At 38.4% G+C, this 57,671-nt stretch carries 60 protein-coding genes and 1 pseudogene (2 of these 61 cut by a window edge); 55 read left to right on the forward strand and 6 right to left on the reverse strand.

All coding sequences use genetic code 11. The annotated features are described in order from the left end of the window. The 40 genes from EKQ44_RS17695 to EKQ44_RS17890 all read left to right on the forward strand — a co-directional run. Positions 1 to 136 carry the end of a hypothetical protein gene (locus EKQ44_RS17695; RefSeq protein ID WP_237664880.1) on the forward strand. Its footprint begins 194 nt before the window's first position, so 136 of the gene's 330 nt are visible here — the last part of the coding sequence; its start codon lies beyond the left edge, outside the window; the stop codon is at positions 134 to 136. Between the two features lie 112 nt (positions 137 to 248). Further along, positions 249 to 440 (forward strand): DUF4083 domain-containing protein, encoded by a 192-nt coding sequence (locus EKQ44_RS17700; protein WP_269151715.1) that lies wholly within the window; start codon positions 249 to 251, stop codon positions 438 to 440. Between the two features lie 111 nt (positions 441 to 551). Continuing rightward, positions 552 to 905: a hypothetical protein gene (locus EKQ44_RS17705; protein WP_237664881.1), complete on the forward strand. Its 354-nt coding sequence runs from the start codon at positions 552 to 554 to the stop codon at positions 903 to 905. A 564-nt stretch (positions 906 to 1,469) separates the two neighbouring features. Further along, a complete protein-coding gene (locus EKQ44_RS17710; protein WP_237664882.1) occupies positions 1,470 to 1,853 on the forward strand; it encodes a hypothetical protein in 384 nt (127 codons plus the stop codon). Positions 1,854 to 1,906: 53 nt separating this feature from the next. Then, positions 1,907 to 2,944: a serine hydrolase domain-containing protein gene (locus tag EKQ44_RS17715; RefSeq protein ID WP_237664883.1), complete on the forward strand. Its 1,038-nt coding sequence runs from the start codon at positions 1,907 to 1,909 to the stop codon at positions 2,942 to 2,944. Between the two features lie 75 nt (positions 2,945 to 3,019). Continuing rightward, a complete protein-coding gene (locus EKQ44_RS17720; RefSeq protein WP_237664884.1) occupies positions 3,020 to 3,676 on the forward strand; it encodes a Type 1 glutamine amidotransferase-like domain-containing protein in 657 nt (218 codons plus the stop codon). A 207-nt stretch (positions 3,677 to 3,883) separates the two neighbouring features. Continuing rightward, a complete protein-coding gene (locus EKQ44_RS17725) occupies positions 3,884 to 4,114 on the forward strand; it encodes a hypothetical protein (RefSeq protein WP_237664885.1) in 231 nt (76 codons plus the stop codon). Next, a complete protein-coding gene (locus tag EKQ44_RS17730; protein WP_237664886.1) occupies positions 4,101 to 4,469 on the forward strand; it encodes a 5-methylcytosine restriction system specificity protein McrC in 369 nt (122 codons plus the stop codon). The genes EKQ44_RS17725 and EKQ44_RS17730 overlap by 14 nt, the downstream gene beginning before the upstream one ends. Before the next feature lie 109 nt (positions 4,470 to 4,578). Further along, positions 4,579 to 4,860, forward strand: a complete 282-nt coding sequence (locus EKQ44_RS17735) for a DUF3219 family protein (protein WP_237664887.1) — start codon at positions 4,579 to 4,581, stop codon at positions 4,858 to 4,860. Between the two features lie 22 nt (positions 4,861 to 4,882). After that, positions 4,883 to 5,899, forward strand: a complete 1,017-nt coding sequence (locus EKQ44_RS17740) for an MsnO8 family LLM class oxidoreductase (protein ID WP_237664888.1) — start codon at positions 4,883 to 4,885, stop codon at positions 5,897 to 5,899. Between the two features lie 782 nt (positions 5,900 to 6,681). Continuing rightward, positions 6,682 to 7,248 carry a hypothetical protein gene (locus EKQ44_RS17745; protein ID WP_237664889.1) on the forward strand — a complete coding sequence of 189 codons (567 nt, stop codon included), beginning with the start codon at positions 6,682 to 6,684 and terminating at the stop codon, positions 7,246 to 7,248. Positions 7,249 to 7,338: 90 nt separating this feature from the next. Then, complete coding sequence (locus EKQ44_RS17750) at positions 7,339 to 7,602, forward strand: HNH endonuclease (protein WP_331254672.1); 264 nt, start codon at positions 7,339 to 7,341, stop codon at positions 7,600 to 7,602. Between the two features lie 20 nt (positions 7,603 to 7,622). Continuing rightward, a complete protein-coding gene (locus EKQ44_RS17755) occupies positions 7,623 to 7,922 on the forward strand; it encodes a hypothetical protein (protein ID WP_237664890.1) in 300 nt (99 codons plus the stop codon). A gap of 726 nt (positions 7,923 to 8,648) precedes the next feature. Continuing rightward, positions 8,649 to 10,586, forward strand: a complete 1,938-nt coding sequence (locus tag EKQ44_RS17760) for a 3'-5' exonuclease (RefSeq protein WP_237664891.1) — start codon at positions 8,649 to 8,651, stop codon at positions 10,584 to 10,586. 198 nt (positions 10,587 to 10,784) lie between these two features. Further along, positions 10,785 to 14,057: a sigma factor-like helix-turn-helix DNA-binding protein gene (locus EKQ44_RS17765; protein WP_237664892.1), complete on the forward strand. Its 3,273-nt coding sequence runs from the start codon at positions 10,785 to 10,787 to the stop codon at positions 14,055 to 14,057. A gap of 9 nt (positions 14,058 to 14,066) precedes the next feature. Then, a complete protein-coding gene (locus EKQ44_RS17770; protein WP_237664893.1) occupies positions 14,067 to 16,097 on the forward strand; it encodes a DEAD/DEAH box helicase family protein in 2,031 nt (676 codons plus the stop codon). Further along, positions 16,094 to 16,264 carry a hypothetical protein gene (locus EKQ44_RS17775; protein WP_237664894.1) on the forward strand — a complete coding sequence of 57 codons (171 nt, stop codon included), beginning with the start codon at positions 16,094 to 16,096 and terminating at the stop codon, positions 16,262 to 16,264. Before EKQ44_RS17770 ends, EKQ44_RS17775 begins: the two co-directional genes overlap by 4 nt. Beyond that, entirely contained in the window at positions 16,264 to 18,291 is a 2,028-nt protein-coding gene (locus EKQ44_RS17780) for an AAA family ATPase (RefSeq protein WP_237664895.1), read from the forward strand. The genes EKQ44_RS17775 and EKQ44_RS17780 overlap by 1 nt, the downstream gene beginning before the upstream one ends. A gap of 3 nt (positions 18,292 to 18,294) precedes the next feature. Then, positions 18,295 to 18,747, forward strand: coding sequence for a hypothetical protein (locus EKQ44_RS17785; protein WP_237664896.1), 453 nt, complete (start codon positions 18,295 to 18,297; stop codon positions 18,745 to 18,747). A 143-nt stretch (positions 18,748 to 18,890) separates the two neighbouring features. Then, complete coding sequence (locus EKQ44_RS17790) at positions 18,891 to 21,458, forward strand: MrcB family domain-containing protein (RefSeq protein WP_237664897.1); 2,568 nt, start codon at positions 18,891 to 18,893, stop codon at positions 21,456 to 21,458. Further along, positions 21,430 to 23,877: a restriction endonuclease-like protein gene (locus tag EKQ44_RS17795; RefSeq protein WP_237664898.1), complete on the forward strand. Its 2,448-nt coding sequence runs from the start codon at positions 21,430 to 21,432 to the stop codon at positions 23,875 to 23,877. The genes EKQ44_RS17790 and EKQ44_RS17795 overlap by 29 nt, the downstream gene beginning before the upstream one ends. Positions 23,878 to 23,900: 23 nt before the next feature. After that, on the forward strand, positions 23,901 to 24,224 hold the full coding sequence (locus EKQ44_RS17800) for a nucleoside triphosphate pyrophosphohydrolase (RefSeq protein WP_237664899.1): 324 nt from the start codon (positions 23,901 to 23,903) through the stop codon (positions 24,222 to 24,224). A gap of 113 nt (positions 24,225 to 24,337) precedes the next feature. Continuing rightward, a complete protein-coding gene (locus EKQ44_RS17805) occupies positions 24,338 to 25,288 on the forward strand; it encodes an HNH endonuclease signature motif containing protein (RefSeq protein ID WP_237664900.1) in 951 nt (316 codons plus the stop codon). A gap of 54 nt (positions 25,289 to 25,342) precedes the next feature. Beyond that, positions 25,343 to 25,771 (forward strand): GIY-YIG nuclease family protein, encoded by a 429-nt coding sequence (locus tag EKQ44_RS17810; RefSeq protein ID WP_237664901.1) that lies wholly within the window; start codon positions 25,343 to 25,345, stop codon positions 25,769 to 25,771. Between the two features lie 109 nt (positions 25,772 to 25,880). Further along, the gene (locus tag EKQ44_RS17815) at positions 25,881 to 26,777 is read left to right on the forward strand and encodes an AbaSI family restriction endonuclease (protein ID WP_237664902.1); all 897 of its coding nucleotides are present in this window, start codon (positions 25,881 to 25,883) and stop codon (positions 26,775 to 26,777) included. A 62-nt stretch (positions 26,778 to 26,839) separates the two neighbouring features. Beyond that, complete coding sequence (locus EKQ44_RS17820; protein ID WP_237664903.1) at positions 26,840 to 27,586, forward strand: DUF6946 family protein; 747 nt, start codon at positions 26,840 to 26,842, stop codon at positions 27,584 to 27,586. A 13-nt stretch (positions 27,587 to 27,599) separates the two neighbouring features. Then, entirely contained in the window at positions 27,600 to 28,046 is a 447-nt protein-coding gene (locus tag EKQ44_RS17825; RefSeq protein WP_237664904.1) for a hypothetical protein, read from the forward strand. Positions 28,047 to 28,237: 191 nt separating this feature from the next. After that, positions 28,238 to 29,056: a bacteriochlorophyll 4-vinyl reductase gene (locus EKQ44_RS17830; RefSeq protein ID WP_237664905.1), complete on the forward strand. Its 819-nt coding sequence runs from the start codon at positions 28,238 to 28,240 to the stop codon at positions 29,054 to 29,056. A 341-nt stretch (positions 29,057 to 29,397) separates the two neighbouring features. Continuing rightward, positions 29,398 to 30,453, forward strand: coding sequence for a DUF3895 domain-containing protein (locus EKQ44_RS17835; protein ID WP_237664906.1), 1,056 nt, complete (start codon positions 29,398 to 29,400; stop codon positions 30,451 to 30,453). Between the two features lie 14 nt (positions 30,454 to 30,467). Then, positions 30,468 to 30,716: a hypothetical protein gene (locus tag EKQ44_RS17840; RefSeq protein WP_237664907.1), complete on the forward strand. Its 249-nt coding sequence runs from the start codon at positions 30,468 to 30,470 to the stop codon at positions 30,714 to 30,716. A gap of 274 nt (positions 30,717 to 30,990) precedes the next feature. Continuing rightward, complete coding sequence (locus EKQ44_RS17845; RefSeq protein ID WP_237664908.1) at positions 30,991 to 32,859, forward strand: ribonuclease YeeF family protein; 1,869 nt, start codon at positions 30,991 to 30,993, stop codon at positions 32,857 to 32,859. Continuing rightward, positions 32,820 to 33,107: a hypothetical protein gene (locus EKQ44_RS17850; RefSeq protein WP_237664909.1), complete on the forward strand. Its 288-nt coding sequence runs from the start codon at positions 32,820 to 32,822 to the stop codon at positions 33,105 to 33,107. Before EKQ44_RS17845 ends, EKQ44_RS17850 begins: the two co-directional genes overlap by 40 nt. A gap of 797 nt (positions 33,108 to 33,904) precedes the next feature. Beyond that, positions 33,905 to 34,042 carry a hypothetical protein gene (locus EKQ44_RS17855; RefSeq protein WP_237664910.1) on the forward strand — a complete coding sequence of 46 codons (138 nt, stop codon included), beginning with the start codon at positions 33,905 to 33,907 and terminating at the stop codon, positions 34,040 to 34,042. Between the two features lie 14 nt (positions 34,043 to 34,056). After that, positions 34,057 to 35,580: a sodium/proline symporter gene (locus EKQ44_RS17860; RefSeq protein WP_237664911.1), complete on the forward strand. Its 1,524-nt coding sequence runs from the start codon at positions 34,057 to 34,059 to the stop codon at positions 35,578 to 35,580. A gap of 131 nt (positions 35,581 to 35,711) precedes the next feature. Beyond that, complete coding sequence (locus tag EKQ44_RS17865; protein ID WP_237664912.1) at positions 35,712 to 36,473, forward strand: YwqG family protein; 762 nt, start codon at positions 35,712 to 35,714, stop codon at positions 36,471 to 36,473. A 171-nt stretch (positions 36,474 to 36,644) separates the two neighbouring features. Continuing rightward, complete coding sequence (locus EKQ44_RS17870; protein ID WP_237664913.1) at positions 36,645 to 36,974, forward strand: DUF2628 domain-containing protein; 330 nt, start codon at positions 36,645 to 36,647, stop codon at positions 36,972 to 36,974. A gap of 86 nt (positions 36,975 to 37,060) precedes the next feature. Beyond that, on the forward strand, positions 37,061 to 38,425 hold the full coding sequence (locus EKQ44_RS17875) for a DUF4041 domain-containing protein (protein ID WP_237664914.1): 1,365 nt from the start codon (positions 37,061 to 37,063) through the stop codon (positions 38,423 to 38,425). Positions 38,426 to 38,563: 138 nt separating this feature from the next. Then, on the forward strand, positions 38,564 to 39,166 hold the full coding sequence (locus EKQ44_RS17880) for a GNAT family N-acetyltransferase (protein ID WP_237664915.1): 603 nt from the start codon (positions 38,564 to 38,566) through the stop codon (positions 39,164 to 39,166). Positions 39,167 to 39,171: 5 nt separating this feature from the next. Next, positions 39,172 to 39,615, forward strand: coding sequence for an HIT family protein (locus EKQ44_RS17885; protein WP_237664916.1), 444 nt, complete (start codon positions 39,172 to 39,174; stop codon positions 39,613 to 39,615). A gap of 144 nt (positions 39,616 to 39,759) precedes the next feature. Further along, positions 39,760 to 40,062 (forward strand): hypothetical protein, encoded by a 303-nt coding sequence (locus tag EKQ44_RS17890; protein ID WP_237664917.1) that lies wholly within the window; start codon positions 39,760 to 39,762, stop codon positions 40,060 to 40,062. A 42-nt stretch (positions 40,063 to 40,104) separates the two neighbouring features. On the opposite strand, the gene EKQ44_RS17895 is transcribed toward EKQ44_RS17890, so the two are convergent. Together EKQ44_RS17895 and EKQ44_RS17900 are read right to left on the reverse strand one after the other, a co-directional pair. Further along, positions 40,105 to 40,548 (reverse strand): VOC family protein, encoded by a 444-nt coding sequence (locus tag EKQ44_RS17895; RefSeq protein ID WP_237664918.1) that lies wholly within the window; start codon positions 40,546 to 40,548, stop codon positions 40,105 to 40,107. Positions 40,549 to 40,578: 30 nt separating this feature from the next. Next, positions 40,579 to 41,478, reverse strand: a complete 900-nt coding sequence (locus EKQ44_RS17900; protein ID WP_237664919.1) for an alpha/beta fold hydrolase — start codon at positions 41,476 to 41,478, stop codon at positions 40,579 to 40,581. A gap of 221 nt (positions 41,479 to 41,699) precedes the next feature. On the opposite strand from EKQ44_RS17900, the gene EKQ44_RS17905 reads away from it, so the two are divergent. The 5 genes and pseudogenes from EKQ44_RS17905 (at position 41,700) to EKQ44_RS17925 (ending at position 44,853) form a co-directional block, all read left to right on the forward strand. Beyond that, positions 41,700 to 43,124: a ribonuclease YeeF family protein gene (locus EKQ44_RS17905; RefSeq protein ID WP_237664920.1), complete on the forward strand. Its 1,425-nt coding sequence runs from the start codon at positions 41,700 to 41,702 to the stop codon at positions 43,122 to 43,124. Beyond that, a complete protein-coding gene (locus tag EKQ44_RS17910) occupies positions 43,078 to 43,548 on the forward strand; it encodes a DNA/RNA non-specific endonuclease (protein WP_237664921.1) in 471 nt (156 codons plus the stop codon). The genes EKQ44_RS17905 and EKQ44_RS17910 overlap by 47 nt, the downstream gene beginning before the upstream one ends. After that, positions 43,541 to 44,008 carry an antitoxin YezG family protein gene (locus EKQ44_RS17915; RefSeq protein WP_237664922.1) on the forward strand — a complete coding sequence of 156 codons (468 nt, stop codon included), beginning with the start codon at positions 43,541 to 43,543 and terminating at the stop codon, positions 44,006 to 44,008. Before EKQ44_RS17910 ends, EKQ44_RS17915 begins: the two co-directional genes overlap by 8 nt. A 353-nt stretch (positions 44,009 to 44,361) precedes the next feature. Beyond that, positions 44,362 to 44,535, forward strand: a pseudogene (locus tag EKQ44_RS17920) (SRPBCC family protein); the annotation flags it as partial. Further along, positions 44,536 to 44,853 carry an ArsR/SmtB family transcription factor gene (locus EKQ44_RS17925; protein ID WP_237664923.1) on the forward strand — a complete coding sequence of 106 codons (318 nt, stop codon included), beginning with the start codon at positions 44,536 to 44,538 and terminating at the stop codon, positions 44,851 to 44,853. A 483-nt stretch (positions 44,854 to 45,336) separates the two neighbouring features. On the opposite strand, the gene EKQ44_RS17930 is transcribed toward EKQ44_RS17925, so the two are convergent. After that, entirely contained in the window at positions 45,337 to 46,413 is a 1,077-nt protein-coding gene (locus tag EKQ44_RS17930) for an endonuclease (protein ID WP_237664974.1), read from the reverse strand. A 365-nt stretch (positions 46,414 to 46,778) separates the two neighbouring features. Between EKQ44_RS17930 and EKQ44_RS17935 the strand changes: the two genes are divergently transcribed. Continuing rightward, complete coding sequence (locus EKQ44_RS17935) at positions 46,779 to 48,074, forward strand: hypothetical protein (RefSeq protein ID WP_237664924.1); 1,296 nt, start codon at positions 46,779 to 46,781, stop codon at positions 48,072 to 48,074. Positions 48,075 to 48,257: 183 nt separating this feature from the next. Continuing rightward, a complete protein-coding gene (locus EKQ44_RS17940; RefSeq protein ID WP_237664925.1) occupies positions 48,258 to 49,007 on the forward strand; it encodes a YqcI/YcgG family protein in 750 nt (249 codons plus the stop codon). Between the two features lie 62 nt (positions 49,008 to 49,069). Here EKQ44_RS17940 and EKQ44_RS17945 read toward each other — a convergent pair whose 3' ends face one another. Further along, a complete protein-coding gene (locus EKQ44_RS17945; RefSeq protein WP_237664926.1) occupies positions 49,070 to 49,516 on the reverse strand; it encodes a GNAT family N-acetyltransferase in 447 nt (148 codons plus the stop codon). Positions 49,517 to 49,673: 157 nt separating this feature from the next. Between EKQ44_RS17945 and EKQ44_RS17950 the strand changes: the two genes are divergently transcribed. The 3 genes from EKQ44_RS17950 to EKQ44_RS17960 all read left to right on the forward strand — a co-directional run bounded on the left by EKQ44_RS17950 (position 49,674) and on the right by EKQ44_RS17960 (position 52,195). Then, positions 49,674 to 50,111 carry an Lrp/AsnC family transcriptional regulator gene (locus EKQ44_RS17950; RefSeq protein WP_237664927.1) on the forward strand — a complete coding sequence of 146 codons (438 nt, stop codon included), beginning with the start codon at positions 49,674 to 49,676 and terminating at the stop codon, positions 50,109 to 50,111. Between the two features lie 243 nt (positions 50,112 to 50,354). Next, a complete protein-coding gene (locus tag EKQ44_RS17955; protein WP_237664928.1) occupies positions 50,355 to 51,644 on the forward strand; it encodes a hypothetical protein in 1,290 nt (429 codons plus the stop codon). Beyond that, complete coding sequence (locus EKQ44_RS17960; protein ID WP_237664929.1) at positions 51,641 to 52,195, forward strand: hypothetical protein; 555 nt, start codon at positions 51,641 to 51,643, stop codon at positions 52,193 to 52,195. The genes EKQ44_RS17955 and EKQ44_RS17960 overlap by 4 nt, the downstream gene beginning before the upstream one ends. 79 nt (positions 52,196 to 52,274) lie before the next feature. Here the strand turns inward: EKQ44_RS17960 and EKQ44_RS17965 are convergent, their stop codons facing one another. Both EKQ44_RS17965 and EKQ44_RS17970 read right to left on the reverse strand, forming a co-directional pair. Beyond that, a complete protein-coding gene (locus tag EKQ44_RS17965) occupies positions 52,275 to 53,144 on the reverse strand; it encodes a cation diffusion facilitator family transporter (protein WP_237664930.1) in 870 nt (289 codons plus the stop codon). A gap of 164 nt (positions 53,145 to 53,308) precedes the next feature. Continuing rightward, positions 53,309 to 53,575 (reverse strand): hypothetical protein, encoded by a 267-nt coding sequence (locus EKQ44_RS17970; RefSeq protein ID WP_237664931.1) that lies wholly within the window; start codon positions 53,573 to 53,575, stop codon positions 53,309 to 53,311. A 187-nt stretch (positions 53,576 to 53,762) separates the two neighbouring features. Here EKQ44_RS17970 and EKQ44_RS17975 point away from each other — a divergent pair, with 187 nt between their 5' ends. The 5 genes from EKQ44_RS17975 to EKQ44_RS17995 form a co-directional block, all read left to right on the forward strand. Then, a complete protein-coding gene (locus EKQ44_RS17975) occupies positions 53,763 to 54,398 on the forward strand; it encodes a hypothetical protein (protein WP_237664932.1) in 636 nt (211 codons plus the stop codon). A gap of 135 nt (positions 54,399 to 54,533) precedes the next feature. After that, a complete protein-coding gene (locus EKQ44_RS17980) occupies positions 54,534 to 54,776 on the forward strand; it encodes a hypothetical protein (RefSeq protein ID WP_237664933.1) in 243 nt (80 codons plus the stop codon). Positions 54,777 to 54,879: 103 nt separating this feature from the next. Beyond that, positions 54,880 to 55,062, forward strand: coding sequence for a hypothetical protein (locus EKQ44_RS17985; RefSeq protein WP_237664934.1), 183 nt, complete (start codon positions 54,880 to 54,882; stop codon positions 55,060 to 55,062). Between the two features lie 420 nt (positions 55,063 to 55,482). Beyond that, positions 55,483 to 55,896: a VOC family protein gene (locus EKQ44_RS17990; RefSeq protein WP_237664975.1), complete on the forward strand. Its 414-nt coding sequence runs from the start codon at positions 55,483 to 55,485 to the stop codon at positions 55,894 to 55,896. A gap of 846 nt (positions 55,897 to 56,742) precedes the next feature. Then, positions 56,743 to 57,671, forward strand: partial view of an MFS transporter gene (locus tag EKQ44_RS17995; RefSeq protein WP_237664935.1) — the 5' portion only. Its footprint extends 295 nt past the window's final position; the window shows 929 of its 1,224 coding nt (coding positions 1-929); its start codon is at positions 56,743 to 56,745; its stop codon lies beyond the right edge, outside the window.

Genomic DNA, 57,671 nt, shown 5'->3' on the forward strand with positions numbered 1-57,671 from the left:
TTATCTTTTAGTGAATATCTATCACATAGGAAATAAAGGTAGAAAGGTTGTTCTAACAACTCTTTTTCTATTAGGTGTTTTTATCATATTTATGGCTTATTATTCTATGAATAATCCAGTATCACACTGCTATTAATGTGATTATTTCTTTTGGATTACTGAACAATCTAGGAGTTCTTGCATCAACTCCTTACTTAAGAAAAGTACAACATTTTAAAAGTTGGTATTTTGAAAGCAGGTGTTGTGGTATGGAAGTTTTTGATTTTAGTTCGATAGTTTATTTGATACTTATGGGCCTAATAGTATTGAGCGTTGCTTCCTTCATATTTATAATCCGAAGTTTATATATTAATTCTTCTGCTAAAAGTAAAAGAAATGATGAGATTGATAAGAAACTTGATAAAATCATATCTTTACTTGAAAAGGATAGAAATTCTTAATGGGGCTGGATTTAACGTGCTCACATTTGATTTTTCATTTTAGATCGATAGCAGCATAAGATAATAGTATAAGCTGATGTATAAAGAATGGTGAAAGCTATTGGGGGAATCATGATGAAACGGTTAATTCTAATATGTTCATTTTTGCTGTTAGCTTTCATTATAGGTTGTTCTTCTAATGAGAATGTTGATACGAAATACTTTTTGCTTATAGTTGAAGGCGACGAAAATATAAGTGACAAGTTTAGTAAATTCATTAGTAATGAGTATTCTGTTGTCAAATCAGAGTATTTAACTAACTTAAATATAGCTAAAGAAAAGTATCCTAAATATGAAATAGAAAAAGCACCAGCGGTATTTATCTTCGAAACTGGTGGTGGAGAGCTGAAACAATTAAAATTAAAAACTTATGATGTAGAAGAAGCTGTAAAATTCCTTGAGAAAACAAAGAAAGACAGTCAGTAAGTAGGTTATTCAAATCACTTATGGGAATGGGAGCGATTGTAGCAATGTAGTTCGCTACCTACATAAGATAATAGAGTTGATAAAAACAAAGATGTTATATCTACAAAGGAGTTAATAAGGAAAATGGAATGGTGGTATAGGATTTCTTTTATAATCATTGGAGTAGTGGCTTTTTTTACTGGTGAGGTAGTTACATTTTTTATGTTATGGTTTATTTTTTTCATTTTATATAATATCAACTCAACACTAAATAAGATGTATATCCAAAATAAAGAAAAGGACAATCAAGATTAAGCTTGTTCCATACATAGTGAAGCGATGAATAGAAAAATTAGTCTTTTTTTATTGGTTTTCTTTTGTTATTTAATATGGCTATACCTTGCAATATATGAATCTTCCATAGATGACTGGTGGACAGTCAATGAGATAAAACAGAGAACCGAAGATACTGTAGGAATAGGTGTATCAAATGTAAAGTTTATTGTTGGAACGGTTATCTTCATTATAGGTGGAACGGTTCTCCACCTATTGATTAGAAAAAGGAATTAGGAGGAGGTAACATAATTGGATTTTGTCTACATAGCTTCCATAACTGTCGCGGTTTTTTGTATGTCGGTAGCTGTTTTTCAGGTGTTACTTTCACTTGGCTACCCTTTGGGTGAATTTGCAATGGGGGGATACTATAAAGTATTGCCAAAAAAATTACGAATTATGAGTGCGGTAAATGCTTTGATTCTCCTATTTATTGGCTTGGTTTTTCTGCAGCATACTAATGTGTTAAATAGTTTAGATTTCTTATCTACAAATATATTAGTCTGGGTCATTACGATTTTCCTTGGATTAAATACGATAGCAAACCTAATATCTCAAAGTAAAAAAGAAAGACTTTTTATGACCCCGTTATCGGGTTTTATTTTCATACTATGTTTATTTATTTCTTTAGCATAAGGGACTAAATATACTTTTCCATAATGAAACTGTCTACAACTAGGGGGAGAATAGTGAAACTAAAAAACATCGAAATGGAAGAACGAATGAGATATTTTAAGGTGAGCGGTTTAAGTATTACATTGTTTGAAAAAGGTCATGTTAGCGGAATCGAAAACTATGGTTTACTTGAAGTGAATAGTGATAGAAAAGTAGATGATAATTCCGTCTTTAGTGCGTGTTCCATTAGTAAATTCTTAACTGGAATGTTAGTGATCAAGTTGGTAGAAGAAAAGTATCTTGATTTGGATGAAGATGTAAATGAGAGGCTTGTTACATGGAAAGTTCCTGAAAATGAATATACAAAAAACAAAAAAGTTACGCTAAGAAGCCTGCTAAGCCATCAATCTGGCATTAAGGACCCTAAAGATAGTTTTTTTGAACTGAATGCAGAAATCGGCTTTCCTTCCATGAGGGATTTATTAGAGGGAAGATCCCCTTATTGCAAAGGGTCTATTCAAGTTCAATATGAGCCAGAGAGCGAATTCCATTATTCCGATGCAGGCTATTGTATTATTCAGAAATTGATAGAAGATGTAATGAAACAACAGTTTCATCAGGTAGTAGATAGGTTCATATTTGAACCACTGGGAATGAAAAACAGCCTGTTTAGTCCAAAAATGTCGGGGATCAATAAAGATAAATTTTCTTGTGGTCACCATAAAAACGGGGAAATAGTAAAGAAGAAATATCCAATCTATCCTTATCCAGCAGCTTCTGGACTATGGACAACTTCTTTGGATTTAGCTGAATTAGTTATGGAGTTAATGAATGCATTAAAGGGAAAAAGTAAGCTTGGTATTTCAAAAAGAGTAGCAAAAGAAATGATAACCCCACAATTGGGTAAAAGCTGGACGGGATTAGGTGTGTTTCTTGAAAGTGGCGAAAAGGAACTGGAAATTAGCTCACTCGGTTGGGGAGTAGGTTTCCAAAGTATGATGGTCTTACATCTCCCCGCGGAAAAAGGTGCCGTTATTATGACGAATGCAGAGTTAGGCGTTCATCAAATGGAAGGGATTATTGGAGAAATATACACATCCCTTTTTTCATAATGTGTGATAGCTTTTCGAAAGTAATAAGAAGTTAGGAAAAGCTCTAGATAAAGAAAATAGAATACGGGGGTACTTATGAAAACACACTATTATTTAGGTTGGTTCAGTAATTTCATTCCTGAGACTTTGGCTAGGATGTTACAGGAGGATATTACGGATAGGAAGTCGATTGCCATGATTAGCTCAAATCCAGATATTTATGAGGAGGTTGGCGCTACGGAACGTTCGTGGCTTGACGCGGCCGGCATTACATTTGATGAGTATCACTTAATTAATTTTCAGGTACAGAAGGATGATGCCCAAACATTGATTCAGAAGGCTTCCGTCATTTTCTTATTGGGCGGAAATCCGGTAAAACAAAATGATTTTCTGATGGAATATGAATTGTCGGAGTCAATTAAACAAAGAAAAGCAGTTGTGATCGGAGCTAGCGCTGGTGCAATCAATATGTCCGCTAAATGGCTATGCTCGAAAGAACTTGGATTTGAAGCGGAAACAAGCTCTATTTACTCTGGAGTCGGCCTTGACGATTTTTCCGTCCTATCTCATTATGACTTAGAAAATAACACTGATCAGGTACTAAGCGAATTGTCTCCGTTATCCTATGATATGGACATATATGCGTCAAATGAAGATTGCGCTGTACGTGCAAAGGGAGATAAAATCGACATTTTTGGTAATGTGTATGTAATTTCTAATTCAGTCATGAAGAAATTGGATGCGACACTCTAAATTTATAGACGAAAGACACCATATCATATAACAGGCGCTATTCTTGTTTCAAGGATGGGCGCTTATTTTGTATAAAAGGTTTTGCAGAACGATTTAAGGGGGCTTCGTAAAGATAGAGATGGAAGCAGCGTGACGGTTCTCTGCTTCCTTGTCTTAAATATTTGACTCGAAGAAAAACCCAGTATTCTAGTTGAGCGGTTATTTTAGATGGACATAACTTACCTATGTACTTCCTATTATGCTATTAACCTGACAGGCTTTCAAATTGGGCATAGCTACTTTGTAGGTGATGCTTATAAAGTAGATACTGCAAATCGTATAGAGGAAGTAATCGAATATGAGATTATTCCACAGCTATCCGAGTATTGGTTTGATGATGAACAGAATGCAAACGATTGGGCTGAACGACTAAAAGGTTGTTACGATGGAGAGAAATAATAATATTCCAATCCGTAATATATACTATATGCTTTCCTATGCTTATCAAACGCTAAATCTTTCTGAGTATAAACAAATCGGGACAGAAAAGTTTGAGAACGTCAAAGAGCTTTACGCAAAAATTTTATCGATTGGTATACCTGTTTTGATTCGCGGAGGATTATGTAAAGATTATATTAGTGTTGAAGAGACTTCCAATGTTATTAAGGGGAAAATTGATATCAATGTTACGATAAAGAAAAATACATTGGTTAATAAGAAAGTTGCAGTGGTTTATGAAGAGTTCTCTGAGAATGTAGTGTTAAATCAAATTATTAAAGCGACACTCATTTGCCTATCGCGATCAAAAAAGTGAAAGAATTCATGAGGAAAACATAAAAAAATCTCATAGAACACCTAAGTGAATCACCATTAATCCGGAAGCAACGGGGCGGTTTTATCTATTAGAAAGGGACGATGAAGAAATGGTTACAGAAATCCAACTAAATGATACTAAAATTAATATCACACGATATGATGAAAAAAAGATAGAAGGTAAAACTCAGATATCGTTTACTTTTTATGTTACAAGTGAAGACTACCATGATATAGCAACGTTATTATACAAAGGAACATTTGATGTAATCGTACTCGAGAGACATCTTAAGTTCCGCGGAACGATTCAAGAATATTCAACATCAATTACGAATCTATACGAAAAAGGGCAAATTGGTGAATATAAACTGACTTTGAAAGAAGTGGAATAATAGAAAAGGGGATTTTCATCTTATGAAATTAAGCATTTTAGATCAGTCTCCCATTTCAACTAATCAAACGGCATATGAAGCACTACAGGAATCAATGAATCTCGCACGCATAGGGGAGACATTAGGATATTCCCGTTATTGGATTGCTGAACATCATGCAATGCCAGGGCTTGCATGCTCTGCGCCCGAGGTAATGTTAGGGTATATTGGGGCAAATACAAAAAATATACGAATTGGCTCTGGAGCAGTTTTATTGCCATACTATAAGCCGTATAAAGTAGCAGAAACCTATCACATGTTATCCACTCTATTTCCTAATCGAATTGATGTTGGAATTGGAAGGGCACCGGGGGGTCCTGCTGAAGCAACAAATGCATTATCGGATAACTATTTGCAACATGTCTATAAAATGCCTGATTTAGTATATGAATTAATTAAATACATAGATAATGAAGGGACCGTAGTAAAGGCTTCTCCGATACCGCAGATTAGTCCTGATCTATGGATGTTAGGTACAAGTAGAAAAAGTGGGGATTTTGCGGCGGAAAACGGTTTAGCCTATAGTTTCGGACAATTTATGAGTGATGAAAACGGAGCAGAAATCGTCCAACAATATCGTCAGTCATTTCAACCAAGGAAAAAAGGCCAAAAACCATACGTCATTATGGCTTTATCAGTAATTTGTGCAGAAACTACTCAAAAAGCAGAAGAAATTGCTTTAAGTTCAATTGTTTGGGAACTACAAAATGAGAGTATGGAAGGAAATAAAGGAGTTCCTTCTGTTGATGAGGCAAAAAAAATTCTATTAAATCTACGTAATCAAAAGTCTATTGAAAGATGTCTGTTGGGAATTCTAAAAATTACACAAGATAATCCACCATCTAAATGGGCATATATACCTCTTCAAGATTTTACACATAATTCTGATATCGACTGGTCAAAAGATATTCCTCAAATTGATCAGCAATTGTATAAGAAGTACGGATTAACCCAAAGTGAAATTGATTTTATTGAAGATAAAGTGAAAGTCATGGACTAACAAATAAAATTTAGGAAAGCTATTATTGCCTCTGTTAATGATTTTCTTAATAGCATATGCTTAAATGAATAATGGTAATTGTTTTATTATGCAAGGAGAGCAGCCTGAATCAAGTATTGAGTGCTGCTCTTTTTATTGGTTGTTAAGATTTATAGCAAGATGTAAAAAATATTCGTGGAATATAAAGGGAATAAATAAATGCTTGGAGAATTTAAGCCCTATAATGGCACACGATTCCTTAGTTTTAGGGCTGTTTCTCATTTGCTTTCTGATATAGGAGAACATGATTTTTTTAAAATGACTCATTTTTTTAAATGAATATATCAAAAATGTATCATAGTTTAGCTTTACAAGAGACGATAAAAATTTAAATTATTATGATTTACCGTCACCATTACCAATTATTTATATTGATTCATTTATTGAAGAAATGGATATTGATCAACTAATAGGAATTATTCCATGGGTAAAAGAGCAACTAAGTACATCAGTCTAACATATGAATTTAGCACAGGTATATAATGCTATTTTGAAGGAGAGATGATGGTGAACGAAACTATACTAAAGAGGATTAGTCAAATAATCATCGAATATGCGAAGATAGGTCAGGTAATAGAGTACAATCAAATAAGCAATAAACTAGGGGGTATAATTTCCCCAATTCGTTTAAATGAACCATTAGGAGAGATAACCAACCGCTGTATACAGTATGGTTTTCCTCCCTTTCAGCTATAGTAGTAAATCAAAAAACTAAGCTTCCTGGGGACGGTTTTTTCACCTGGGTGGCAGCACAAATGGGCTATCCCAACATACCTTATTCAGAATGGGAAGGATTTTATAAGGAACAAGAAGAGAAAGTTTTCGATTGCCACGATTGGGACACTTTTTTACGAAAAGGTTTTGCAATGAAATCAAACAGTGGGAGTTCCAATTCTAATACGATTAATCTTGACGAAATCCTTAAAGCTAAGGATTATTTGAAAGGGAATCAAACGAAGTATTACATACTAACTGTAAAGGATTTTTTGGAAACCCAACAACAAGGTCCCTTTCGATACCATGTATTAATACTGGAAAATGACAAGCTTATTAAACAAAGAACTGTTGAACATAGATCAAAAAAGCAATTGCTAACACCTGCTAAAATAAAAGGTATTCAATTACTGTTAGAACAATTTACACTAATCAACCCAACTGATGTTACCATGGTACATTTTAAACCAGACAGACAAGGACAAGAGTTATGGGAGAAGGAAACTGTAAATAGTTTAGATTCGATGATTAAGGAAGAACGTTTCCGTATTCTTGACTTGATAGTAAAACACGATATAGATGCTGAAAAGTCATAAGACGATTCTTATTATAGGGATGGAAAGATAATTCAGTATTTCGGCACTCGATATGAACGCAATCCTGTAAATAGAGCAAGAGCGATTGAAATCCATGGTACTTCATGCAAGGCTTGTGGATTTAACTTTAAAGAGGTTTATGGTGAGAGAGGAAAAGACTTCATTGAAATACATCATCTAAAACCACTGTTCACCTTAGGAAGAGAATCAGATGTTGATCCAGCGAATGACTTGATTCCTGTTTGTTCAAATTGTCATCGAATGATACATAGAAAAAAAGATGATGTATTAGATATTGGCGAATTAAAAGAAATTATATCTAGGAGCTTAAAAAAATTAAATAATTGCAGATAATGATTGAAGGATTAATGGAAATGAAAATTGCAGTATTATTGAGAAAAACAGAGAATAATAGTCTATTTAGAAAAGTACTATTAAAATTAAGTGCTATTCAAGGAGAGGAATTATATCTGTGTTCTGGAACACTTACTCAAATAACAAATGATCCAATGTTTTTGAAATATGTTAGCCACGGTTTTAAAGGCTTAAAAGGGTCAAAGATAACAACTTTGGGAATGCGCTCGATGGGTGACTGTAAGAATGGTGTAACTTTTGGTAGTTGTAAAAACCAAAAAGTGGGTATTGTAATGCTTGTAAGTATCAACATTTTGTAAATGACTTGAGGACCTATGGTAGCACTACAGGTTTATATAATGTAGATGCTTATAGGGAAGTACAAGATAAATGGCATGCTAAAGTTGCAATAAAAGTTAAAGAAGGAGAACCAATTGCCGCAATAATTGGTAGTAGTAATCTTACTATTCCTGCTTATGGAGAAAAGTGCTTATGTACAGGTGTTAAGACTCATTGTTCAATACATTTTTGGTCGAAGGCTAATAAGTATTTTCCATTTGAGTGTGATGTTCTATTTTGGGATGAGACAAAAATAAAAGGCATGGCACTTCTTCTACCGAGGTTGATGGAGATAGTGTATCTTTTAATGATGATGGGATAATAGTAGCGACCCCTGAAAGGGACGTTAAAAAAGACCTTATTGACCAGCTTAATTCTATTAAGGAATTAATAGGAGATACTACGAAAGTTCATTCATTTTAAGGTTTGTAATTGAAGGAGAGGATGATATACTCCCGTCTCCTTTTATTTTCAAAGCAGTTACTAATAATTAATTTACCCTATCCAACGTTACGGTGAACCATATTACCACTTAAACTAGTTCTAAATCTATACTTTAATTTGCGAAAAACTATGAAGACAATAATATATTTAAAAAGGTGCTCAGTAATACATAAGAGCACCTTCTTTGTATTTATGTAACTTTATGTAAAATCACTAGTTCTTTTGTTATAATAAAAGTAATATTTTGTCGGTAGGTGAAAAGGATGGCCGTTACAGTTCCGGAAACGATTAGGAGCAGTGCTACTTCTGGTGAGAGGATTTTGTTCCGCACTTTGAAGGAGTATTTGCCGGATGATTATATAGTGTATTTTGAACCGGAGATCCAGGGGACTAGGCCGGACTTTGTGATTATTGGTCCTGATCTCGGACTGATTGTGCTCGAGGTAAAGGATTATACTAGAAATACATTGTATCAGTTGAATAAGGATGAGTGGACAATCAGAGATACTGGGGGAAATCTTCATAGTGTGAAGAGTCCGCTTAAACAGGCAAGAGATTACGTGTTTAAGATAAATGATGTGTTGAAGAAGGATAAGAATCTGATCCAAACGGAAGGGAAACATCAGTTTAAATTAAAATTCCCTTATGGCTATGGCGTAGTTTTTACACGTCTCAACCAAAAGCAGGTTTTAGAGGACGGGATCTATTCTATCATTGATCCGGACAGCATGCTTACACGGGAAGAGATAGATCCGGATTATGGGGAGTTCTCGGAGGAAGTGCTTGCCGAGAAATTAATTAACATGTTCCAAGTACCTTTCAGGTTGAGAGAGCCGCTTACATATGAAGAAATTAATACGATTAGGTACTATCTGTTTCCAGAGGTCCGGATTGGTGCTGAATTTAAAGAGCCTGTTCCTTACCAGGATCAGCTGCTTCTATCTTTAAGGGATATCAAAACAATGGATTTCCACCAAGAGAACATGGCTAAACAAATCGGAGATAAAAACAGGCTTATTCGAGGAGTAGCAGGCAGCGGGAAAACCATTATTCTGGCGAGTAGAGCAAAGATGCTCGCAAAACAGAACCCTAACTGGAAAATCTTGATTTTGTGCTATAACATATCACTCTCCCAAAATATCGCGCAAATAGTAAGAGCTATGGCGTTGGAGCCTGATAATCTATTTGACTTTCATTTTGGTGATGGGGAAATACAGATCCAGCCAACTCCTAGGAATATTGAAGTGAGAAACTTTCATCAGTGGTTGAAAAATGACCTAAAGATGAGTGAGGGAATCATCGATACATATATCGAGAAGTTAGAGAAAGGAGAAGCAATTGCTCCTAGATATGACGCTATACTTATTGACGAAGGACAGGACTTTGAAGCAAGCTGGCTGCATCTCGTCAGTTTATGTCTAAACCCTGACACCAAAGCTCTACTTCTTGTAGAAGACCGTGCTCAAACAATTTACCCAAGAAAAAGAAGCTATCTCAAGGACACAGGTCTGGATTTCCGTGGTAGATCGAAAATACTGAATATCAATTACAGAAACACCTCTCAAATTGTGGATTGTGCTTGGGAGTTCTTTCAAAAGAATTCCTCGCTACAAAACAAGGTGGTAGTGGGTGAAACAGAAGGCGTAGAGATTATCTCACCGAAAAGCACGAAACGTAAAGGCCCAGAACCAGCCATCTTGAAAGCAGAAAGCTTTGCAAAAGAAATGCAGATTATCGCAAGGCAAATACAACAGCTTCACCAAGTGCGGAAAGTTCCGTATTCTGAAATGCTCATTCTATATCGAGTTAAAAGAACACATAAAGCAGACATAATCGGTACCATTCAAAGAGCTCTCCAAAAAGAAGGCATCCCCGCAAGATGGATAACAGAAAACGAAGCCAGCAAAAGAGCTTTTAATAGAGAAGAAGAGACAGTGAAAATTAGCACAATAGACAGTAGCAAAGGACTGGATTTCCAAGCAGTGTTTATTGTGAAAGCGGATACCATGCCATTCCCGCTTGAGAAGGATAAGGAGCGGGAAGTGTCGTTGATGTATATTGGGATGACAAGGGCGAAGGAGTATTTGTGTATTTCTTATTCTGGGGAGTCGGAGTTTACTTCTTATTTTGAAAGGTGGAAGAAAGAGAATATGTTAGTAGGTGTTGGGAATAGAGACAAAAGGATTGAGAGTAGTAAGTGATTCTTTTGCTTACCATAGCTAATTGAAATTGTATGTATCTTTTTAAATATAGAATAGTAAAAAGAGCGATCCATAAATTGGACTGCTCTTTTTACTATTTTTGTATATTTTGATCTAAACGAATTAAGATAACTTTGATACAATAATAGTTATATTACAATTTTATAACATTTTTTTTACGTTAGGTGTGGGGATAGGATGCAAGATTATATTAAGCTGCCAACTATTGTTGATAAAATAGAGGAGATTCAAAGTGAACGTATTAGAAAGTTCATTAAGCAGTGTAAAATAGAAGGGAACAAGCTTTCTATCGATTACTTTAGAGCCTTGTTCCAGAGCAATCGAGCAGAATTTATGGTACTTATGGATGAATTAGCTATTCGTGGCTTTACATTCCATACAGTAAAGAGCAATAATTTACTGCCAAACTATTCAGATAAACTATCTAGTTTTTTAGAGGTTACGAGCGATGGAGTAGCTTATAAAAACCTCGATCTTAAACTCTTGGGGATTGTGGGAATGTTTAATAGGTTCAATGTGGAGAGTGATCTGTTTTTTCATAAGATTCCATTGCAGAGGTTCACTCATTTAAATGCCAGTATTAATTTGGATATAGTGAAGAAGGAGTTTGAAAAGGTCGGGTTCAGTATAGTCGGAGACACGAATGAAGATACAGATCAGGGTGCAAGTTCTCCTATTGTATATAAGGATGATGAATTGAGTGAAACGACAGTGGTAAAAGATGAAAAAGGAAACTATGGCTTCACAGTGGATCACATTTTTGAACTCAATAAATATCTTTCCTTTAAGCGATATTGTCGTAAACAACAAATAAAGTTTATACATGAAATAACAGAAGAGGATATTGAGAATTATGCACAGTCTAATGGTGTAGGTATGAAGAAAGTTACAGATGTTCGTGAAATGCTAGAAGAAATAAATTATTGTTTGTCAACTAGAACCTTTAAGGGCAGAAGTGATTTGCCAAACCAAGAAGAACCCGCTTTGGTAAGTAAGTATTCTGGATCTGTTCCTGTTGTGGAGGTATTCGCAGAAAATAAATTTAATATATTTCGTAATTATTGTTCTATAAACAATCTTGAAACAGTAGGTGATATACAGTCTGTTCACATAGATAATTTCAGGAAGACACCTGGAGTCGGGAACAAGAGGTTCAAAGAAGTATTGGAAGTTATGGAAGAGTATGAGACTGGTAAATGGCAGGATCAAAAAGTAGATTTTACAATCTGTGAACTTTATGAAGATCTTAAGCAATTAAAGGTGATACATATCCTTGAGGCTTTTAAATTTGAAGTGAAAACAGAGAGTCCGATCACACTAGGAGAACTAAATGGGAAAAAACGTGTAGAAATTATTGACTTTGATAGTGAAATAATAATGAATCTTCAAAGGAAGCTAACCAATGTAATAAAACCTGAAAACGTTGGTGAAAAACTTTCAAAAGAACTTAAGGATAACGAGTATAAAATTATAAAGTTTCGATTTGAAGAAAAATTAACACTTGAAGAAACTGGACTGCATTTTTCAGTGACAAGGGAAAGGATTCGCCAAATTGAAGGGAAAACTTTAAAAAAAATAAAACGGATTTTAGATAATATTTCATTTTATACCGTTGTTTCCTTAGTTTCCCAAACCAAGACATATATTTCAAAGGATGAATTACTTCACGTTATTGGAAGAGAAAACTCATTTTTAATAGAAATTTTACAACAGGAGCATACAAAAATTATCTATTTTGAAAAGCTTGATGCTTTTTTCTTCAATTCAGAAAAGAAAATGAAGTTTGAAGCATTAGATGAATTCTTTGAAGATCTACCAACAATCTTCTCATTAGAAGATTATAAGTCTTTGCTAGAAGAAACGTTGGAGGAAATAGGGGTAGAAGAACCATCAACTTCTTTGATTGAAAAATTAATAGAAAATTATGGGTTCAATCGTTATGGTGAATTATACTCCCGTACAAAATTCAGTCTTCCTAATGTCTTAGAAATTCTGTTTAAAGATTATATTAAAAAGCCACTTCGTATAGAAGAAGAGGAAGTAGAACTTTTACGGAAATTGGCATTTAAACACTTGAATTATAAAATTGAATCTTCTGTAAGAGGAATTGATGCACGGTTAAGAGACTGTCCAAATATTATGTTAGTTGATCGTTCTACCTTTAAATGGTTTGATCCAGAAAAATTTGATCAATCCATTATTACCAAAGTAGATGAATATTTATCCGAACGGCTTGATGAGGTTAATGTTGTAAATATAGAAGAAGTTTTTGAAAAATTTAAAGTAGAATTAAGCTTTATAGAGGTTCGTACTAAACTTCACTTATATTCTCTTGTACGATATTTCTTGGACGAAAAGTATGTTATTGGTAAAGGAAATACATTAAATATTTTTAAAGACAACACAGATAAATTGTCAGTGGAAGAAAGTTTGTTAAAAGCAATAAATTCATTAGGTGGTTATTGCGATAAAAACCAGCTGCAGGAAAAGCTCCTATGGCAAATGTATAAAATTGATTTGGGGATATCAGCATCAAGGAGTATTTTACCATGGGGTAGAAATCAAGTTATTTCGTTTGAAAGAATTGGTTTAACGGATGTAGAAATAGAGGGACTGATTTCCATAACAAAAGCAATGCTAAAGGATGGATTTACAACAACTGGTATTTTATATAGGGAAATAATGTTTAGTCCTTCCCTTTCTCAGATTATCAGTCAAAAGGGTGTAGATGATCCGTGGAAACTTTCCTCTATTCTCAAAATTATTATGCCTGAGCTTAGAGGACATACAAACTTTATTTATATGGAAGGCAGTACTTTTACAAGTATTGAAGAGGTGGTGGTCCACCATTTTCAAGAAGAAACCGCAAGGAAAGAGTTGCATACCTTTGTGGTTGAATTTGGCTACAAGGATGTTATGGCCTCTAATATTCTTAAGAGACTTTTGGATCGCGAACTTTTTGTAGAAATCGATATAGATAAGCTCTATCCAGGGAATAAGTTTCAGATTTCGGAAGATGCAGTACATGAATTGTTAAAGTTAGTGGAAGAATTTCAAGGCCAATCAGCATATGTTCCATTAAGTAAAATAAGAGGCTATAAAAGAAGGCTGCCGCAAATAGACTATCGCTGGAATCCATATTTGATGAAAACCATCCTTTTGAAAAATGGTTATCGTCAAATTACAAAGATAATGAGTGATTATCGCTACGATAAAATAGTGTTGGTAAAAGAGGAAAGTCCTTTAAAATCATTTGAAGAATTAGTTCACTATGTGTTGAAAAATAAATATGAAGGTAACATGCATCAATCTCAAGTATATGATTTCTTAGTGGAAGTAGGTATCCTCCGTGAGCAGGAAAGTGTATACAACAAAGTACTTCCTCACGAATTGAAGGATGTCGATAACCTTGTCAATGTAGATAGTTTAGGAATAGTTACATTAAGGTAGGCTGATAAAATGTCGTTACAAGAAGTAGATTTGAAATATAAATATAGGTCGGATAATGACAAGATTCATACAGACTTTTATGATAAATGCCTGCATAAGGCTTCTCAATACGACCGGGCTGTTGGATACTTTACAAGTAACAGTCTAAGCTTAATAGCAAAAGGGTTGGAAACTTTCTTTGAAAAGGAAGGCACCATTAGAATGATTGTGAATCCTCATCTAACATACGAGGACGTAGATGCAATAGAACTGGGTTATAAAGCGAAGTACGATGTGATTTCACGGGCTTTGCTACGCCAAATTGAAATGAGTGAGGAATCCATTCGAGAAGATGCTCTCAATACTTTGGCCTGGCTTATTTATCAAAATAAATTGGAGATAAAGGTTGCTTTTACAAATAATAATAGCCTTTATCATGAGAAGTTTGGTATTTTTCATGACGAACAAGGGAACCGTGTTGCATTTTCAGGCTCAGCTAATGAAACAGTTGGCGGTATGCAAAATAATTTTGAAAAGATAGATGTATTTTGGCGTGAAAATGATATGGAGAGAATTGAAGATATGGTTGTGGATTTCGAGAATCTGTGGAGTGATAAAACCAACGGATTAACCATTGTCGAAATTCCGGATATTCTGAAAGAAACGATCATTGCATATAAAAAGGGGGGGACACCCATAAAGCCGCCTAAACAATTAATTAAGCCGCGTCCATATCAACAGGAAGCGATTGATGCTGTGGTAAACAATAACTGGAGTGGGATTTTGGAAATGGCAACTGGAACAGGAAAAACTATTACTAGTTTACTAATTTCCAATGAGTTCTTTCAACAAAGAGGGAGAATATTTCTTATAATCATCGTCCCTTTCACACACCTAGTTGGTCAGTGGGAGAAAAATTGTCAAGATATGACTTATAAAAATATTACGAATTGCTTTGGTGCAAAAAAATCGTGGGTGCACAAACTTCAAACAGATGTAAGAGATTTTAACTTAGGCCTTATTGAAAAGCATGTAGCCATTACCACTTACAAAACAGCTTCCTCTCCAGAATTCAACCAACTCATCGCGAAGTTAAGAGGGAAAAGTTTTTTAATTGCTGACGAATGTCACTATTTTGGCGTTAAGAGTTTACGGGATAACATGTTTGGAGACATAGAGGCGAAACTGGGACTTTCGGCTACTCCTGATCGTTGGTGGGATGAGGAAGGGACCAGTTACATCGAAGAATTTTTCGGATCGACTGTATATGAATATGATATGAAAATGGCAATTGATAATGGTGCCTTAACAGAATATATATACACACCATATGTTGTGGATATGACAGATGAAGAGATAGGTGACTTTGAGAAACTGACAAAGCGTCTGATCCATTTATATAGTGATGAAAAAGCGAACAAAGAGGAAATTAGTGAAGTTAATCGTAAAAGAAGCTTACTTATAAGTAAAGCGGAACGTAAAAAAGAGCTGCTGTTTTCTATCTTTGCTGGAAAGGAGAAGGAAGAGGTTTCTCATACGCTTGTTTACTGCGCACCAGGTGAAATAAACACTATAACGGGCGAACTTTCCAGCATGGGTTATCGAGTGCACCGCTTTGATTCTAAGGTACCTCTTGATGAAAGAGAGAAGATACTCGAAGCCTTCGATCTTGGTTCTATTCAAATTTTGGTCGCAATTAAATGTCTAGATGAAGGGGTGGACGTACCAAGTACAAAGGTTGCGTATTTCCTTGCAAGTACATCTAATCCTAGGGAATTTGTTCAAAGAAGAGGGCGAATCTTAAGGAAGTATCCCAATAAAAACTTAGCACAAATTTATGATTTCATTGTACTTCCTAGTAATGCAAGTGACCAAATGTATAAATCTATTGCATCCAAGGAATTGCCTAGATTCGCAGAGTTCTCACGATATGCTATTAATAACTTTAATGCGCGTGATGTGGTAGGAAAAGAGTTAAAAAAATATTCGTTAGAGTATTTGATGGACAAGCTCCCTTGGGAAGTATATCGAGAGTTTAAAAAAATGGAGGTTTTTGAATGAGAATTAATAAAGATTTAAACGAAAAGATTGAAGGGTTCTCAGGCGACCTTTCTTATTTAGCAAAATTATTGCTAAAGGAAGTTGAAGCTGGAAAAAAATCTAATACTCAAATTGAAGCCATGCTACGTGAAGAGATTCGTGAGATTGTTATGGAGGATGAAGCCTGATGAAGTTATTAGAGATTTCGTTGAAAAACTTTAGACAGTTTTATGGAGAACAGACTATTGAGTTTTCCCATGGTGATAAAAATATTACCATTATTTTTGGAGAGAATGGAAAAGGGAAAACCGGTATCTTCCGTGCACTTATGTTTGGTTTATACGGCAGCACACATATACAGCAGGACAATCCTCGAGAAAGAATTCACTTGGTAAACTTCCTTGCTCTGGAAGAAAACTTAAATATGCCTGTTGAAGCAAAAGTAAAAGTTACTTTTGAATATCATAGTCAGAAATATATTTTAGATAGAACAGTAGTCGGCTTTAAAACTGGAGAAAAAATTGAAGAACGCATCCAGCAAACAGAATTAAACATTGTTGATTCTCTAGGAAACTACTCTGCAGATCCAATAACAGATAAAGATGAAATTGCTAGAACTATGAATGAAATCCTTCATGAAAGCATTAAGGACTTCTTCCTGTTCGATGCGGAAAAAATCGAAACACTAGCAAAGAGTGATACAAAGGTAAAAGAGGAAGTTAAAAACGGAATTGTAAAGCTGCTTCAAATTGATAAAGTGGAAAATGCGATTTCCATCCTTAAGAAGCTTCAAAGCTCCGAAAAAAAACGTGTGCTTGATGGCTCTAAAAACTTAGATTTAACTCGCAAACAAAATGAAATTGACGAATTAAAGACTTCAATTACTAACATGGAAGAGCGCATTAAATTGAAAGAAAGCAATAAAGTGTCATGTGCGCAGGAAATAGCAGAGATTGAAAGCAAACTTGCAGAAAACGAAGATGTAAGACGAATTCAGGAAAAGCACACAGCAACCAAGGAGAAAAAGAGTGTGCAGCAAAGACTGGCTAAAAGCAAGCAAGCGGAAATAAAAAACGACTTAGTTCGCAACGGATTTAACCTTGTGATGAAGGAAAGCTACTCATCTGTGAAATCCTACTTAGATCAAATCCTAGTGGACCAAAAGGATTTAATTCCAATTGAAGTCATTGAAAAGTCATTACGTGACAAAACGTGTGCATGCTGTAATAACGATTTACAAGTACATCAAGAAAACATGCATCATATTGAACAGCTTAGACAAAATTACAAGCGTTCGGAGTTAACGCCGCTTATCTCCCTTATTTCTTCTGGCATCCATGATTTCTCTTTAGAAGAAGAAGAGATCATGGATGTCATTAATCAAAAGCTTGTTGAATTTAGAGAAATTAAACAAGGAATTGATGATATTGATAAGCAGCTTCAACAATTTAACGCAGAAATTCAAGGTAAAGCCCAGGAGCAAGAAAACCTAAAACAGCTTGAGTCTACCTTACAAAGTAAAAAAGAAATGTTACATTCACTTGGGGTAGAAATCGAAAGCCTAAGATCTCAAATCAAACAAAAAGAGAAAGATTTAGAGGCTCAGGAAAAGGCCTTTAATCGATTACTACGTGAGAATGAAAGTTTACGTATTGACGCCAAGGTGTTACAAATCATTGATGATTTAAAAGACAATTTTGGAAAAGTATTCAATGAGTACAGTGATGAAATGAGACATAAGTTAACAACTGAAACAACCTTAATTTTCAAGGAGTTAATCGACCGTAAAGATAAGGAACTTATTAATCGAATTGACATTAATGAAAAATACGAGATTAATATTATCGGTTGGGATGGCGTGGATATCACGCAGGATATTTCGCAAGGTCAACGGCAGGTAGTAGCACTATCCTTTATCACTTCCTTAGCTAAAGTAGCATCTGGTGGTTCTGCGGATATCAACTTCCCGTTGTTCATGGATACTCCATTTGGAAGAATTAGCGGTAACAACCGTGACCATTTAATTGATAACATACCTAACCTAACGTCTCAATGGATTCTTCTTTTGACAGATACAGAGTTATCTAAAACAGAGGAAATGCGTTTTAAATCTACAAACAAATTAGGTAAATGGTACAAGCTGGACCAGATTACTACAGGTCATTCTAAAATAGTACCAATGAATATTAAGGAAGCAATGGCAACGAGGGGGTAAATCATGGATTTTTTAATGGACCAAGCCATCTTATATACGAGTAAAAAATATGAAGAGATCTATATTCAATTTAAGGAAAAGTACGATATCAAGTACCAGGATCTTTTCTTGCTTTGTGCAAGCATTGGATTCAAAAAAGATCGCCAAAAGAATATTGGAGAGCAAGGAAGAGAGTTCCGTACCAACTATTTAAACTCTAAGCAAAAAGCAACGGCTTATTCTATCATCTTAAGTGATCTTGAAATTGGTAAGAACATCGAAGCCTTTGAAGGTTCTGAATTTCGTTTAAAGGCTCGTAAAAAGCTAGAAGCTTATGCCGAGGGAGGCATGGAGATTATAGTCGAGGAAGTATTCGGACACCGTTTTGATGGTAACCGTTTGGACTCACAGTATGGAGAGTATGATGTAGATGTTTTAAGTTATGTGTATGGAGATGCAATGGAAGTGCCGTTTTAATATATTTTAGAGGCTGTTTGAAAAGTCAGTGGAAATTGACTGTCATACAGCCTTTTTTACTTGATTCTCCTTTATAGCAGGGAAATGTTGTTTTTTTGTCGAAAATGATAATAAGAGATAAATAGGAGAAGGAGATTACATAATTGCTAACAAAAATATTACTCGAACTATTAAACAAAGTTAATACCATCCACACATTAACCTCCAATCGACCAAATAAAATAGTCCGAACTGATTCTAACGGAATTTATGTAGAATCCGAAGCTTCCAGAAGAAAATTTGAAAATAATGAAGTCACTGATCCTCATGCATACATCCCTTTCGAGTTCTTAACCACCGCATGGGAAGAATTTATCCAAAGAAGAATGGTTTCGTCTAATGATTTCACCAAAACTAGAGGTAGATCCTCCTTTATAATGGCTTTGTTTGCAAAGCTTCCATATATAGAAGTAATGAAAGAAACAACTGGAACGAAGATAAAGCTTAAAGAATTTAAAACGGATCAGCTTCCTTGTGAACAATTTCATAAGGTAATGCGATTTTTAGATCATGTCACAGAGGGTACCTATGATCCTCTAGCTTTAAGCAAACAAGCAAAAAATGATAACGAATATAGAATTCTTTCAAGAGCAAGGCAGGATTTAAGGCTTCTCGGTTTGTTAAATGATGCAAATCAAATAAGTGAGAAATTCCATGCCTATGAGGCCTCGTCTCATAAACTAGCATTTATTAAAGACCTTGTACTTGAAAAAGAATATTTTCAGATAGCTCTTTTTGTTCTGCAGCTCTTAGAAGCTTACCCCAAAAACGAAAAGAAAGTTGCTCTTATTGAGTTAGGAATGCTAATTGTACGCAACTCTCAGGGTGAAAATTTGATGGTGGAGTCGGTTGCTAAGGAACGAACACATAATCTCCTAATGTGGCTAGAAAAACTAGAAGTAATAAATAGTAACTGGGTACCTATAGAAGAGATAACTTTGGAGGAATACACAGTGAGTACTAGATTAAGAGATCAATTCTTGCATATCATGAACAATTACCCACAAGCCAAAACCCAACCTTTTGGAGGGCATGAATTAGGTTCCTTCGTACGTAACGATATTACAGACGAGCTAAAAAAGCTACCGTTTGTTAATGGCCAATATGTAGTAACTGGCTCCGTTGGCCAAGGGAACTGGGCTAGTGTTCCTTGGATTGCCATAATGAATAAGAAGGTTACCATCTCCACTCAAAGAGGGTACTACATTGGATATTTGTTTAGTGAGGATCTGCAGGAGCTCTACCTGACGTTTGCGCAGGGTGTTACGGAAACATCCAAGGAAGAAATGCTAAGAATTAAAAAGGCTATTAGAAGTGAAATTGGGATGGATGACCGGTTTCAAAAGGATGATAACATCTATCTTGGACCTTCCAAACGAGCAAGAGACTATGCTGTCTCTACTGCAGTGTATGTGAAATACAAGCTGGAGGATTTCCCTTCTGAAGAGGTAATAGTAGGAGACCTAGAAAAAATGGTGAGGTACTATGAGGAGTTTATTAGTTTAAATGAAGGTATTAACTATAAACCAACTGATCCACCTAAAGTTATCGCCATGCCAAAGGCTGATTATTTGAGCAATCAGGCACTTGTGGAACACATTTATCAATACATAAAAATTAAGGGATTCTATTATGAAAAGGAAGAAATAATTAATCTTTTCCTATCTTTAAAGACAAAACCCTTTGTCATTATTTCAGGTATTTCTGGAACAGGGAAAACCAAAATTATTGAGTGGTTTGCTGAAAGTGTTGGTGCAACCGAAGAAAATGGGCAAATCACTTTAATTCCTGTGAGACCGGACTGGAGCGATGGTTCTGATCTAATTGGCTATAAGGATATTAAAGGTGATTTTGTGGAAGGGCCTTTAACGAAAGTGATGCAAAAGGCTCTCGATAATCCAACCAAGCCTCATTTTGTTCTTTTAGATGAAATGAACCTTGCACGTGTAGAGTATTACTTTAGTGATTTGCTTAGTGTGATGGAGAGTAGGAAATGGAAGGATGGGGAGATTGTTTCCTCGGAGATTTTGAACAGTTCAATGGTGGGGAGGTCTATTGGTTTTCCTGAGAACATGTACATTGTTGGTACGGTTAATATGGATGAAACAACTCACCCTTTTAGCAAAAAGGTATTAGATCGTGCGAACACCATTGAATTTAATCGTGTGCAGTTGGATTATTTGGACTTCTTGCAAGGGACCACTGAAGCTATGGATCCGAAGAATATTGAAAATGGTATGCTTCGTGCTGACTATCTTTTTCTAAAAGACCTCGCCTCCAAGCATATGGAGTTAATAAAGGAGACCTCTTTGATGTTAGTCGGAATTAACGAAGCTCTAAAGCCACTTGGCGCGCAAGTTGGTTACCGTGTTCGTGATGAAATCTGCATGTATCTTGCCAATAACCAGGAAGGAAAGTTGTTTTCGCAGGAGGATGCTTTTGATTATTGTTTAGTTCAGAAAATCTTACCGCGAATTTCTGGTAGTGACAGTAGAGTCGAACACACGATAAAGGAATTATTTAAACTCCTTACCAACCAAGAGTTATCAGAGGACATAGAGGATTATACGGCGTACATCAAGCTCTCCAAGTATCCGCGTAGCACAGAAAAACTTGTGGAGATGTATAGGAGGTTAACGCACGATGGCTTTACCTCTTTCTGGATTAGCTAAAGGTGATGTGGAATTGGTCAAGATTGAAACTGCCGACTTTTCTTTGGTGATTAAAGGAAAGCCTTATCATGAGCGGTATATCGGATTACAGCAATATCGCAATCTTGATTTCCACGATGAAATGCAGTTCAGGGTAGTAGGGGACCATGAAGAGGTAAAGGTTTTTGATGTTGAAACTTTGGAGCTGGTAGACCTTCACACCCACCGTCCGATCTTCTTTGAAAATGGTGTGTACACGGTTATGGTGTCTCCCAAAAATGGTAAGGAATTGACTTTCTATCATGAGCATCCAGTTTTTCGGAACGCGATTGACCGCGTGGAATTTGGACAGTCTTATGTTTTGCTAGGAAATTTACACTTTCAAAATGAAATCGGCTATTCTACATTTGAGATTAGAGAGGGAAAACGAACTTTGCTTGAGGTAACGATGGAGGTTTTCCCGACTAAGCTCAATTATAAGGAGGATTACCAGAAGCTTTTAGAGGAAGTGAACGATGAGATCTACAATCTGGCCTTTCACTTTTTAAAGAAAACATTCCTTAGTGCGCAAACGAAATTAGAAGGTTCACCATCTCCTGCTGAATTTTTCCGTTTGATCACGGTTTATTTTGACGCTTTCCTAAAAGCTGTCGAGCAAATTGAGCGGCAGCCTCATCATAAGCTAGTCAAGACCCATGAAATAGTCAGAGGAGACCGAATTAAATCGCTCGATGCAAAAGGACGAAATTATTTGCGGAAGAACAGCCACCTTTTCCAAGAAGTAAGCCATGGCATCCCAATTGGGGACAAACAATTTATGCCGAGTAAAGGAATGACCGTTAATAAGCAAATCACCTTCCATACACATGAAAACCGTTTTGTGAAATGGATGATGACGCGGCTCACTAGTAAACTCGAAGACTTACTTTCTAGGTTCAGAAATAATCGCTGGAACAAGTCGGATCAAGACCCTGAGTTAGTAAAAACCATAGAGGGAATGAAGCGCTCTCTCACAAGGAAACTTAGCAACCCTTTCTGGCGAGAACTTACACTACCAGATAGAACCGTTCAAAGTCTCGTCATGCAGCTAGCACCTGGCTACCGTGATGCCTATCAGATCTACCTAACCGTCTCCAAAGGCCTAGCCCTACAAAATGGCATGTACAAAATGTCAGTGAAGGACGTGGCAACGCTTTACGAGTACTGGACTTATCTAAAATTAGGTCAAATTCTCAATAAGAAGTACGAGATGATAAGCCAGGACATCATCAAAGTGGACAGAAAAGGCCTTCATGTAAGTATGGAAGGTAGCCGCAAAGCAATGCGTGTATTTAAGCATCCAGTTACCAAAGAGCGCATTACCCTTACCTATCAAAAATACGAAGGCAATCTTCCGACCATTGCGCAAGTTCCAGATACAATGCTCAGCATTGAGAAAAAAGGAGAAAGCTACACCTTCAACTATGTTTTTGATGCAAAATATAGAATAGACTTCGCGCTAGAGGGTAGCTACTACGGAAAGAAATATCGCGCTCCTGGTCCAATGGAAGAAGACATTAACACGATGCACCGATATCGGGACTCTATAGTTTCCGAGCATAACGGACCTTACGAGCGAACTGCATTCGGCGCCTATGTCCTTTTTCCATGGAACGAAGAACAGGTCTACCAGGATCATCACTTCTATAAAAGTATTGGGAAAGTGAATATTGGAGCACTTCCTTTCTTGCCGAATACCACCGACCTTGTGGAACGGTTTATTGAAAATCTCATTGATAAGAGTCCTGAGGATATTCAGAAGGAAGGCATTTTACCAAGAGGGTCTTTGCAAAAGTGGCAGGAGAGCGTGGAGGAGAAGGTACTGGTTGGAGTGGTTTCATCAGAGGAGCAATATGCGCGAGCTATAAAATCAGCCAAGTACTCGCTAGCTGCTTCTGTTTTAAGAAAGGGTTGGCAGGAGGCTCGGTATGTTGCACTCTACCTAACAAAAGAAGTCGGCATGGAAAACGGTTTTGTCTGCTATGGCAAGGTGAGTGATGTGGAGCTTTCTGGAGACACAGTAACATTTTCAGTTGAACACTGGTCAAGGTTGAAGAATATTATAGTGCCTGTAGGTTATGGCTTTGCTCATTATATGCTGACCACCTTAAGAAGTCTGGAAAACTCTACTGAATTACCGGAGTTGTTCATGAAATCCGAAGAAGAGAAGGTTGTTTGGCAGATGCTAAGGCGAGTGTCTGATCAAATTCATATTGAGCTGGATGATCAAAGAATGGATCAGGCAGAGCGCGTTGCGAAGTACACCATTAAAGATGCGACGGTTAATTTTGATAGGGAAAGTGAAGTTGTGGAGATATTGAAGGCAGGCATGGTGCAGGCAGTAACTTTTGAGGAGTTTAAAAGTGACCGCGTGAAATTGTTTAGGTATCTGGTTGATTGACTGTTTTTTTAGGAGGAATGCTAATGCCGGTTTACAACAAGCTAGTCAGGGATAAGATTCCGCAAATAATTGAAGGAACAGGAAAGAGGTATACCTATAAAGTTTTGAGTGATGAAGATTACATAAAATATCTTAAGTTGAAGAGCTATGAGGAACTTGATGAGTACTGTGCAGCAGAGACGAATGAGGGAGCTGTAGAGGAGCTTGCGGATCTTTTGGAAATTGTTCGGGCGCTAGCAGGGTACCACGGATCTTCTATAGAAGAAGTTGAAGAGGTTCGTCGGGAAAAGGAAGAGAAGCGTGGTGGGTTTAAAGAGAAGGTATTCTTGGTTGAGGTGGAAGATTAGTGTTGGTAAAAAGATATGTCTAGGCATGTCTTTTTGTTGTGGAAAATAAAGGATAATGTAGAACTTTGTAGAATGTTAATAGGATAACTTTTTGAAATGATTTGGAGGATCACATGAGTATAGATTTAATGTTTCAAATGCCCAATCCAGTGAAAATAACAGGAAGGTCATCAAGTATAACAAATGCTTTTGTAAATGGCATTATCCCTTGCATTATGCCTAAACAAGAAGAGATCAATGAAGTTTTAAGAATCTTAGATATGGAAGGCGATGCGAAGTGTGCCTACTGTAGAAATCCACATACTGAATGGGATCATTTTCGACCTTTAATAATGAAGAAAAGGCCAACTGGATACATATCAGAAATACATAACCTAGTTCCTGCATGCGGAAAGTGCAATCAATCAAAAGGAAACAAGCATTGGAAAACTTGGATTATTAGCGATGCGAAGCTATCACCAAAAACACGAGGTATTGCCAATTTAGATAGAATTATCCAGAGTTTAGAAAAATATGAAGCTTGGAGTAATCCGACAATGATCGATTTTGAAGAGTTGGTTGGCAGGAAACTTTGGGAAGATCATTGGAAAAACTGTGAAAGACTTCATCAATTAATGCAAGAAAGTCAAATTCTTTCCGATCAAATAAAGAATAAGATTGCTCAAGGTATTGTGAAGAAAGAAAGGGGGAAAGTTGTAGCCCCACCACTAGATCCCACTAAAGTTTCGGAGAACAATAAGCTTAAAATTGGAATTATTGCACAAACCCAATTAAGAGCTGTGCTTGAAAGTAACAGGATAAGTGAAGACGTTATTCAACTACTACAAACCAATAACTACTCAAAGAGAACATTTAATTTAAACTTCCCTGTGCTAAAAGCTATTGATCACTCGCAAAATTTAATTAACCAGAAAAGCGATGGTAAAGGTTACAGCAGGTATTATAAGAAGCCAATTACTATTAATAGTGCTACATACTTATTATGCTCTCAATGGTATGAGAAGGATAGAGAGTATCTGGTAAGGTGGATTAAATCCATCCACAAAGATTCGGCAGGAAGCTAACTATTATTCTTCCTTCTTAATTCTAAAAAGTTATTATGAAAAGAGGATTTTAAAGTGGAAACTGCTCATATTAATTGGTACGGCCCTTATAGCCTTCAGCATTTCTTTACTAAAGAGATTTCTACTAATTATGGGGTTTATGCGATATATAGGATCTATGGTAATAAGCAAACGCTTTTGTATATTGGAAAAACAACAAGGAGCTTTTGGCAGAGGATAAGTGAGCATGATAAGAAGTGGTTTTGTAATATAAAAGGTAGAATTATCATCAGAGTTGGAGTATTAGTAAACTCTGAGGGTGGTAGATTCTCTGCCAAAAGGCTATCAGATGTAGAGTCCTTATTGGTACTTTGGCATCATCCTTGTGAGAATACAAGCTGCACTAGATATTATTCAGGTAGAATGGCTTTAGAAGTAGTGAGTCACGGAAGAAGGGGATTAATTGACAGAGAAGTTTCAACAGAAAAATTAATTTGGGCTTAGTATGGGAATCGAATCCTTATGCAACAAAACTGACCTTCCTGCTGGTTGGGAATTCCCTTTGTTATTAAAGTAAGTATATATATTAAATAATTGAGGAAGGAGGCACAAAATGAACAAGCGTGACTACTTGGTAAAGACCTTCTCACGTACGAAAAGGAAGGATTACGAAAACTATATTTTAACGGCAATATGGCATAAGTTGGACAATATTAATATAAAGCCTGTGAGTCAGCAGTATGTAAAGCGAGAAAATGGTAACCATGCGTTAATGGACCTTTATTTTCCTCAGTTACATATTGGTGTGGAGGTAGATGAGGCATACCATAACAGTAATCAAATAGCGGATAACTTGCGAATGGATGATATTATTACGGCGGTCAATGAGGAAGCGATTGAGGATTTTTTGTGCCTGAGAATTGACGCTACTCAAAGTATAGAAGAAATAAAGGAAAGAGTAGCAGATATCGTTGAGGTAATCCAGGAAAGGGCTGCAGTTGCCCCAATGAAATGGTATACATATGAAGAAGAGCTAGAACTGTTAAAGCAGAAAGAAAATCTATCTATTTATGATGACGTTTCTTTTATGAACATCAAGGATATAGCCAATACTTTGTTCGGGAAGAATGCGAAAGCGTATCAGAAAAGCTATTTTAGAATAAATGACAACATGTGGCTATGGTGTCCAAAGCTATCAATTGTGATTAATGGAGAAACTAAATCAATGGCTGGGGGATGGATTAACTTCCTGGGCGAAGATTGGTCTTATATTGACGAATCCCACCAGGATCAAGAGATTGTAGAGACAAGAAAACTTTCTTATCAGAAGGAAATAAACCAAAATTCTAAAAGAGCTGTATTTGCTAAATACAAAGACAACTTGGGTTTTAACCGCTATCGTTTTGTTGGGATATTCCAATGTATCGGTTTATCACCAAAAGGGAATAACCTCATTCGATATATACGAGTAGAAGATAAGCTGAAGATTGAAAAGGCGGTAAAGTGTTAACTGACACGCTTCATATTAATAGATCAAGTATCTAACCGTTAGAAAGTTTAGGAGGACCCCAAATGATCAAACTTTTCGGAAAGAAAAATGAAGAAATCCATTCATTAAGTGATTGGCTGATTTTCGCTGCTCCTGCCAAAAAGGAAGCTCATTTAAAAGATTTGAGGAGTGCAATGGAATTGGCGAAATGCTGGTTTCGAGATGGAGTAGCTACAGTTCCATTAGAGCTGCAAGCCTTGTTCAATGCTAATGAAATCACGAAAGATATCGTCATTTCTAAAGGATATCCTGAGAGGGAAACCAAATTAGATAATTTCGGAAAAGGAAGAAATCATGATCTTGTTCTTCTAGGGGAAGCGGGCACAGAAAGATTTCTTATTTCAATAGAAGCAAAGGCGGATGAATCCTACGGAAAGGTGGTAGGAGAGTACCTGAAAACTGTAAGTGCACGTTCTAATGTTCCGAACAGAATAGAGCAATTAACATCCTCCATCCTTGGCACCAATTCAAGCAATCACCTCAGATATCAGCTTCTGCACGCCATAGCAGGAACACTCATTGAAGCACGAGAGTTCGGCGCCAAACAAGCAATCTTTCTAGTCCATGAATTTCACTCCAACGAGACAAACGACAGAAATATAGCACGGAACAACCATGACTTAAATGCATTCCTATCCGAGCTATTCGAACAACCTATTAATCTTGAACCTAATTTACTACTAGGGCCGGTCGCAGTAAATGGGGGAGAATTTTTGCCAGTTGATATACCGTTGTATGTGGGGCGGGTTGTAAGAGAATTGCCAAGCTAAGGGGGAAATGGAAATGCTTTATGAATTAGAAGTGATAGATATGGTTTGTGACGAACTAGAAAAACAGGGATATATAATTGTCAGTCGAAAGAATCAACCTATACACAATGGTAAAGATATAATTGCCAAAAAAGTAGAATCAGGGGTTAATAGAATGGTATATATAGAAGCGATAGGAGAAACAAGTTCGTTTTCAAATACCAAAAGATACGGAAAACCTTTTGATCGTAGTCAAGTGAAAATTCATCTATCCGAATTGCTCTTTGCAGTTGCAGAGATACTTTCAATGAAGAAAATAGAAAACTTTCATTATAAAGTAGGCATTGCAATTCCTGACAACAAAGATCATCGCGAGTATATCAGTAACATACAGGGATTTTTAGATTTGGCGGGAATAGCTGTGTTCTTTGTGAAGAAGGAAGGTGTAACGAAGATAGATAATGGAAGATGGGACTGGTGAAAATGGAGTTGCCTTTAGGTTTAGGAAGAACCGTCCCTCTGTTCAAATTGGATAAGAAAGCCTGGTTGTAAGTAATAAAAAGACATGTCTGCACATGTCTTTTTATTGTGGAAAATAAAGGATGATGGAGGTTTTTGTAGAATTAATACTTTAGACATTTACTTAAGTTTGATTAGAGGGAGTTGATACACTTGGCTGAAAAATTACAAGTGAAATCAGAGGATTATTTCTACTCTGTTATTAAAGCGGCAATGAATGTTCCAGGAGTAAAAATTAGTAGAAATGAATTCTTAGCAAAGCAACTATCCAAGCATTTTCCCCAAGAGGTAATTGAAAAGGCAATTGAAAAAAATCCTGCAAGTGCGGGGATATCAATAGAAGAAATTGACCGTTTAGCTAAAAGCTGTATCACGATTGAAACAACTAAAGTTACTTCCCTTTCAGCAATTGCAGGTATTCCAGGTGGGTTTGCAATGCTCGGTACTGTTCCAGCTGATGTAGCACAATATTTTGCTCATATAATTAGAGTCCTTCAAAAACTAATTTACTTATATGGTTGGGAAGAGATGTATAACACGGATGGTAGTTTTGATGATGAAACAAATAATCAACTAACTCTCTTTATGGGCGTTATGTTTGGGGTAAATGCTGCAAATGCTACGATTACACAGATTGGAAAAGTAGCAGCCGTTAAGGTGGAAAAGGATGTAGCAAGTATGGCTTTAACTAAAGGAACAGTTTACCCTATCGTAAAAAAAGTAGCTGAAAAATTAGGAATAAAAATGACAAAGCAAATTTTTGCTAGAGGTGTAGGTAAAATAGTTCCGATAGTTGGTGCAGCAGTTTCTGGTGGAATAACATATAGTACCTTCCGTCCGCTAGCAAATAGGTTGAAAAATTATTTAGAAAAACTCCCGATAGCAGATGTAGAGTTTTACCAATCACTCAAGGAATCGGATATTGAAATTATTGACGTGGATTTTGAAGAAATTTTAGAGGAAACAAATTAAAAACACGGCTGGTTTACTATTTATGGATATCTGAGGGTCAGGTTAACTGACTCTCTTGCACATTAACTCCCAGATGGACATAGGTAGCTTTGTGTTGGTCGAGACGAATCATGGATTTCACCCTGTTTGGAAGGCAGCCATTGTGGGTTTCCCAAAGTGGCAAAGGTTATGCTGCGGGAGAAAAGGGCTGGTTATCAGGAAGAGTTGGTAGAGGATTTGAAGGGAGATTCGGCTGCGAGATTTTAGTTACAGTATTCATAAAGCCCGGTCATATGCAGAGCTGGGAAGTTGCTTCGGTAATGTAGAAATTCTAATGTAATAGATACAAAGGAGGGGAATGAATGCTTACACAATTAGAGCGTGATTCATTGTTGGACACCTTGTCAGAACCTCAAAAAGAGTTTATCGTGCACTTTATGAAGAGAGGAAAGAGGACACAATTCTCTAACCTTATTGCCAAATGGAAAGCAGAATCGAAATATGAAGAGGGTGCTGAGGAAACAGCGAGTATTTGGGAGTTAATTGATTATATCGATGCGGGGCCAGATTGGAGCGCGGCAGGATTGCAATGCGAATGTGGAAGAAAGCTCCGGAGGCAATATATTGTATCTAACACAATAACTGGTGTAACGCATAAGTTTGGCAGAGATCATTTTCAGGATCATACAAATATATCACCTGAGTTAGCGAAATCCATCATAAAGGGCTTCGACAAAATTGATTTTGAAATGGATGAAATTTTAATAAAGATAATGGATGGTTGGTCATTAGAGAATGAATGGCTGTCATCTATTCCAGAGGATATGGTTTTTCCGAAGGACATTGCGGAGCATTTGGGACATGATATTCCTTTACTTGAAAGACAAGTAAATAGACTCCGTTATGAAATTAGAAAATATTTAAAAGAATGCGAAGATAATGAGCAAGCTAAAAGATTCAAGGAGCAAAAGAGATTAAAGGATTTAAAACGTGTTCCTACAGAGAATATTTTAAAAGAAGTATCGCAAGAAAACCTGTATAAACATAGTGAAAAAGAACAAACAGAGCAACCTCTCCCTATACCTAATCGCAACATGAAATCAGTAGACTTCAATAAAATGAGACTCTCCCTTCCTAAAAAACATCAAGATGCTGTCAGAGAAATAATTAACAAGTGGCCCTCTGATAACATAAGTACGCTCTCTATCTGCTGGGAGTTGATAAAAAATCATGGTGCCAATAGCGAAATGTATGCAACAAACAAGAAGCCGAAAATTTATATGGATGTTCAGTTAATGATGAATAGATTAGTAGAGGAAGGTGTACTTGAACTAACTTCTAAAAGTCTGGATAATTGCTCGTACTCTATTCTATCAGGTGTTAAGTCTGTGGAAGATCAGCAATTAAATTTGTTTTAGGGAGGAGTAATGTGTTGAGAGTATTAGAAAAAGAGAATTTTGAAAAGTTGAAAGACGCTGGAGAAGGTTACATCGTAATAACTGATAAACCTAATAATACAACAAAACTACATCAAGTAGGTTGCCGCTATGTAGATATAAAGAGTTTTACTAAAAAGGTGGTAGAGAACCATGAGGAAAATGGTTCTTACTACTGGTTTAAAGATAAGAAAGATGCAGTGTCAGAAACGAATGCTGATGAATGCTTAGTTTGTAAGGGATAAGTGATTACGTCAAGAGGGATGGTCTCTTAGGCAATTCCTTTCTTTTTAGGGAAAATAGGATTTATGAAGTTGTGTCGAAAAGTGAAATATAGAATAAAGTGGGTTGAGAGAACAGGCAAGCCGACCCGTCACTTCTTTAAAGTCTATATGAGGGCCTCCCTTTTATAGGTTCAATCTCTCATTTTGCAATTCTGTACAGGAATTTCTCCGAACAGGTCGAAACGTGATAGTTATGCATATACATTTTTTGTAAAATGATAGCGAGAGGAGGGGAATGATGAAGGTTTTAGATGTGTCATCTCTGCATGAGGGAATACGTGGGATGACTCAACAACTGTCGCAATTAGAAAAACAATTACATGGCGTGGAAAATAGTATTCGGTCTTTTGTCGCTTCAAAGGATTCTTTTCGCGGGAAGGGTGCCAACGCGATAAGACGGTTTTATGAATATGCGCATCTTCCATTTTTGCAGTTCTTCCAATCATTTCTTGCAAACTTTCAATCGAAGCTTAAACAACTTCAATTTGAGATGGACGGGCTAGAAGGAGATTCCCGCGGTTTTCTGGATGAGTCCTTTCTGACGAGTGAACTTGAGAATGGGTTGAATCAAATTAACCGAATGGTGGCCGAGCTGACAGGGGAGACGAATGCCCAACTCAGTCGTGTCAGTGATATCGTGTATCTGCCCCGCTTGCAGGATTACCACTTCCACGAAGGCATCCAACAAGCCAAACAGTCAGCAAGGCGTACGGTGGACAAGCTGCATCAGTTCGATCACCAGCAAACCCAGTCGTTCACTGCTTTAATCGAGGACTTAACGCTAATCAAGCGTTACATAGAAGAAATGAACCAGCAGTTTGAATCTGGTAAGATAAATGTGAAGAACTTTTCGCCGGTGATGCTTCAGGATTTGGAGGCATATGGGAAGTTGCAGACGCGGCTGTATAATCAGACGGTTATGGAGCGGTGGAATAGTGAGCATTATCCGGAGCTCGGGGTATTCTATTCGGTGGGGCATCCAGTAGCGTTTGATAAGTGGGTGAACCCAAGTTGTGCGAGGCCGGAGCCAAAAGGTGCTGTGGAAGCTGGCATAGACTTTACAAAAGGCCTTTTAACAGGAATATTTACTGTGGGTAAAGAAACAGTTGAATTCATCGGTAGAGTTTTCACCGAACCAGATGAAGTCATTATTGAGACAGTAGATTTCGTGGCTGCGGTTGTGGACGATCCTGGAATACTCTTGGAAATTGGCCAATCTTTAATAGATTCATACAATGATCAAGTTGTTTATGGAACTGCGGAGACTCGTGGAGAATGGTTTGGCTACGCTCTTGCCACCGTAGCTGGAGGGAAAGGGATTACCGCCATTCCTAAGTTATCGAAAGTTGGAAAAATAGGGAAACTGGGAGGTAGCCCCGGTAGGCATATGCAGCATAAAGTGCAACTGATGATAGAGAGTCAGAAAGCAAAACTTAAAGACTTCTCTAATTCAGTAAAGGGCACCATTAAGACACAACAAGCAGCAATCAAAGGCACTGCCGCTGGCCTTAGAGATACAGGAATCAATAAAGTACGAGAACTCATGAAGGATTTTCTTCCTCCTAACAATCAATCGCAAGTAGCACTTGCAGGGGTGCCTTATAATACAATTAATAGTGCTAATATTAATAAAAAAATTAAAGATAATAATAAGGATATTATTAGTAGGATAGAGGTGGAGGCTGGTAAGGGTACGGTTAACCTTAATGACCCATATATTGGTGTAAAACAAGCATCTGAATATTTAAAATCACAAGGAGTACCACGTCAATTCAGAAAGACTACATTAGAATCGTTTGAGATCGGTACAATTAAGCTTGATGTTGCTGGTTCAAATGCTTATGGATTAAGATTCTATGACGATATTAATGCTACTGCAAAAGGGAGATATTTATTTGAAACATTTTCGCCACAAGTGAACAGAAGTAATTTAGCACTTCCACCAGATTGGAACAGAATGACAGGTATTCAACAATGGCAAGTTAAACCAGACACAATTATAATTAAAGGAAAAGCTGGCCCGCAGTTTCAAATGGGTAATCAATATATTGGAGGAGTAGAACAATGGTACATAACGAACCTAGACGACTTAATAAAACCTTAAACTTTATTAAGGAAGCTGAAAAAGTGAAAATAAAGTTAGAGTGTGAAATTAAAGCTCACAAATTAGGTCAAGGTAAAGAGGGAACAATAAGTCAACTTGAAAATTTCTATAAAGATATAGAACTAATGATTGAATCTAAAAGTCATATCCCATCATATCCAAGGGTTATTACCGACACTTGGGATTTTAATAGCGAACTTGGAATTAAATTATTAGATTTATATGAGTTTTATAAAAAACTGGGATAACTAACTTCAAATGCTACTTATTATTAAGAAATGATATAAGAGATAACTAGGTGGTAGGAAGTTCAAAAGTTTTTAAGGAAGTAAGAGTATTTAAGTTCAACCAATGGTTTTTAAATGTATATTATCATAGGGAAAAAGCCTAGAACTTCGATATTAAACAGAATTTTTGGTTTAAAGTTAGGAATAGTAATGAATTACTTTATATAGCTATCTAAAAAGCACTTGATTGTCTGAACTATTACCCGAATAACGGACACTTATAAAAAAGTGCCCCTTATTCGGGTTTTTCTATGTCGGGATTATATTTAATTGCTTAGCAGTCCCAAGTGTTATTGATAGGGCAAGAGAATGGATGGAAGTTTTACATTACAGAATTCTAAATCATGAACAAGTAAGAAGAATATACGGTAGTGTGCTATCTAAGCTAGATGACAATTCAAAAGGGATAATAATTAACTTATTAAGAGACATAAAAAGTGAAGACCCAGATATGTTTAGCAATTCTGCAGATGAAGTATTAAAAGCAATATAATTGTAACCACCTTAAAGGGCTAAAGACTTTTTATGGTGTTTTTTTAATTAACTACAACACAATGCCGAATAAACAACTGATTATTTTCAGAGTGGAAATAATCCTTGTAAGACCTCGCACTGGCAACTCTCAGAAATGAGAGTTTTTTTGATTTGATTTTTTGGATAACCTTGCATTCTACTTTTCTATTATTGTTTTTCTAGAATATAAAAGTTAAGATTAATTTATAAGAATATTTTAAAAATACAGAAAGGAGGGTGGCGACATGAATTTCGAAATCTTTTTTGCTTTAATTGGTTTACCGGTTTTAATTCTGGTTACGGCAGTTGTTTGTTACATACATACAGGTAGAAAAGATAAGAAAGTAACGAGTAGTAGGGTCTCAAATGATTTGAATACATAAGGTGGTGTTTCTCCATGATAACAGTAGAACCAATTGCAATTACTATTTTAGTCTTATATTTAGTGGGTCTCCTACTAATAGGATTCATTAGTTCAAGAAAGAGTTCAGAAGGATTAACAGATTTTTTCCTTGCTGGTAGGAATTTAAATAAGTGGACGGTTGCGCTGTCTGCAGTAAGTTCTGGTCGGAGTGCCTGGTTGGTCCTTGGGGTAACGGGGACTGCCTATGCTACTGGACTTAATGCAGTTTGGGCAATCGCTGGGTATATTACAGTTGAGGTTTTTATGTTTTTCTATGTGGCAAAGAGATTTCGAGCGTACAGTGAAAACACCGGAAGCATTACCGTACCGGATATTTTAGAAACGCGCTTCAATGACAAAAAGCATATTTTAAGAGCAGTAAGTGCCATTATTATTATTTTCTTTATGATTGCATATGTAGGTAGTCAGCTGGTTGCTGGTGGGGGAGCATTTGCGACGAGTATGGGTGTGTCACCATCGGTAGGTATGTGGTTAACTGCCTTTATTTTATTAGCTTACACGATGTTAGGTGGATTCCATGCCGTTAGTAAGACCGACGTGATCCAAGCTGGGTTTATGTTTGTTTCACTCGTCCTTCTTCCAACGGTTGCCGTCATAGGCTTAGGTGGCTTCGGACCAATTTTAGAAGCGATGAATACAGAAGGCGGCGGATTCATTAGCCCATTCGCCTTTGGTTTCGGTGCCATCATCGGCTTGATTGGTATTGGATTTGGAAGTCCGGGTAACCCTCATATACTAGTAAGATACATGTCTCTTAAGAACGTAAAAGAAATGAGACAAGCCGCGTTAATTAGTTCCGTCTGGAATGTTTTGATGGGCTGGGGAGCCGTCATGATCGGTTTGGCTGGTCGTGCATACTTTCCTGATATCAACATGTTGCCAAACGGAAATCAAGAACAGGTTTTCCTTTCATTAGGGTCTGAAATTCTACATCCATTATTCTTTGGCTTCTTACTAGTCGCAGTGTTAGCTGCCATCATGTCGAGCGCAGATAGTCAATTGCTTGTAGGATCCAGTGCCTTCATTCGAGATATTTATCAAAAAATAATTGGGAAAGATAAAGAGCTTCCACAAAAGAAGCTGGTATTATTAAGCCGGATTACGACCGTTGTATTTATGGGTCTTTCTCTTATCCTTGCATTCACAGCTCAAGAATTCGTATTTTGGATGGTACTATTCGCCTTTGGTGGACTAGGAGCCTGCTTTGGTCCAGCCCTGCTTCTATCTTTCTATTGGAAAGGTGTATCCAAACAGGGCGTGCTGTGGGGAATGATTACAGGGTTAATTACGGTGATCCTGGTAAAACAACAGCCTCAATGGACCTTCGCTTTCTTACCAGATATAAAAGAGCTACTTAACACGTATTTCTTTGGTATCACGTATGAAGCTGTGCCAGGGTTTATCGTCGCAACACTATTTACAATAGTTATTAGTTTGTTCACGAAAAAACCGGATAATGCTGCGGAGGTTTTGGAGAGTTTGAAAGAGAGTGCTTAGGTGTACTTTAGAGGAGAGGGATAGCCGAATAGATGGCTATTCCTCTTTTTGGCATATAGAAGAGGATTTTCAAAACTATTGTCGAAAAGTTGAGTATGTAAAACAGTATGTATATTAGGAGGCAATCTTATATGCAAAGAATCGAGCAATTACTAAATGAACACGACCTATCACAGCATAAGTCAGCTATCATCACCAATTTTAAAAACTCTACTAAACTAACCAAAATTAATATAGCCGAAAATGATATTCCACTAGGTACTTCTAAAATAGGCGGATCCCCAGACTTGCCTGCCGGTTGGGAATTCCCAAGTTACGAAGATGACTATTTAACTTTTATGCTACAGGTCAATTTGTCAGAAGCAAAGCCATATGACAAAGATAATCTGTTGCCTGAGAGAGGCATTTTATATTTGTTTTATGAGGCGTTAGAGCAACCTTGGGGATTTAAAGAGGATGAGGGATGCTTTAAGGTGCTTTATTTTGATGGGGACATGGGGGAGTTGGAAAGGAAGGAAAGTCCAAGTAGTAGGACTGAATTTGGTGAGATTCCAGCATTTCAACTGTCCTTTGAGTCTATGGTGACGCTCTCTGAGAATCCTGAAAACCTAGACTTTACGGATGAAGAGGAAGAGGAGAATTATTTAAATTTCCGCCAAGTGCTGATGCAGCCGGAGTACGAGGATGGAAATATCGTGCCAGCGCATTATATGTTGGGCGAGCCGATGAGTATTCAAAATGATGTGTTTGAGGAGCTTTTTGAGAAGGGGAAGGATCCTGTGCTATTGTTCCAGATTGATTCGGATGAAGAGGACCTGGGTGTCATGTGGGGAGATAGTGGCATGCTGTACTTCTGTATGGAGAAAGAGGATTTGATGGAAGAAGCGGTTTGATCGAGTGAGGTTTACGTTGCAGTGTTTTTAAAAGAATGTATGGACTGAGAGGGGTGTCTATAGTACCATTTCTATTGTTATAGTAAATTATATTTTTTTACAAAAAGTATAAGAATAAATACCCGTAATGCAAAATATATACTATAATGAAAATATATGGAGGTGAAAATTATGAAAGTAAATTTAAGAAATCAAGCAGGGGTTACGAAGAATGTTAAAGTCGGTTTCAGTTGGACAACTTTTTTCTTTGGCTTCTTTCCTGCATTGTTTCGTGGTGATTTAAAGTGGGCAGCAATTATGTTTATTATGGCTGCAGTAGTTGGTACGTTTACTCTAGGTTTTGGTGCTTGGATTCCTGGTATTATTTTCTCATTCGTTTATAACAAGATCTACATAAAAGAACTCCTCGAAAAAGGGTATAGTCCTGCTGATGATCATTCTATGAATGAGCTGCAATCCAGGGGGATTATCGCTGGAAATTCAGTTCAAACAACAGCTTGATAAAGTAAAAGTGCCATGTAATATGTAATGGCACTTTTTTATATATTAGTAGGGAAACAATAATACAGAGGGGGATTTTATTAAAATTGAAAACTACTAAATGGTATTTGTCGTCTTGGCTCATAGCTCTTTGTTTTGCATTTTCCATATTTATTGTTCCGGCTATTATTGGATTGGTTCTTTTAATCATGCAAACAATTGAAACCAAGAAAATCAAGAAGTCTTGGGAAGAGAGTGGAATGGCCGATGTGTACGCAGCAGAGCAGAAAAAGGAAAACCTAGAAAAGCAAACTGCTACGGTAGAGAAGGAATTAAATGACTTACAAGAAGTTATTAAGGGCCTAAAGCGAGAGAGAGTGGAATTGGAAGATGACATTCTCTTACAAAGCTTCGGTTTTTACAATCCTAAGTACGATCTCGAATCTTCGGAAGCTTATAAATTGAAACTAGAGGATATTAGGGCCAAGCAAAAGGCTATGGTAAAGGCCCAGGAAGCTACAAATCATTCCAATGAGTGGACGTTGGATGGAAGCAAGCAAAAAGGGAAAGTGATGAATAACAACAACATCAAGTTAACCATTAACGCTTTCAATCAGGAATGTGACACGGCTATAAGCAAAGTCACATTTAAGAATGTGGAGGCAATGGAGAAACGTATCAAAAAAGCCGCCGAGAACCTCAACAAAGTCAACAAGCAAAATAAGATCACCATCCGTGATACCTATATTGCCCTCAAACTAGATGAACTTTACCTTGCTTATGAATATGCCGAAAAGAAAGAGGAAGAGAAGGAAGAACAGCGCCAAATAAAAGAACAAATGCGCGAAGAAGAAAAAGTACGCCGTGAAATCGAAGCGATGAAAGCGAAGATTGAAAAAGAAGAAGCACACTTCCGTCAAGAAATCCTTGCTTTGGAAGCGCGCAAGGCCGAAGCAACAGATGCCGAACGTCTCCAGTTAGAAGAAAAACTTGCTGAACTCGAAAGCAAACTAGCCTTAGTAGAGAAAGATAAAGAGAATGTCATGGACCGTGAACAAAATACAAGAGCTGGTTATGTATATGTCATTTCCAATATAGGATCCTTTGGGGAAGATGTCTATAAAATAGGCATGACCCGTCGTCTGGAACCGTTCGATAGAATGAAAGAACTTGGTAGTGCATCAGTGCCATTCTTATTTGATGTTCATGCCATGATCTTTGCAGAAGACGCTCCAAAACTTGAAAATGCTCTACACAAAGCTTTCCATCATCGCCGTATGAACAAAGTCAATGAACGAAAAGAATTCTTCCGAGTGTCCTTAACTGAAATAGAAAAAGAAGTGAAGACCCACCACAACAAGGTAGTGGAGTTCACAAAACTTGCTGAAGCTCAGGAATATCGTGAAAGTTTAAGGATGTTCGAAGTGGAACAGACACAGAAAGAAGCGGCTGCTAGTATGCAACCGGCTTAATATCGGATAATGGGGAATGCTCTATTAGGCTATTCCTCTCTTTTTTTGAAAAACAGGATTTATGCAAGATTATGTCGAAAATTGGTAAAGAGAAAAAGATGGGGCTAGTGATCTTTCGCTCCAATAAAGAGGTGCAAAGTGATTACATACATAGGAACACCAAAGCTAGAAACAGAACGATTAATCTTGGAAAAGTTTGAGCCTGGTGATGCCCAAAAGGTGTTTGATCACTGGATTTCAGATGAGCGGGTGACAGACAATCGGGTGAGTGCAGCGCATACAGCCGTTTCGCAGACGGTGGAGAAAGTGGCGGGTATTGTGTCGCAATATGAGAAGGAAGATTTTTGTTATTGGGCAGTGAAGTTGAAGGGTAGTGGAGAGCTAATTGGCGAGATTGATTTGTATGACTTTGATGAGGAAACCGGAAATTGCGAGGTGAGTTATTCCCTCGGTTACCGGTGGTGGAATCAGGGGTATGGCACGGAAGCGTTGCGAGCCGTGATCGAATTTGGCTTTAGGCACATGAATCTTCATAAGATCGCTGCTGCACACAACACCGACAACCCAGCGTCCGGTCGCGTCATGAGCAAGGCAGGGATGGTGCAAGAGGGGATTGTCAGAGATATGATCCGGAATTCCAAAGATCAGTATAAGGATTGCGCGATTTATGGGATTTTGGAGGGGGAGTATTTTAGTAAGGGGTTGAGCGATAAAGGTTATATTTTGAATGTGAAGGGGTGAAAAAGATGGCACACGAAAACTGCCTAGGCTGCCGGTTAGCCAACAAAAGCGAAATCATCTATATGGTCTACGAAGATGACTATGTCACATGCTTCCTAGACCACGATCCGTTTAACGAGGGACATACCTTAATCTTGCCGAAACAACATTTCCTAGATGTCGACGAACTCGAGGACGAAACGGCCAATGCCATTATGAAAGCTTCAATTCTTATATCCAAGGCGTTGAAGCACCTTTACCAACCGGACGGCATTACCATTAACCAGAATGGTGGAGTTTTTAATGATTTGACTCATTACCATATGCATGTGGTGCCGAGGTATGAGGGGCAGTGGTTTGGTGAGTTTTATAGGGAGGAAGCAGTGGGGGAAGTAGATGTTAGGGAGTTGGAGCGGGTTAGGGGGAGGATGGTGGAGGTTATTGAGGAGATAGTTAAAAGTGCCTTGTAATGAAGAAGTGTTTTTTATGACTGTTAATAGTAAGACTAATAGCCATAGCTAAATGTATGATAAGCTATGTTCTTTTTATGGAACTTTTTTACTTCTAATTCGTATGTTACCTATACCACTTCACTAAGAAAAGGGGGCATACAAATGAAAAAGCTCTTTCTCTATTTTTTCTTAACCTTAGTTGCCTTACTTGGTATTATCTTCATGATCTCTCACTTTTTTGGCTTCCGATTTAGTAATGTTGCATTCATAACAAGCATTGTCGCTGCCTTTATCACTTATAGTGGTGGTGCTTCTACATTTGGAGCAGCCACTGTAGCGGTTCAGAATCTAGGGAAATTAGCTCCATCCTTTAATGAAGAAAAGATAAGTTACATAAACCCCTTTTTCCTTGCATCATGTTCTATACTTCTGGGATGCTTTGTTTCTTTCTTTTTCTTTTATTAAAAAGTATAAAATAAAAGCTACAGGCCAACGCCTGTAGCTTCTTCACACATCCTCTATCAACAACATATTTGATTCATCAAATTCCCAAAACTCCCCATAAGCAACTTCCCAATAGTACCCGTCAAGATCGGTAAAGTATCCGCTATAGCCGCCCCAGTCCGTTTTCTGCGGCTTTTTCTGGATGGTCGCTCCGGCTAACTCCGCTTTCTTTATGACTTCGTCCACTTCATCCATTGATTTAGTATTGTAAGCCAGGGTGATTCCGGGGAAACCGCTACGGATCTCAGGAGGTTGCTGTTCGTTCACGTCTTTCGTTAATTCTTCTATCGGATAAAGCGCGATCCGTGTGCCTTCATTTTTAAAAAAGATAATGGCTGGAGCGTATTCTGGTCCTCTGATGGAGGTGTCAAAGCCTAAGTTTTTGTAAAACTGATGTGCTTTCATCATGTCCTTTGTACCAAGTGTAATGATATTTAAGCGGTTCATTGTAGTTCCTCCTTTAAAATATTGTGTTACTTACTGGCTGGGAACTGCTTCTAATACAAAGCTCACCACCTCATCCCGATACTTTTGCGGTTCCTCTAATCGGGGGAAATGAGCACTATGTTCGAATACAACCGTTTTACTTGAAGGGGCGTTTTTCATGAAATATGTTTTCTGGTGTTCACATAGGATCGGATCAAATTTTCCATGCAAAAGTAAGGAAGGCTGATTTACCAATGGAATGATGGGAAGCAGGCTTTCAAAGATCATCCCTTCTTCTTCAAGCTTTTGGATGTATTTTTGTGAACGGCCCCATGATTCAGCCGGAAGTTGCGCCTTTTCGTAGATGCTATTTAACTCTTGAGGTTTGATCGATTTGAGATAGATAGAATCCTTTTTCTCTTCTCCTAATTCCTGATAAACCTTACTTATCGCATGCCAAAGATCCTTGGTAGTATAGGAATCCTGTTGGATGTAACGGTTATACTCGTGTTCAGCATCCAATAGAAGGAGGGCTCGTTTAATCATGGATTTACTAGATAACCCTAAATCAAAAGTGGGAGCCTCATAGATTACCTTTTTCACAGAACTTGGATGTTCGTGTGCATACTTCAGCCCAATATACCCGCCAAAGGAATGTCCCAGGACGGTCCAAGACTGGATCCCTAGCTGCTCCCTTAAGGCTTCGCAGTCTGCAATAATATCATTCAAACCAATATCCGTATTCTCCTTTATCGGATCGGAACGAAGCACACCGCGCTGATCAAATGCAATGACTCTAAGCTTTCCCCCTAACAGATTGGCCTGTTCATAACAAAAATCAAGGCAGCTTGCACCTGGACCACCGTGTAAATACAACAAGACCTCCTCATTATTTTCCCCAAACTCCTCCACATAAAGGTTTGTACCGCGAATATGTACTAATTCCCCCATAGGACCAACTCCGTATCTATCGAGAATTTATGGCTTTAAGAGATATATTCTATATGGAAGGGAGAAACCCTTTAGAGAGACTACAAGTCCTCCATTCGAATTCTTCCTTCTATAGGTCCAATCACCCATTTTGTAAATCCATGCAGGAATTTCTCCAAACAGGTCGAAACGTGATAGGTACGCATATACAATTTTTGTAAAATAGTAGCGAGAGGAGGGGAATGATGAAGGTCTTAGATGTGTCATCCTTGCATGAGGGAATACGAGGGATGACCCAGCAACTTTCGCAATTAGAAAAAGAATTAAATGGCGTGGAAAATAGCATTTGTTCTTTTGTCTCCTCAAGGGACTCCTTTCGCGGAAAGGGTGCTAGCGCGATTAGACGGTTTTATGAATATGTGCATCTTCCATTTTTGCAGTTCTTCCAATCGTTTCTCACAAACTTTCAATCTAAGCTTCAGCAGCTTCAATTTGAGATGGATGGACTGGAGGGGGATTCCCGTGGATTTATCGATGAGTCCTTCCTGACGAGTGAACTTGAGGACGGCTTGAATCAAATTAACCGAATGGTGGCCGAGCTGACAGGGGAGACGAATGCCCAACTCAGTCGTGTCAGTGACATCGTGTATTTGCCACGGTTGAAGGACCACCATTTCCACGAAGGCATCCAACAAGCCAAACAGTCAGCAAGACAAACGGTGGATAAGCTGCAACGGTTTGATCATCAACAAACCCAGTCATTCACTGCTTTGGTCGAGGACTTATTGCTAACCAAGCGTTACATAGAGGAAATGAACCAGCAGTTTGAATCTGGTAAGATAAATGTGAAGAACTTTTCGCCGATGATGCTTCAGGATTTGAAGGCATACGGGCAGTTGCAGACGAAGCTGTATAATAAGACGGTTATGCAGCGGTGGAACAGTGAGCATTACCCGGAGCTTGGGGTGTTTTATTCAGTAGGGCACCCAGTAGCGTTTGATAAGTGGGTGAACCCGAGTTGTGCGAGGCCGGAGCCGAAGAAGAAATCGGTATTAGAGTCGTTGTGGGACTTTAATGTTGGTTTTGGCGAGGGTGTTATCAACTTCGTTAAGGAAACTGGAGAAGGACTAGTAAGACTAGTGACCGAGCCACATGTTGTAATTAAGGAGACTGTGGAATTTGTAAGTGAAGTAGCAGAAAACCCGGCTATATTAGCGGCTATTGCATATCAACTTTATCATACATTTGATACCCAAGTCATACACGGTGATGCGGACAGCAGAGGAGAATGGTTTGGTTACGCCGTTCCTGCAGTCGGTAGTATATTTGTCGGAGGTTCGGGAGCTGTTAAAGGATTTGGAAAGTTAAGTAAAATAGGCAACCGCACCGAAATAGACTTGAAAATGAGTTTAAGTCAGATTCATAGTAGTGCGCTATCTGCAGCTAAAGCTACTGGAAAAATAGGGATGGCCCGTGTACGTGAGCTGATGAATACCTTGACGCCACGAAGAGACTTGCAACCTGTACCAGTAATGGCTGGTGATGTACCATATAATGTTTTTTATGGTACTCGTATTAGGGATTCACTAAACGAAATGCATAGGAAGGCTCTTAGTAGAATTGATTACACGAAGTGGTCGTCAAAAAGTCTTAAAACCAAATATTGAGTACAAAAGTAAAGAAGGATACAATTATAAGACAGATGGTCACGGTCGTATCTTTAGTGCTGAAGGAACACTTAAATTAGGTGACGGTAAAAGAAATAACTATGCTCAAAGAACTGTAGGAAGAGATAGTCGATTACCTGATGATGAAGGTGGTCATTTAATTGCAAGTATTTTTCAAGGATCAGGAAACCTTGATAACCTTGTACCTATGAATGGAAATTTAAATAAAGGTGAATGGAAGAAACTAGAGAACACTTGGGCAAATGCACTTAGACAAGGTGATGAAGTAAGAGTAAAGATATTACCTAATTATATGGGAGATTCGCAACGTCCAGTAAGCTTTAATATAAAGTATAAAATTGGTGAAGATGAATGGGAAATTAGACGATTCGATAATGTACCTGGAGGAAAATTAAATGAATGAAGCACACTTAGACAAATTATACCAACAAGTAGCAAAGGTAGTTATAAATACTATTCCAGAAGAATGGTCGAAGGTTTACCTGTATGGTGAAGTTGTAAATGGGTCACAGACTGCTTTCTTTTATTATTATCCTAAAGCTAGTGAAAAACCTATCTATAGCCATGATATAACAGAACAATTTGCCATAAGTGAGCTTGAGTACTCAAATAACTGGAATAAGTTAGTGGATTTAATTCAAGATCTTCAAAAAGAATTTAAAGATAGTGGGGAAGAAACTTGGACGAATTTCACTCTGGTTTTTGATAAGTCCGGGAAATTCAACATAGAATACAATTATGATGACCTTTCATCCGTAGACCTAAATGAAAGAAAAACTATTTGGAAGTACACTAATTTAGGATTAATACCTAAGAGCAATACAGGAAAAAAACATTTAGATAAATATCTTTCTTCTAAATGAGTTTAATGAGCAAACGTATTGTACCTATTAAACATAGGTTAGGTGACACCTTGAAATCAATTTGCAGGTTATATATTTGAAAAAAGAGACATGTTACATGTCTCCGGTCTGTAAGGAATGCAATTTGCATTCCTTAAATTTCTTTATTAACAGTATAATCAGCAATACATTTAGCAAGTACTAGTTGGTTTCCCTTTTTTGTGTCTACTTTCGGTTGGTTTCGGTATTTTAAAGTATAATATGAAAGAAAAACCTTGATTGGCTTATTGTCTTTCGAGGGTTTTTTTATTATTTAAGAACTATTGGTGGCTCGCCGTGCCTGTCCCCTCCACCCGCAGTTGAAGTGAAACCTATTAAAAGACCTTGGCGGCGAAAACACAGAATTTACTTTAATCCATGCTGGTTGGAAGTCTCCAGATACTGTTCTTACGAAAGCAAATGAAAAGAGTTCTGTAATTCGTGAGAGAATGAATTATGGTTGGGTGAAGATTGTTAATCAACGACTTAAAAAGGTTGTGGAAGGATAAGTGACGGCAGTAAAACATGATGTTTTTCAAGCTATTGCTGATCCGACTAGAAGGAAAGTGCTCGGGTTGCTTGCTATTAAAGAATTAGCCATTTCAGAAATAACATCTCATTTTCCTATTAGTCGAACAGCGATAGCAAAACATCTTCATATTCTCTCAGAAGCCAATTTAGTCAGTGGTAAAAAGGTAGGCAGAGAAAAGATTTATCAATTGCATCCAGAACCGCTAACGGAAGTAAAACAATGGTTAGCTTATTATGAGCAGTTTTGGGATAACAAACTGTCCATGCTTAAACACATTGTGGAAAAAGATGATTAACTTGTAAAAAGAGACATGCATATACAACATGTCTCTTTTTCAATATGGTGGGTTGAGGCACCTGTCCCCTCGACGATCCCCAGCAAACCGTCCCCTCGCTTTCAATTGTCCGAAGATTTTAGATTTTTGACCGAAGATTTTGAAAAGTTGACCGAAGTTTCAGCAAAGTTGACCGAAGATTGGAGGTAATTGTCCGAACGAATTTTTGGGGTGTCCGAAGGTGGACAAAAGTTGACCAAATGTGGCTGTGATTTGTCCGAACCCCTAACTATTTACCTGCTTAATTGTCCGAAGCAAAAGGATAAATGTCCGAACTAAATTTTATCTGCGAAAAAAGGGTTCTTTTCTATAAAAAAATTGTATTTTTTCTAACCAAAATCACTAAAAGCAGTTGAAGCGCAGAAAGTACCTTGACTGCTTAAACGAAAGCATCTCAATAAAAAAGAACAGAACCCCAAAAGAATTCCGTCCCTCTACACCGCCCTACCAAATCATCTCCGCAAATTCTGGGTGGTCGATGAAAGGGTTGCGGTTTCCTTGGTAGTTTTCAAAAATAATATTATTGCGTCGGATTTCTCTTGCATCCACCGGGTCTTCGGCGTGCCATTCTAGCAGGACGGACAGTTTGCCGTGGTATGGGGCACTGCCATTGTTTACGTTATTATTAATCTCTAAATCTAGCTCCCCGCTGTCTCCTTCATAGCGAACCGCCATATAGAAGATCATGCGGGCTACGTCGCCTTTTACTTCATCACGCGGCTCCCAGGAATCATGGTCATAATAGTTTCCTGGTGCTTCAGCATGCTGGCTTCCACCGTTATCAAAATCCAGATTTCCTCTGGAGGAGTTTACCGTCACATCCGTTGGGCGCAGGTGGTGAAGGTCTGTTCCAGGCCCTTGTGTGGTACCGAAGTCGCCATGGGATTTTGCCCAAACGTGCTCGCGGTTCCAGTCGTCCACTCCGCCCCCATTTGTGTCCTTGGATTGAGAACGGCCGGTATACAGTAAAAGAACATTGTTCGAGTTTGCTGGGTCTTCATCTGTATTTCGCAACGCATCCCATACGGCACTATAGGACAGAGTCTGGTGATCGTCGATGATGTTGTGCAGCGCTTGTTTTAATTCGGATCCTGTTTTACCCTCTGCAGAACTGTAATATTCACCGTAGCTTGGTGGTGGGTCAGTAGGATCCGTTGTCCCTCCATCCACACCCTCAAATGCAGAAGCGTCTCTAACACCTGAATGAGAGAAGTAAGCGGTTAAAGAACCGGTGACCTTCAGTTTTTTTTCCATTAGATCAGGGTTGCTTTTCAATCCATAGCCTGAACGGAAGGAAGATGGAATTTGAACATAAATCATATTGGATGGGCTTGTTTCAGACGGGCTGTCGGCTAACGCTAATGCGTAGTCATTAGGGAAGTTGCTCGTAACCACTGTATTGGTTGCGGTTGGCTGTCCCACCACATAGCCTTCCACAGTCTGAGTAGAACCGTTTTGATTGGCGTTTGCTTGACTGACAGTAAATGGAGAGTTCCAAGTGCCAGAACCTGCAGCGCTCATCTTATCAGGTACGGCGTGGGAGCATGCAAGGGTAAAAGCAAATAGGAAAATAAATAAGCCTCTGACTTTTTTGTTAAATTGATTCAAACCATTTCTCCTCCTCGTGGTTGCTTCCTTACTTAAATAGCGTACATCAGGTGGTTTGAAAATTGTGTAAAAATTGTGTAAATGGTGATAAATGAGGCTTTTAGCATGTGTGGTGGAAACGCGGGAGTCCAGGGGACAGGCACCGTGACCCATTCATGTCCTAAGAATTTCGATTAATGGTGATAGAAGACTGTTCCTAAAAACTCTTGACGAAACCAACGGGGGAGGGTAATATACAAATCGTAATGATTACTATTTAAAGGATGGAGGATTAAAAATTGAATAACTTAAAGGTATTTATTTTGTTATTACTTGCTATGTTTTTGGTTGCAGGGTGTAGTGGAAACGCTACAACTTCAGAGAAACCAGAATCAGAAAGCAAAACGGAAGTGAATGAAGAGCAAACAGAAGAAGACGATGAACACAATCACGAAGAAGATAGCCATGAAGTTGTAGACGGAACAAGGGTGGCAATTGGATATGATGGAGGCGTCATAATTGCAGACAGTAACTTTACCATCTTGGAAACGTTGGAAACAGGCACAAGTGCCATCGCGCTTGCAGCAGATCATCGTCATGCCTTCCTAAATGATCGAGAAGAAGGGGTGATCAAACTTCTTGATCTAGGAGTGTGGACAGAAGAACACGGGGACCATGGCCATACATATGCAGAAGAACCAGCTTTATCTACATACAGCATAAATGGTGAAAAACCTACCCATTTTACCGGGCACGGTAATAAGACAGCTATCTTTTATGATGGAGATGGATCTACTGAAATCTATACAAACAAAAGTCTAAAGACAGATGCAAAACCTACCCCACTATTAACGATCCCTGGGATTGAACATCATGGAGTGGCGGTCCCACTAACAAACGGAAATTATGCCGTTTCTTATACAGATGAACATGATCCTCAGACGCTCCCAGAAGGTATCATTATTTATGATAAAGAAGGGGAAGAAATAACACGCTTCGATTCTTGCCCTGGTCTACATGGAGAAGCTTCTAGTGGATCAAAGGAAGATGAAATAGTGGCTTTCGGCTGTGAAGGGCAAGTTTTTCTTTATTCTTCTCATGACAACGAAGGCCTGGAGCTAGCACTGCCAGATGAAGAGGCACGTGTGGGTACTATTAAGAGCGACGACGGTAGCCTATATATGTTAGGAAACTACAGCAGCAAGGACTTCCCAGAACTAAATACCAATATCACCATTATTAATACAATCGACAAGTCCCTTCAAACCATGGACATCGGCACGCGCTATGCCGGTGCAATGGCTGTTAGTAGAACGGGAGATGGATATGTTCTCGGAATCGACGGGGTTCTTTACCAGATTGATTTGGCAAAGGGTGAAATCAAATCTGAGGTGCAGGTCGTGGATGCATTTGAGATAGTGGAAGGGCATGGACATGGTACCGTTTATCCGACTATTGCGTTGATGGAAGAAGGTATTCTAGTTACGGATCCTGCTGACAATAAAATATTGCTAGTGAAGGATGACAATGTGGAAACTGTATTATCATTAGATGTACAGCCAACTAGCATTCTATCGGTGAGTGCTTCTCATTAATAGTAAGGATTTTAGTGCGACACCCCTGTTAATGACCAAAGTTATTCTGGCCCTGTTTGCCCTATTCTTTTATAGGTGCAAACAGGGCTTTTACTATTCTGTAAAAAGAATAAATGAAAAGATGGACACTCACCTATCCCTTTAGCTTTCAATATACTAAATATGCTTTAGGAGGTAAGTGAGATGAAAAAACTGTACCAAAACGATCCTTCAGATATGAAATTGTTAGCACCTTGGCAGAGAAAGGCACTGGAAAGGTTTGAAGCTAAGATAAAAGACAAAGAGATGCCTTTCCCTTGCATACCTGCCACACAAGGATTTGCCATGAATCAGTTTCGCTATGGTTTTGCCGGGGACCCAAGAAGTGATAAAGCGATTGAAGAACTGGGAGAACTGTTGGCTTTCTATACGGAATCTGCCAAGAAATATGAAACATACACCTCGCTGCTCGTATTCTTTGAAACTCCTTTTGAGGTGAAAGAATCCCTTTCAACAGATCAATGGGAAGAACTGTTTTGGAGACAGCTGAAGGTGTTAGCCCAAATAGATGAAATAGAATGGCCGGCACAAATCCCTACCGACCCGCATCATCCATTATGGGAATTTTGTTATCATGGAGAACGATATTTCATGTATTGCGGAACTCCCTCTCATAAAAATCGAAAAAGCAGGCACTCAGAGGATTACTTACTTGCCATTACCCCGAGATGGGTGTTGGAGAAATTCGGCAAGCAAGAAGAATATGCACGAAAAATCAGATCGCAAGTGCGAAAAAGGTTGGAGAATTACGATAGCATCGATATTCACCCAGCCCTTAACAGCTACGGTAACCCGGAAAACTATGAATGGAAGCAATATTACCTACATGATGACGATACTGCCCTATCGAAATGTCCTTTTCATCGCAATATAAAAGCATCCAAAAAAATATGACGGAAAAAAGCGCAATGGGGTGTTGCGCTTTTTCTGTGGGCAGGAAAAAAACGAGACAAAAATCACTCTTTAAGTTCCAAATAATAATGATAAAACTCCTCGTCCTTCTTATAACCATTTCTCTCATATAATCGCTGTGCCCCTTCATTGTCTGGGGTAGTTTCTAATGTAATACTTTTAGCATCAGTCTCACGGGCGAAATCCTGTGCTTTTTGTAAAAGCTTTTCTCCGACTCCTTGATTTCTAGCTTTTGCATCTACAAACATATCATTTAATATCCATGCGCTTTTCATGGAGATGGATGAAAAGGTAGGGTAAAGTTGGGTGAATCCGACGTCTTCATCGCTTATTTTTGCAACGAATATCACCGAATCCTCGTTTTCTAAACGACTTTTTATGAAGGTTTTAGCCCCTTCTAGATCGGATATTTGCTTATAAAAAATGCGATACTTGTTAAATAATTGTGAAACGCCTTCTAGATCTTTTGAGGTAGCTTGATAGATTTCCATTTTAGATATTCTCTCCCTTGCTTCAGGTTAGTTATATTTTATAGGGAGAATGGTTTTCTTTACATAAACTTTTGAAGGTTATCTGCAAAAGTTGCCTGCTATTTTATTATAATAAAAGGTAATTACCTTAATTTTTACGGCTGTGGAGGGAAGTAGCTTGGATGAGATAGATCAGAATATACTTAAACATCTTCAGGAAAATGCAAGGATATCCATGACGGAACTAGGAAAGAGGGTTGGGCTTTCCACCCCAGCAACAAATGAGCGGGTGAAAAAGCTTGAAGATAAAGAAGTGATAAAAGGATACAGGGCTATCATCGACCCTGAAAAACTAAATAAAAATGTAACAGCCTACATTCTATTTGATACAAAACAAGGGAAGAAATTCAGGGATTTTTGCAAAGAGCATCCGATCGTAATAGAGTGCCATAGACTGGCTGGCCAATACAGTTATTTAGTGAAGGTGGTTGCGGAATCAGTGAAGATACTTGAGGAATTCATTGATGCTACATTGCCTTTTGGCGAGCCGTCTACTTTGATAAAATTATCTTCTGTGGTGGAATTTAAGTCTCTAACTAATGATCTTAAGACCTGATTTTACTTGGAGTTGTTTAAAAGGGAACCTCCCCATACTCCTATATTTGCTGGAGGAATGCTTTGTTCCCTTAATGTTTCGCGAAAACCAGTACATATTCCTCATTGAGAAGTAAATTTTATGAATATTTAGTTAATTATAACTATTGTTAATTTACTGTAAGATAAAGTAAAATATTTCTAATCTTGTATAAAGCTTCTAAGAGTCATTTTACATATAAAAAAATTATAAGGAGGTTGGAAAATGAAAAAGAAGTTTCCTGTTGCTTTTGGATTATGGTCTTTAGTGATTGTCTTGTTGATGAGCACAACGTTTAATGTATCAGCAAGCGAAAAGAGTCCAGCAAATGGGGAGAAAGCAGAGTATGAAGGATGGTTAACAGAGGTCGCGGACACGAGAAACCTAGATATCACCCCAGTTGTTACTGGTCAGATCTTGGACTATGGCGGGGGACAAGCAGCGAAAAATGCTGCTGTGTATCTTCAGGCATGGCCTAGTTCAGAGAAACTTGGTTCGATGAAAGAAGGTGACACGTTTGAACTCGTTCCGATTGCTAAAACCGTAACAGATTCGAATGGATATTTTAAGCTTAGTATTGACCCAAGTATAGACATATCTGATTTATGGTCTGAAGACGGAACGATGGATGTCGACATCGTTGCTTGGACAGAGTCAGGAACGGTAACCTATAGCTTTAGTATCGAACCCACACAAAAGGACAGTGAAAATAATCCTTTTGGAGCGCAAGTTGACCACACTACTGGTAAGATAGTCAATTCAATCGGTGTTAATTTGCAATTGAACAATCCGTCAGCTTCCACAGTAGAAGGAGAAGAAGTAGTCTCTGAAATGGATACGGGACTTTACACAGAAGTGGGAAATACTTCATTACCAGCAGACTTTTCAAATGGCTGTCCAACCACAGGTACTAAATTGGTTCAAAATTTAGGAGATCGATTGGTGAATGTAGGCTCCATTCATACTGCAACAAGTGGAAAGAATATGAAATTTACGTATTCTGGAAGTGCTTCAAGTACTTTGGGTGTCGGTATTTCCGCTTCTGGTAAATATGGATCGTTTAGTTCAAGTGGTACAGTTACCAGATCAAGAAGCAATACGACTACGTGGCCTTGGTACACGTCAGCCACGTCACGTCATCTGGATACGTACTTCTCATATGGAAAATATTGCACGACAACTCGTAGCCCAGGCCCAAGTTTTTCTTGGTCTGTGAGGCCAATTAAACATGAAGGGGGAACGAATCATCGAAGCGTAAGTGTTCCTTCCACATCCAGTAGTTACTGTGTACCATACAGATCGGCTGGAAGTGGCGGAGAAAAGGCGAGTACAAAAACTATAACATGGTCTAATGGCGCTAAGCTTAGCGGAGCAATTGGCATTGACTTGTCCAGCCAAACCGGCTACACAACGAATGCCAAAATAGAATATGTATTTAAAACCGCTGGCAGACTATGCGGTACACATGATAAACCAAATGGGTCCCCGAAACGCTTGGTGATGAGGTCGTTATGATTCGAGTAAAGTCCCTCTTATTGCTCACCTTCCTTTTATTCATCAGTGGATGCACGAACTCAAATCCAGTCGGAAGCAGTTTGAATCTTGGCGAGACACCGGGAATGGACTGTGTACCTGGAGGGGATGGAGTGAGCAGAATGTTTGGGGATACATTTCTCATTCATGAGGGAGAAGGGGAAATCACAATTACTGATATCTCTTTGGTAAATGCTGATGGCCTGGAACTTAAAGAGGCGGTTCTGGTAAAGCTCAACCCTGATGAAGCGCTTCTAGGATTTGGTGAGTGGCCACCAACAGACACCCCAGAATTTCCACTGCCGGAGAATTGGGATGATCGAATTGAAGCGGTTGATGCGAAAATTCAACCAAATGATAAATGGAATCTTGTATTTGCCTTAACTTCCACTTCCCCTGATACTGGTTCAGCTGATGCAGTTAAGATTGAATACAAGGACTCTGCAGGAAAAACCTTTGAGCAAGAAACACTTATTCGCTATTTTATTACTTCCAGTAAGTGCGAGGAAGTTTTAAAGACTAACCCTCTGTAGAGTATAAAAGACAGTTCCCTTTATAGGGGGGAACTGTCTTTGTCTTGGTAAGAGCCTAGAAATATGAGAGGGTAAGTAATCAATTCGGCTCCACATGTACATGAACATCATGAACACCGTGCTCCAACATCAAAATCGTTTCTACACGGGTTGCGATATCATGTGCTTCTACAATGTCCAGTGTGGATTTTACAAGGATGACGACATCGATGACTTCGTTGTTTCCGTAGTTACGACCGCGTATCTCCTTTACACCTTTTACCCCAGGGAGCTGGGTGATGATAGACTCATAGTGTTGTATTTTCTTTTCATCAAACCCATCAGATAGCTCATGCGAAGCTTCACGAAAAATTCCCCATGCGGTTTTAACTATCAATAGTCCAACAAGGATGGCTGTCAAGGTATCCAACCAAGGCATACCAAGCTGCGAGCCGACTATTCCGATTGCCGCCCCGATACTTACCCAGGCGTCGGAGATATTATCTTTTGCCGCGGCCATCACGGACTTACTGTTTATTTTCAGCGCAAGCTTTTTGTTATAACGGTATACCAAATACATGACGACAGCGGAAAACAAAGCAACATAGGCTGCCAACACATTTGGCGCTTCCTTGCCACCTTCAAACATGGAGCGGAAAGCATCTAAAACGACTTGAATGCCGACTACGGCCATAATAAAAGAAGCGATCATGGCAGCGATGGTCTCACTTTTCCAATGGCCATAGCCATGATCTTTATCTGGAGGTCTCTGCGAAAGTTTGAGTCCTATAAGCACTGCGAGAGATGCGATGATATCGGTTGTATTGTTGAGTCCATCCGCCTTCAAGGCAGCTGAATTGGTCATAAAACCAACCACTAGCTTTAAAATGGACAGACATATGTATGCGACAATGCTGATGATTGCTCCGCGTTCCCCTAATTTAAGGTTATTATATTTTTCTTGTTCCATGGTTTTCCTCCCTGATTTGCACTTACATATAATAGCAAGCAGCAATCGAGTGGGTCTAGAGCAACCTTTTTGCCCTATGGTATATGAATGGGAGGCTTGCAAATAAGTTGCACAAGGTCAAAGGGAGGGGCACTTCGACCCAGTGGGTCAAGGTGCCTCTCCCTTTAGCCTTCCAGTATACTCTCCTTGCCATTAAATAGGACGATGATCTGTGTACGGCGCCTCCGCGCCAACCTGTATTGATGGAGAGTTTGAAAAAGGTAATAGAAAAGAAAGTAAAGGACTGCGATTCCGTTTAGGGTAAGTCGGAATAGTAGCATGGGAAGTGGTTCAACCAATCCACTCATCAAAAAAGAAATCACCCAGCACCCTACCAATATCCAGAAACCAATCCAATATCCAAAGGTCCCGCTCTTCTTAAGCTGTTCCATCCTGCACCTCCAGATGTAATATGCAACGTGATGTCGTTACAAAGCGTATGTGAGGTGGACGGTGAATAGAACGGGGAGGGAGGTGGATCTTATTTACAAGCAAAGACCTTGTTCTAGGTGGAGGAATGTGGAAAAATGTAGAAGTATGATAGGTTAATTGTTTTTAAAATAGGAGGGGCTAAATTATATGAAGAAGTGGAAGGCCATTCTTTATTTTAGCGTTGCCATGAGTATGCTTGCAGGCTGCGCTACGGATGTAAACGAGAATGCCAACAATACTGGTGCACCAACTGTTGGTGAATCAGAAAATGAAGCAGCGAATGAGGGTACAACCGGGCATGAAAAGGAGGAGGCATCAGAAGAAGAGCCTCAACACAGTGATAGGAATGAAGCAGAGTCTGAAAGGGAGGACCAATCCCCCTTATCCGACTACTCCAGTGAACAAATCGAGTATGCTCGAGTTTGGATGCAGCTGGGACCTAATCAGGACGTAGATGGATTATATGTAGAACAGATTCCTGCTGGGACAAAGCTAGATCCGGAAGGTGATATAGAGGTTACTTACCCGGAGGATGTGATTCAGATAACAGGTAGCAGATTAGTAGATGGAATCGTTACATATAGTGGAAACGGGGACGGGACGATTTATGTTTACGAGATTCCACGCCGCTGGTATGGTGGCATGGCCCCGCCAAAGGATTTAGATAAAGAGAAAGTTCGTGAAGACATGGAGACCATTTTGGCTAACAAGGAACTTGTGTATGTAGAGCCGGGGGAAGATGCGGAAGTCCTTAGGTTGATAGAGAAGTTGCAGCTTCCATAGTTCTTTAGCAGCCAATTGTAAGGTGCACGGCATAAAACGAACAAAAGGGAATATATAGTATCTTATGGAATGGTAGGTGGAGGGATCCGTTAGCGCCAGGTTGTTCAATTAATTTTGGAGTGGAGTGATCATAAGTTGAGTAAAAAAGCGCTCAAGTTTGCGGCCCTGATTTGTTTTGTTGTATGTGTGATTCTTTGGGTGCCAAATGTGTTGCTGGAGGTTGCTAGTCCCTTTTGGATGTTGACCTTCCTAATAGGACCAATCGGCCTTGCATTAGGACTTGTGGGCAAGCATTATTTCTTGGCGATACTAAATTTTATCATGACCTTCAGCTTCTTTTGGATCATGGCCATTGGGTATTATTTTCTAGGGCCATAAGGACGATTTTTGTTCCATGCGTTTTCGCTTATTAATTTTTGACAGGTAATGCATATATCTTTTCTTCTTTTTCATACTAAGAATGGAAAAGGAGGGATTAGTAATGGCAAAACGTAATGGCAAGACGGACGCTGAACAAAAAAATAAAAAGGGATTCGACTCCAGTCAGACGGATTCGGAGTTCTCCAAAGAAATGGGCAGTGCGGCTGCTAATAAAGCTCACAAAGAAAAAGCCAAGGAAGAAAAGGCGTCCAAGAATCAAGGGGAATGGAATGGGATGAACTAACTATATTCTGATTCTCTAAAGAAAGTGAAGAAATAGGAAAAGGACGGCACGTATGCTCCATAAAGTTATGGAAGCGGAAGTGCCGTCCTTTTTTAAGGAGGAGATGGGTCGGAGGCTATCCTTACGAAACCTTAAATGCCCAGATAGATGGTGGACCTGGCGGAGTCACGGATTTCTATGTCTAGTGCGATGTTTTCGTTGACGGTGTTTTGGCCGAAGATTTCAACGAGGTCGCTGGTTTGGAAATTTTCAACTATTCACCTCTCTCTCTTCTACTATTCTATGGAAGTCTAGTAAAAAGGTTCGGGTATTTAATAGAGAAGATAGATTTTTAATAAAAAAGTGCTTTTTACCAGTGTCTATTATTAGAACATTCGGATAAAATAAAGTTGTACATATTAAATACTTGGGGTGAAGATGATGTCAGTAGATGTTTATCTTGTATTTGACGGAAATTGTAGGGAAGCAGTCGAATTTTATGCGAAGGTTTTTCAAACAGAAACACCGCAGATTATGACGTTTGGGGAAAGCCCACAGCATCCCGATTACCCACTTCCAGCGGAGGCCAAAGAACGCATCATGCATACCCGCCTTTCCGTTGACGGAAGCAATGTCATGTTCTCTGATACCTTCCCGGGGCAGGAATATATCCAAGGCAACAATGTCACATTGGCTCTGGTAAGCCACAACATGGATGATTTGAAATCGTGGTTTGAGCAATTAAAAGATGGCGGCAAGGTAGATATGGAACTGCAAGAAACCTTCTGGAGCAAGCTTTACGGCCAAGTGACGGATAAGTTTGGTGTGCATTGGCAAGTGAATTATGGAGAGTAATAAGTCTACTTAGAATGTATTCTAAACTGGATAAAGGGAATTAAAAAAGATGGTACTTTGCAGGTGGAGGCGGGGTACCGTTTTTTTGAAAAATGAGTCAAGACGTGAAACTTTGTGTGAGAGTCTGGGAGGAAAGTTACAGACATTGAAGTATGAGCTGGCTAAATATAAATCTTAACACCTATTCTAAACAAGTTAGCGGATTGGTAAAATGAATCTGGTTTTGAACGTCAATAGAATAAAGGATGCCAGATAATAAATGAACTTTATCGAAACTATTTATTTTGTAATTGGGACATTTATATTTATTAATTTTTTCTTTGCTCTCTTCTATTTAATTAGCAGAAGTGCAAGTGACAGGTTATTTGACGGGTTGTGTAAGTACTCGGATTGCTTAGGATCTTTGTTCATTTTAACACTTTTGGGATTAACGTATTTTGTAGCAATGTTTATTTATGATCGTTTCAATTGGTTTGTAGCGCGTCTGTTGATGCTTTTATATGCCGCATTATTATTTATTTCATTTTTTATCTTTTTAATCATGATAGATGCTTAACGGTTGATATTAGGGAGAGCACGCTGATCCAATTGGGGTCCGGTGTGCCTGTCTCCATTTCTATGTGCGACTTCGCAGTTTATTGACGGAGTCGTTTTTTGTTTGGGTTTTATAGCTTTGCTTGTATTGGGTGTAATTTGGACGGTAAGTGTGAAGGAATTATCCTCCTACATCTAAAGTCGTAACTCTCCCAACAAAAAGCAGTAATCAAACTTCATTCCTTTGATGAATGTTGCCAATTTCTTCTTCATCTATGATTAAAGTATCAAAAGTGGAGAGGGAGACCAGCAATGAACAGTTTATATAGGGATAGAAGGTTTCGGTTTATTATTTTGGCAAATGTGGCATCAGCGATTGGGAGCGGGATCACGATGATTGCGATACCGTGGCTGTTGGTGACGAGCGAGAATGGGAATGAAGTGTTTGGCTATGTGGCCATATGCATGACAATCATCAACTTCGTGCTTACGCCATACTTGGGTTATTTAATTGATAAAATTTCTAGGAAGAAAATGATTGTAAGCAGTAAGGTGATCAGTCTCATCGCTTTGGCTATTTTTTCAGGAATCGGGTTCATTGGGATGGATTATGAGCTTTGGCATTACATCGTCATTTACATGATTGGGAGTCTTTATTACACGATTTTTTACCCGACGATGTTTGCTTTAAATCAGGAACTATTTCATAAAAATCAATTTAAGGTCCTGAATGGCACAATGGAGGTTCAGGGGCAGTTATCAAGCATGCTTGCTGGTGCTATTGCCAGTATTCTTTTATTGAAATGGGATCTGCATTACATTTTACTTTTAGATGTCTTTACGTACGCACTTGCCGTTTACTTTTTCGTGAAAATTCCTTATTTGAGGAAGCCTTCTGACAGAGTACCTTCCGTAGGGTCAAAGGTGACTGCATCCGCGGCCATTGATTTTATGAAAAGCAAACCAGGTGTGTTCCTGTTTCTGCTGGCTTCATCCTTGCCGTTTATCGGTGTGATGCTCACCAATTATCTGTTCCCGGTCTATTTGGCAGATGTGTTGAAAGTAGAGGGGAATATATACGGGATCCAGGGGATGGTATATGGATTGGGGGCTGTGCTGGCTGGGATTTTTGTTCCGATTGCCGCCAGGAAATTCGAGGATGAGAAGCTAATTGCAGCAGCCATGGTTCTCTTTACGATAGCTCTATTTGTGATGGTGTATCTGTCTGTTGGGGGCTATCT

Origin of the sequence: Sutcliffiella horikoshii, from assembly GCF_021991925.1 — a bacterium.
GTDB lineage: Bacteria > Bacillota > Bacilli > Bacillales > Bacillaceae_I > Sutcliffiella_A > Sutcliffiella_A horikoshii_F.

What these genes read in the sequence shown, in the direction of transcription:
- EKQ44_RS17735 (WP_237664887.1), top strand. Translation starts at nt 4,579, where the DNA reads ATGGTTACAGAAATCCAACTAAATGATACTAAAATTAATATCACACGA.
- EKQ44_RS17755 (WP_237664890.1), top strand. Translation starts at nt 7,623, where the DNA reads ATGAAAATTGCAGTATTATTGAGAAAAACAGAGAATAATAGTCTATTT.
- EKQ44_RS17765 (WP_237664892.1), top strand. Translation starts at nt 10,785, where the DNA reads ATGCAAGATTATATTAAGCTGCCAACTATTGTTGATAAAATAGAGGAG.
- EKQ44_RS17990 (WP_237664975.1), top strand. Translation starts at nt 55,483, where the DNA reads ATGTCAGTAGATGTTTATCTTGTATTTGACGGAAATTGTAGGGAAGCA.
- EKQ44_RS17855 (WP_237664910.1), top strand. Translation starts at nt 33,905, where the DNA reads ATGAATTTCGAAATCTTTTTTGCTTTAATTGGTTTACCGGTTTTAATT.
- EKQ44_RS17760 (WP_237664891.1), top strand. Translation starts at nt 8,649, where the DNA reads ATGGCCGTTACAGTTCCGGAAACGATTAGGAGCAGTGCTACTTCTGGT.
- EKQ44_RS17970 (WP_237664931.1), bottom strand. Translation starts at nt 53,575, where the DNA reads ATGGAACAGCTTAAGAAGAGCGGGACCTTTGGATATTGGATTGGTTTC.
- EKQ44_RS17785 (WP_237664896.1), top strand. Translation starts at nt 18,295, where the DNA reads ATGGATTTTTTAATGGACCAAGCCATCTTATATACGAGTAAAAAATAT.
- EKQ44_RS17720 (WP_237664884.1), top strand. Translation starts at nt 3,020, where the DNA reads ATGAAAACACACTATTATTTAGGTTGGTTCAGTAATTTCATTCCTGAG.
- EKQ44_RS17860 (WP_237664911.1), top strand. Translation starts at nt 34,057, where the DNA reads ATGATAACAGTAGAACCAATTGCAATTACTATTTTAGTCTTATATTTA.
- EKQ44_RS17930 (WP_237664974.1), bottom strand. Translation starts at nt 46,413, where the DNA reads ATGAGCGCTGCAGGTTCTGGCACTTGGAACTCTCCATTTACTGTCAGT.
- EKQ44_RS17700 (WP_269151715.1), top strand. Translation starts at nt 249, where the DNA reads ATGGAAGTTTTTGATTTTAGTTCGATAGTTTATTTGATACTTATGGGC.
- EKQ44_RS17960 (WP_237664929.1), top strand. Translation starts at nt 51,641, where the DNA reads ATGATTCGAGTAAAGTCCCTCTTATTGCTCACCTTCCTTTTATTCATC.
- EKQ44_RS17945 (WP_237664926.1), bottom strand. Translation starts at nt 49,516, where the DNA reads ATGGAAATCTATCAAGCTACCTCAAAAGATCTAGAAGGCGTTTCACAA.
- EKQ44_RS17985 (WP_237664934.1), top strand. Translation starts at nt 54,880, where the DNA reads ATGGCAAAACGTAATGGCAAGACGGACGCTGAACAAAAAAATAAAAAG.
- EKQ44_RS17825 (WP_237664904.1), top strand. Translation starts at nt 27,600, where the DNA reads ATGCTTTATGAATTAGAAGTGATAGATATGGTTTGTGACGAACTAGAA.
- EKQ44_RS17820 (WP_237664903.1), top strand. Translation starts at nt 26,840, where the DNA reads ATGATCAAACTTTTCGGAAAGAAAAATGAAGAAATCCATTCATTAAGT.
- EKQ44_RS17870 (WP_237664913.1), top strand. Translation starts at nt 36,645, where the DNA reads ATGAAAGTAAATTTAAGAAATCAAGCAGGGGTTACGAAGAATGTTAAA.
- EKQ44_RS17955 (WP_237664928.1), top strand. Translation starts at nt 50,355, where the DNA reads ATGAAAAAGAAGTTTCCTGTTGCTTTTGGATTATGGTCTTTAGTGATT.
- EKQ44_RS17730 (WP_237664886.1), top strand. Translation starts at nt 4,101, where the DNA reads ATGGAGAGAAATAATAATATTCCAATCCGTAATATATACTATATGCTT.
- EKQ44_RS17905 (WP_237664920.1), top strand. Translation starts at nt 41,700, where the DNA reads ATGATGAAGGTCTTAGATGTGTCATCCTTGCATGAGGGAATACGAGGG.
- EKQ44_RS17815 (WP_237664902.1), top strand. Translation starts at nt 25,881, where the DNA reads ATGAACAAGCGTGACTACTTGGTAAAGACCTTCTCACGTACGAAAAGG.
- EKQ44_RS17800 (WP_237664899.1), top strand. Translation starts at nt 23,901, where the DNA reads ATGCCGGTTTACAACAAGCTAGTCAGGGATAAGATTCCGCAAATAATT.
- EKQ44_RS17915 (WP_237664922.1), top strand. Translation starts at nt 43,541, where the DNA reads ATGAATGAAGCACACTTAGACAAATTATACCAACAAGTAGCAAAGGTA.
- EKQ44_RS17805 (WP_237664900.1), top strand. Translation starts at nt 24,338, where the DNA reads ATGAGTATAGATTTAATGTTTCAAATGCCCAATCCAGTGAAAATAACA.
- EKQ44_RS17895 (WP_237664918.1), bottom strand. Translation starts at nt 40,548, where the DNA reads ATGAACCGCTTAAATATCATTACACTTGGTACAAAGGACATGATGAAA.
- EKQ44_RS17835 (WP_237664906.1), top strand. Translation starts at nt 29,398, where the DNA reads ATGCTTACACAATTAGAGCGTGATTCATTGTTGGACACCTTGTCAGAA.
- EKQ44_RS17865 (WP_237664912.1), top strand. Translation starts at nt 35,712, where the DNA reads ATGCAAAGAATCGAGCAATTACTAAATGAACACGACCTATCACAGCAT.
- EKQ44_RS17885 (WP_237664916.1), top strand. Translation starts at nt 39,172, where the DNA reads ATGGCACACGAAAACTGCCTAGGCTGCCGGTTAGCCAACAAAAGCGAA.
- EKQ44_RS17725 (WP_237664885.1), top strand. Translation starts at nt 3,884, where the DNA reads ATGGACATAACTTACCTATGTACTTCCTATTATGCTATTAACCTGACA.
- EKQ44_RS17965 (WP_237664930.1), bottom strand. Translation starts at nt 53,144, where the DNA reads ATGGAACAAGAAAAATATAATAACCTTAAATTAGGGGAACGCGGAGCA.
- EKQ44_RS17795 (WP_237664898.1), top strand. Translation starts at nt 21,430, where the DNA reads ATGGCTTTACCTCTTTCTGGATTAGCTAAAGGTGATGTGGAATTGGTC.
- EKQ44_RS17940 (WP_237664925.1), top strand. Translation starts at nt 48,258, where the DNA reads ATGAAAAAACTGTACCAAAACGATCCTTCAGATATGAAATTGTTAGCA.
- EKQ44_RS17850 (WP_237664909.1), top strand. Translation starts at nt 32,820, where the DNA reads ATGGTACATAACGAACCTAGACGACTTAATAAAACCTTAAACTTTATT.
- EKQ44_RS17740 (WP_237664888.1), top strand. Translation starts at nt 4,883, where the DNA reads ATGAAATTAAGCATTTTAGATCAGTCTCCCATTTCAACTAATCAAACG.
- EKQ44_RS17705 (WP_237664881.1), top strand. Translation starts at nt 552, where the DNA reads ATGATGAAACGGTTAATTCTAATATGTTCATTTTTGCTGTTAGCTTTC.
- EKQ44_RS17975 (WP_237664932.1), top strand. Translation starts at nt 53,763, where the DNA reads ATGAAGAAGTGGAAGGCCATTCTTTATTTTAGCGTTGCCATGAGTATG.
- EKQ44_RS17775 (WP_237664894.1), top strand. Translation starts at nt 16,094, where the DNA reads ATGAGAATTAATAAAGATTTAAACGAAAAGATTGAAGGGTTCTCAGGC.
- EKQ44_RS17845 (WP_237664908.1), top strand. Translation starts at nt 30,991, where the DNA reads ATGATGAAGGTTTTAGATGTGTCATCTCTGCATGAGGGAATACGTGGG.
- EKQ44_RS17780 (WP_237664895.1), top strand. Translation starts at nt 16,264, where the DNA reads ATGAAGTTATTAGAGATTTCGTTGAAAAACTTTAGACAGTTTTATGGA.
- EKQ44_RS17770 (WP_237664893.1), top strand. Translation starts at nt 14,067, where the DNA reads ATGTCGTTACAAGAAGTAGATTTGAAATATAAATATAGGTCGGATAAT.
- EKQ44_RS17890 (WP_237664917.1), top strand. Translation starts at nt 39,760, where the DNA reads ATGAAAAAGCTCTTTCTCTATTTTTTCTTAACCTTAGTTGCCTTACTT.
- EKQ44_RS17900 (WP_237664919.1), bottom strand. Translation starts at nt 41,478, where the DNA reads ATGGGGGAATTAGTACATATTCGCGGTACAAACCTTTATGTGGAGGAG.